General features: G+C 60.5%; 54 protein-coding genes (1 of these 54 cut by a window edge). 27 read left to right on the top strand and 27 right to left on the bottom strand.

Features of this window, described 5'->3' with window-relative positions:
- The 3 genes in view from greB to JFU48_RS16080 are tightly spaced (at most 34 nt apart) and all read right to left on the bottom strand, a layout consistent with a single transcriptional unit that may run on beyond the window.
- A protein-coding gene (gene greB, locus JFU48_RS16070) for a transcription elongation factor GreB (RefSeq protein ID WP_003226818.1) crosses the window boundary here: on the bottom strand, positions 1-210 show its start. Its footprint begins 288 nt before the window's first position; the window shows 210 of its 498 coding nt (coding positions 1-210); the start codon lies at positions 208-210; its stop codon lies off the left edge, out of view.
- 34 nt (positions 211-244) lie between these two features.
- The gene (locus tag JFU48_RS16075) at positions 245-2,749 is read right to left on the bottom strand and encodes an ABC transporter permease (protein ID WP_201136928.1); all 2,505 of its coding nucleotides are present in this window, start codon (positions 2,747-2,749) and stop codon (positions 245-247) included.
- The gene (locus JFU48_RS16080) at positions 2,749-3,432 is read right to left on the bottom strand and encodes an ABC transporter ATP-binding protein (RefSeq protein WP_103483839.1); all 684 of its coding nucleotides are present in this window, start codon (positions 3,430-3,432) and stop codon (positions 2,749-2,751) included. The genes JFU48_RS16075 and JFU48_RS16080 overlap by 1 nt, the downstream gene beginning before the upstream one ends.
- Before the next feature lie 10 nt (positions 3,433-3,442).
- On the opposite strand from JFU48_RS16080, the gene JFU48_RS16085 reads away from it, so the two are divergent.
- The 4 genes from JFU48_RS16085 (at position 3,443) to JFU48_RS16100 (ending at position 6,965) form a co-directional block, all read left to right on the top strand.
- A complete protein-coding gene (locus JFU48_RS16085) occupies positions 3,443-4,048 on the top strand; it encodes an arylesterase (protein ID WP_201136929.1) in 606 nt (201 codons plus the stop codon).
- 57 nt (positions 4,049-4,105) lie between these two features.
- Positions 4,106-4,399 carry a hypothetical protein gene (locus tag JFU48_RS16090; protein ID WP_003226812.1) on the top strand — a complete coding sequence of 98 codons (294 nt, stop codon included), beginning with the start codon at positions 4,106-4,108 and terminating at the stop codon, positions 4,397-4,399.
- 215 nt (positions 4,400-4,614) lie between these two features.
- Positions 4,615-5,586 carry a L,D-transpeptidase family protein gene (locus JFU48_RS16095; RefSeq protein ID WP_003226806.1) on the top strand — a complete coding sequence of 324 codons (972 nt, stop codon included), beginning with the start codon at positions 4,615-4,617 and terminating at the stop codon, positions 5,584-5,586.
- Between the two features lie 173 nt (positions 5,587-5,759).
- Positions 5,760-6,965, top strand: coding sequence for an ISL3 family transposase (locus tag JFU48_RS16100; protein ID WP_201135813.1), 1,206 nt, complete (start codon positions 5,760-5,762; stop codon positions 6,963-6,965).
- Positions 6,966-7,025: 60 nt separating this feature from the next.
- Here JFU48_RS16100 and oprI read toward each other — a convergent pair whose 3' ends face one another.
- Positions 7,026-7,277, bottom strand: coding sequence for an outer membrane lipoprotei OprI (oprI, locus tag JFU48_RS16105; RefSeq protein ID WP_003199355.1), 252 nt, complete (start codon positions 7,275-7,277; stop codon positions 7,026-7,028).
- A 635-nt stretch (positions 7,278-7,912) separates the two neighbouring features.
- Here oprI and JFU48_RS16110 point away from each other — a divergent pair.
- Complete coding sequence (locus JFU48_RS16110) at positions 7,913-8,194, top strand: GNAT family N-acetyltransferase (RefSeq protein ID WP_003226804.1); 282 nt, start codon at positions 7,913-7,915, stop codon at positions 8,192-8,194.
- Positions 8,195-8,254: 60 nt separating this feature from the next.
- On the opposite strand, the gene JFU48_RS16115 is transcribed toward JFU48_RS16110, so the two are convergent.
- Positions 8,255-9,331, bottom strand: a complete 1,077-nt coding sequence (locus JFU48_RS16115; RefSeq protein WP_003226802.1) for a 3-deoxy-7-phosphoheptulonate synthase — start codon at positions 9,329-9,331, stop codon at positions 8,255-8,257.
- Between the two features lie 129 nt (positions 9,332-9,460).
- Complete coding sequence (locus tag JFU48_RS16120; protein WP_003226800.1) at positions 9,461-9,904, bottom strand: PilZ domain-containing protein; 444 nt, start codon at positions 9,902-9,904, stop codon at positions 9,461-9,463.
- Here JFU48_RS16120 and JFU48_RS16125 point away from each other — a divergent pair.
- From JFU48_RS16125 to cysB, 5 genes are all read left to right on the top strand, one after another.
- The gene (locus JFU48_RS16125) at positions 9,903-10,289 is read left to right on the top strand and encodes a thioredoxin family protein (protein WP_051018104.1); all 387 of its coding nucleotides are present in this window, start codon (positions 9,903-9,905) and stop codon (positions 10,287-10,289) included. The two genes, JFU48_RS16120 and JFU48_RS16125, sit on opposite strands and share 2 nt — an antisense overlap.
- Positions 10,290-11,246: a putative 2-dehydropantoate 2-reductase gene (locus tag JFU48_RS16130; RefSeq protein WP_201136930.1), complete on the top strand. Its 957-nt coding sequence runs from the start codon at positions 10,290-10,292 to the stop codon at positions 11,244-11,246. It begins immediately after the preceding gene.
- Between the two features lie 29 nt (positions 11,247-11,275).
- On the top strand, positions 11,276-12,181 hold the full coding sequence (locus JFU48_RS16135) for a 5'-nucleotidase (protein ID WP_103483836.1): 906 nt from the start codon (positions 11,276-11,278) through the stop codon (positions 12,179-12,181).
- 97 nt (positions 12,182-12,278) lie between these two features.
- Complete coding sequence (locus tag JFU48_RS16140; protein ID WP_103483835.1) at positions 12,279-12,782, top strand: universal stress protein; 504 nt, start codon at positions 12,279-12,281, stop codon at positions 12,780-12,782.
- Between the two features lie 113 nt (positions 12,783-12,895).
- On the top strand, positions 12,896-13,870 hold the full coding sequence (gene cysB, locus JFU48_RS16145; RefSeq protein ID WP_007908591.1) for an HTH-type transcriptional regulator CysB: 975 nt from the start codon (positions 12,896-12,898) through the stop codon (positions 13,868-13,870).
- 9 nt (positions 13,871-13,879) lie between these two features.
- Here cysB and JFU48_RS16150 read toward each other — a convergent pair whose 3' ends face one another.
- Complete coding sequence (locus JFU48_RS16150; RefSeq protein WP_201136931.1) at positions 13,880-14,362, bottom strand: GreA/GreB family elongation factor; 483 nt, start codon at positions 14,360-14,362, stop codon at positions 13,880-13,882.
- A gap of 2 nt (positions 14,363-14,364) precedes the next feature.
- Positions 14,365-14,775 carry a hypothetical protein gene (locus JFU48_RS16155; protein WP_201136932.1) on the bottom strand — a complete coding sequence of 137 codons (411 nt, stop codon included), beginning with the start codon at positions 14,773-14,775 and terminating at the stop codon, positions 14,365-14,367.
- 124 nt (positions 14,776-14,899) lie between these two features.
- On the opposite strand from JFU48_RS16155, the gene earP reads away from it, so the two are divergent.
- From earP to JFU48_RS16170, 3 genes are all read left to right on the top strand, one after another.
- Positions 14,900-16,042 carry an elongation factor P maturation arginine rhamnosyltransferase EarP gene (gene earP / locus JFU48_RS16160; protein ID WP_201136933.1) on the top strand — a complete coding sequence of 381 codons (1,143 nt, stop codon included), beginning with the start codon at positions 14,900-14,902 and terminating at the stop codon, positions 16,040-16,042.
- Positions 16,043-16,090: 48 nt separating this feature from the next.
- Positions 16,091-16,660 (top strand): elongation factor P, encoded by a 570-nt coding sequence (locus JFU48_RS16165; RefSeq protein WP_003226785.1) that lies wholly within the window; start codon positions 16,091-16,093, stop codon positions 16,658-16,660.
- A 122-nt stretch (positions 16,661-16,782) separates the two neighbouring features.
- A complete protein-coding gene (locus JFU48_RS16170; RefSeq protein ID WP_201136773.1) occupies positions 16,783-18,114 on the top strand; it encodes an IS4 family transposase in 1,332 nt (443 codons plus the stop codon).
- A 171-nt stretch (positions 18,115-18,285) separates the two neighbouring features.
- Here JFU48_RS16170 and JFU48_RS16175 read toward each other — a convergent pair whose 3' ends face one another.
- From JFU48_RS16175 to JFU48_RS16185, 3 genes are all read right to left on the bottom strand, one after another.
- Positions 18,286-18,705 carry an organic hydroperoxide resistance protein gene (locus JFU48_RS16175; RefSeq protein ID WP_003226782.1) on the bottom strand — a complete coding sequence of 140 codons (420 nt, stop codon included), beginning with the start codon at positions 18,703-18,705 and terminating at the stop codon, positions 18,286-18,288.
- Between the two features lie 326 nt (positions 18,706-19,031).
- Positions 19,032-19,499, bottom strand: coding sequence for a MarR family winged helix-turn-helix transcriptional regulator (locus tag JFU48_RS16180; RefSeq protein ID WP_045122569.1), 468 nt, complete (start codon positions 19,497-19,499; stop codon positions 19,032-19,034).
- A 73-nt stretch (positions 19,500-19,572) separates the two neighbouring features.
- Positions 19,573-20,529: a LysR family transcriptional regulator gene (locus JFU48_RS16185; RefSeq protein WP_201136934.1), complete on the bottom strand. Its 957-nt coding sequence runs from the start codon at positions 20,527-20,529 to the stop codon at positions 19,573-19,575.
- Between the two features lie 109 nt (positions 20,530-20,638).
- On the opposite strand from JFU48_RS16185, the gene JFU48_RS16190 reads away from it, so the two are divergent.
- Complete coding sequence (locus tag JFU48_RS16190) at positions 20,639-21,388, top strand: TSUP family transporter (RefSeq protein WP_201136935.1); 750 nt, start codon at positions 20,639-20,641, stop codon at positions 21,386-21,388.
- On the opposite strand, the gene JFU48_RS16195 is transcribed toward JFU48_RS16190, so the two are convergent.
- Positions 21,378-22,232: a LysR substrate-binding domain-containing protein gene (locus tag JFU48_RS16195; protein ID WP_025113145.1), complete on the bottom strand. Its 855-nt coding sequence runs from the start codon at positions 22,230-22,232 to the stop codon at positions 21,378-21,380. The two genes, JFU48_RS16190 and JFU48_RS16195, sit on opposite strands and share 11 nt — an antisense overlap.
- 97 nt (positions 22,233-22,329) lie before the next feature.
- On the opposite strand from JFU48_RS16195, the gene JFU48_RS16200 reads away from it, so the two are divergent.
- Positions 22,330-22,545 (top strand): DUF1127 domain-containing protein, encoded by a 216-nt coding sequence (locus JFU48_RS16200; RefSeq protein WP_003226778.1) that lies wholly within the window; start codon positions 22,330-22,332, stop codon positions 22,543-22,545.
- Positions 22,546-22,609: 64 nt separating this feature from the next.
- Positions 22,610-23,836: a winged helix-turn-helix domain-containing protein gene (locus JFU48_RS16205; RefSeq protein ID WP_201136936.1), complete on the top strand. Its 1,227-nt coding sequence runs from the start codon at positions 22,610-22,612 to the stop codon at positions 23,834-23,836.
- A 117-nt stretch (positions 23,837-23,953) separates the two neighbouring features.
- Here JFU48_RS16205 and JFU48_RS16210 read toward each other — a convergent pair whose 3' ends face one another.
- Complete coding sequence (locus tag JFU48_RS16210) at positions 23,954-25,300, bottom strand: class II 3-deoxy-7-phosphoheptulonate synthase (RefSeq protein WP_003226774.1); 1,347 nt, start codon at positions 25,298-25,300, stop codon at positions 23,954-23,956.
- A gap of 153 nt (positions 25,301-25,453) precedes the next feature.
- Between JFU48_RS16210 and JFU48_RS16215 the strand changes: the two genes are divergently transcribed.
- A complete protein-coding gene (locus JFU48_RS16215) occupies positions 25,454-26,209 on the top strand; it encodes a spermidine synthase (protein WP_003226772.1) in 756 nt (251 codons plus the stop codon).
- 109 nt (positions 26,210-26,318) lie between these two features.
- On the opposite strand, the gene JFU48_RS16220 is transcribed toward JFU48_RS16215, so the two are convergent.
- Entirely contained in the window at positions 26,319-27,110 is a 792-nt protein-coding gene (locus tag JFU48_RS16220) for a crotonase/enoyl-CoA hydratase family protein (protein ID WP_201136937.1), read from the bottom strand.
- A 423-nt stretch (positions 27,111-27,533) separates the two neighbouring features.
- Here JFU48_RS16220 and JFU48_RS16225 point away from each other — a divergent pair, with 423 nt between their 5' ends.
- Positions 27,534-29,207 carry a DEAD/DEAH box helicase gene (locus JFU48_RS16225; protein WP_201136938.1) on the top strand — a complete coding sequence of 558 codons (1,674 nt, stop codon included), beginning with the start codon at positions 27,534-27,536 and terminating at the stop codon, positions 29,205-29,207.
- 182 nt (positions 29,208-29,389) lie between these two features.
- Here JFU48_RS16225 and JFU48_RS16230 read toward each other — a convergent pair whose 3' ends face one another.
- Positions 29,390-30,157: a DODA-type extradiol aromatic ring-opening family dioxygenase gene (locus JFU48_RS16230; RefSeq protein WP_201136939.1), complete on the bottom strand. Its 768-nt coding sequence runs from the start codon at positions 30,155-30,157 to the stop codon at positions 29,390-29,392.
- A 103-nt stretch (positions 30,158-30,260) separates the two neighbouring features.
- On the opposite strand from JFU48_RS16230, the gene JFU48_RS16235 reads away from it, so the two are divergent.
- Complete coding sequence (locus JFU48_RS16235; RefSeq protein ID WP_103483825.1) at positions 30,261-30,917, top strand: thiopurine S-methyltransferase; 657 nt, start codon at positions 30,261-30,263, stop codon at positions 30,915-30,917.
- A 199-nt stretch (positions 30,918-31,116) separates the two neighbouring features.
- On the opposite strand, the gene htpX is transcribed toward JFU48_RS16235, so the two are convergent.
- Together htpX and JFU48_RS16245 are read right to left on the bottom strand one after the other, a co-directional pair.
- On the bottom strand, positions 31,117-32,004 hold the full coding sequence (gene htpX / locus JFU48_RS16240) for a protease HtpX (RefSeq protein WP_045122567.1): 888 nt from the start codon (positions 32,002-32,004) through the stop codon (positions 31,117-31,119).
- Between the two features lie 304 nt (positions 32,005-32,308).
- Complete coding sequence (locus tag JFU48_RS16245) at positions 32,309-33,520, bottom strand: pyridoxal phosphate-dependent aminotransferase (RefSeq protein ID WP_201136940.1); 1,212 nt, start codon at positions 33,518-33,520, stop codon at positions 32,309-32,311.
- Between the two features lie 223 nt (positions 33,521-33,743).
- Here JFU48_RS16245 and msrB point away from each other — a divergent pair, with 223 nt between their 5' ends.
- The 3 genes from msrB to JFU48_RS16260 all read left to right on the top strand — a co-directional run bounded on the left by msrB (position 33,744) and on the right by JFU48_RS16260 (position 35,184).
- Positions 33,744-34,139, top strand: coding sequence for a peptide-methionine (R)-S-oxide reductase MsrB (gene msrB / locus JFU48_RS16250; RefSeq protein ID WP_003226759.1), 396 nt, complete (start codon positions 33,744-33,746; stop codon positions 34,137-34,139).
- Between the two features lie 101 nt (positions 34,140-34,240).
- On the top strand, positions 34,241-34,726 hold the full coding sequence (locus JFU48_RS16255; protein ID WP_201136941.1) for a glutathione peroxidase: 486 nt from the start codon (positions 34,241-34,243) through the stop codon (positions 34,724-34,726).
- Entirely contained in the window at positions 34,723-35,184 is a 462-nt protein-coding gene (locus tag JFU48_RS16260; RefSeq protein ID WP_201136942.1) for a MarR family winged helix-turn-helix transcriptional regulator, read from the top strand. The genes JFU48_RS16255 and JFU48_RS16260 overlap by 4 nt, the downstream gene beginning before the upstream one ends.
- Here JFU48_RS16260 and JFU48_RS16265 read toward each other — a convergent pair.
- Positions 35,168-37,489, bottom strand: a complete 2,322-nt coding sequence (locus tag JFU48_RS16265) for a hybrid sensor histidine kinase/response regulator (RefSeq protein WP_201136943.1) — start codon at positions 37,487-37,489, stop codon at positions 35,168-35,170. The two genes, JFU48_RS16260 and JFU48_RS16265, sit on opposite strands and share 17 nt — an antisense overlap.
- A 166-nt stretch (positions 37,490-37,655) precedes the next feature.
- On the opposite strand from JFU48_RS16265, the gene JFU48_RS16270 reads away from it, so the two are divergent.
- Positions 37,656-38,546: a DUF815 domain-containing protein gene (locus JFU48_RS16270; protein WP_201136944.1), complete on the top strand. Its 891-nt coding sequence runs from the start codon at positions 37,656-37,658 to the stop codon at positions 38,544-38,546.
- Positions 38,543-39,025: a GAF domain-containing protein gene (locus JFU48_RS16275; protein WP_201136945.1), complete on the top strand. Its 483-nt coding sequence runs from the start codon at positions 38,543-38,545 to the stop codon at positions 39,023-39,025. Before JFU48_RS16270 ends, JFU48_RS16275 begins: the two co-directional genes overlap by 4 nt.
- Here JFU48_RS16275 and JFU48_RS16280 read toward each other — a convergent pair whose 3' ends face one another.
- The 8 genes from JFU48_RS16280 to JFU48_RS16315 form a co-directional block, all read right to left on the bottom strand.
- Positions 39,026-41,971: an HD domain-containing phosphohydrolase gene (locus JFU48_RS16280; protein WP_201136946.1), complete on the bottom strand. Its 2,946-nt coding sequence runs from the start codon at positions 41,969-41,971 to the stop codon at positions 39,026-39,028. It abuts the gene before it with no gap.
- Positions 41,972-42,019: 48 nt separating this feature from the next.
- The gene (locus JFU48_RS16285; protein ID WP_201136947.1) at positions 42,020-45,664 is read right to left on the bottom strand and encodes a transporter substrate-binding domain-containing protein; all 3,645 of its coding nucleotides are present in this window, start codon (positions 45,662-45,664) and stop codon (positions 42,020-42,022) included.
- A gap of 8 nt (positions 45,665-45,672) precedes the next feature.
- A complete protein-coding gene (locus JFU48_RS16290) occupies positions 45,673-46,299 on the bottom strand; it encodes a response regulator transcription factor (protein WP_003226744.1) in 627 nt (208 codons plus the stop codon).
- Between the two features lie 346 nt (positions 46,300-46,645).
- Positions 46,646-47,974, bottom strand: coding sequence for a deoxyguanosinetriphosphate triphosphohydrolase (locus JFU48_RS16295; RefSeq protein ID WP_003226741.1), 1,329 nt, complete (start codon positions 47,972-47,974; stop codon positions 46,646-46,648).
- A 76-nt stretch (positions 47,975-48,050) separates the two neighbouring features.
- On the bottom strand, positions 48,051-49,214 hold the full coding sequence (locus tag JFU48_RS16300) for an EAL domain-containing protein (RefSeq protein WP_003226739.1): 1,164 nt from the start codon (positions 49,212-49,214) through the stop codon (positions 48,051-48,053).
- Positions 49,215-49,337: 123 nt separating this feature from the next.
- Positions 49,338-49,676 carry a hypothetical protein gene (locus JFU48_RS16305; protein WP_003226737.1) on the bottom strand — a complete coding sequence of 113 codons (339 nt, stop codon included), beginning with the start codon at positions 49,674-49,676 and terminating at the stop codon, positions 49,338-49,340.
- Complete coding sequence (locus JFU48_RS16310; protein ID WP_003226735.1) at positions 49,673-50,059, bottom strand: phage holin family protein; 387 nt, start codon at positions 50,057-50,059, stop codon at positions 49,673-49,675. Before JFU48_RS16310 ends, JFU48_RS16305 begins: the two co-directional genes overlap by 4 nt.
- A gap of 2 nt (positions 50,060-50,061) precedes the next feature.
- Positions 50,062-50,376 carry a DUF883 family protein gene (locus JFU48_RS16315; RefSeq protein ID WP_003226733.1) on the bottom strand — a complete coding sequence of 105 codons (315 nt, stop codon included), beginning with the start codon at positions 50,374-50,376 and terminating at the stop codon, positions 50,062-50,064.
- Positions 50,377-50,681: 305 nt separating this feature from the next.
- Between JFU48_RS16315 and JFU48_RS16320 the strand changes: the two genes are divergently transcribed.
- Positions 50,682-51,890: an ammonium transporter gene (locus tag JFU48_RS16320; RefSeq protein ID WP_103483818.1), complete on the top strand. Its 1,209-nt coding sequence runs from the start codon at positions 50,682-50,684 to the stop codon at positions 51,888-51,890.
- On the opposite strand, the gene JFU48_RS16325 is transcribed toward JFU48_RS16320, so the two are convergent.
- Positions 51,887-53,599 carry a monovalent cation:proton antiporter-2 (CPA2) family protein gene (locus JFU48_RS16325; RefSeq protein WP_201136948.1) on the bottom strand — a complete coding sequence of 571 codons (1,713 nt, stop codon included), beginning with the start codon at positions 53,597-53,599 and terminating at the stop codon, positions 51,887-51,889. The two genes, JFU48_RS16320 and JFU48_RS16325, sit on opposite strands and share 4 nt — an antisense overlap.
- 201 nt (positions 53,600-53,800) lie before the next feature.
- Here JFU48_RS16325 and JFU48_RS16330 point away from each other — a divergent pair, with 201 nt between their 5' ends.
- Together JFU48_RS16330 and JFU48_RS16335 are read left to right on the top strand one after the other, a co-directional pair.
- Positions 53,801-54,037, top strand: coding sequence for a glutaredoxin family protein (locus tag JFU48_RS16330; RefSeq protein WP_003226728.1), 237 nt, complete (start codon positions 53,801-53,803; stop codon positions 54,035-54,037).
- A gap of 144 nt (positions 54,038-54,181) precedes the next feature.
- Complete coding sequence (locus tag JFU48_RS16335; RefSeq protein WP_201136949.1) at positions 54,182-54,499, top strand: transcriptional regulator; 318 nt, start codon at positions 54,182-54,184, stop codon at positions 54,497-54,499.
- Positions 54,500-54,564: the final 65 nt, after the last annotated feature.

Here is a 54,564-nt window from a genome sequence, read left to right on the forward strand (position 1 = left end):
GCGGCTGTCGATCTCGCGCAGCATTTTCTTGCCATAGGTGTACTCGGCGTTTTCCGAGCGATCACCCTGGGCCGCTGCCTCGCTGACTGACTGCGTCACCTGCGGGCGGCGCACATGCCACAGCTCATGGAATTCGGCGCGCATCCGCGCTTCACCTTCTGGGGTGATCAGCGCGGTGCCGGCGGTGCGGGGAGGGCGATAACGGCTCATGGCGGCTTCTTGTGGTGACGAAGACAGGAGTCTATCAACCCTCGCGCAGGACTGTCAGCGGACTCGCATTCAACGCCCGGCGTGTGCCGAATACACCCGCACCACCAATCAGTACGGCGCCGATCAATGGCAGCACCAGCAACCATGGATGTGGATGCCACGGCAGATCGAACGCATAGCGATACAGCACCAGGCTCACCACCTCCGAACCAATGGCTGCCAGCAAACCGCTGACCGCCCCGAGCAAGCCGAACTCGATGCGCCGGGCCTTGACCAGCAACTGCCGTTGCGCCCCCAGCGCACGTAACAGCGCGCCTTGGCGAATGCGTTCATCCAGGGTTGCCTGCAAGCCGGAGAACAGCACGGCCATCCCCGCCGCCAACACAAACAACAACACGTATTCCACCGCCAGGGTGACCTGGGCGAGGATGCTGCGCAGTTGTTCCAGCAAGGCTTCGACCTGAAGGATGGTCACCGCTGGGAATGCCCGCGACAACTCGACGATCTGCTGATCGTGACCGGGTGCCAGATAGAAACTGGTCAGGTAGGTTGCCGGCAGATCCTTCAGGGTGCCGGGCTGGAAGATCATGAAGAAGTTCGGCTGGAAGTTGTCCCAGTTGATCTCGCGCAGGCTGGTGACTTTCGCTTCACGATTGACCCCGCCCACGCTGAACACCATGTGATCGCCGAGTTTGAGCTTGAGGCTTTCGGCGACTTTGCCTTCAACTGAAACGCCAGGCACGTCATCCGAGGGTTGCTCGGTCCACCAGGTACCGGCGGTGAGCTTGTTGCCGGCCGGAAGGTCAGCCGCCCAGGTCAGGCTCAAGTCACGCTGCACCGCGCGGTCGCCGGCCGAATCCTTGCTGACGATCTGCTGCACCGGTTCGCCATTGATGCTGATCAGCCGTCCCGGCACCACTGGATATAGCGGCGCCGCTTGTGCGGACACCTTGATCAAATGATCGGTGAAGGCTTGTTTGTCCGCCGGCAGGATGTTCAGGGCGAAGTAGTTGGGGGCGTTTTTCGGCAACTGGTTTTGCCAGGTGTCGAGCAGCTCACCGCGCAGCAGAGCGATCAGCGCCATCGACAGCAGGATCAACCCGAATGCCAGCGCTTGCCCGGCCGCCGCCAGCGGATGACGTAGCAACTGACCCAGACCTAGGCGCCACGGCAGAGGCGCACGGGCGAGCATCCGCCGCAGGCTGTTGAGCAACAACAGCAGCAAGCCTCCCAATAGCAGCGCAGCGACCACACCACCGCCCAGCAGGGCGAAAGTCAGCAACAGATCCAGACTCAGGCGCCACATGATCAGGCCCAGCGCACCCAGCGCTGCGCCATAAACCATCCAGGTGCTCGACGGAATCGGCAGCATGTCGCGACGCAATACGCGCAGCGGTGGTACCCGGCCCAGCGCGGCGAGCGGCGGCAGGGCGAAACCGGCCAGTGCCACCAGCCCGGTGCCGATCCCGGCGAGCGCCGGAAACAGGCCGCCCGGTGGCACATCGGCGGGTAGCAGATCATGCAACAGAGCGAACAGTCCCAGTTGCGCCAGCCAGCCGAGCACGGCACCACTGAGGGCGGCGAACAGGCCCAGCACGGTCAGCTGAATACTGAACAGCAGCATGGTTTCCCGACGCGACAGGCCAAGGCAGCGCAACAGCGCACTGGCATCGAAGCGGCGGCTGGCGAAGCGGTTGGCCGATAACGCTACGGCCACGCCGGCCAGCAACACCGCGACCAGACTGGCCATGTTCAGATAACGCTCGGCCTTGCCCAGTGCACCGCCAATCTGCCGATTGCCGTCGCGCGCATCTTCGATTCGCTGGTTGGCCGCCAACCCCGGTTTGATCAGTTGCCGGTAGGTCTCCAGCGCCTGCGGTTGACCGCGCCACAGTTCGCGGTAGCTCACACGGCTACCGGGCTGCACCACGCCGGTGGCTGCGAGGTCGTCGAGGTTGATCATCACCCGAGGCGTGAGGCTGTAGAAGTTGCCGGCGCGATCCGGTTCGTAGGTCAGCACGCGGGTCAGCTTCAGGGTTTTCATGCCGACGTCGATGCTGTCGCCGATCTTCAGATCCAGGGCGGTCAGCAGACGTGCTTCGACCCAGGCTTCACCGGGTTGCGGTTCGCCGCCGGCTGTTTCAACGGCAAACGGGGCCGGGGCGCTTTTCAGTTCGCCGCGCAGTGGGTAGGCGCGGTCGACGGCTTTGATGCTCGATAACTGAATACCGTTGTCAGTGGCGATTACGCTGGAAAATTCCACCACCTGCGCATGATTCAGGCGCAGCTCGGTGCCGCTGCGGATCTGTTCGTCGCGGGCCGGCGAGCTGCCCTCAAGCACCAGGTCGGCGCCAAGGAACTCGGTGGCGCGCAGCATCATTGCGCCGTTGAGGCGGGCGCCGAAGTAGCCGATGGCGGTACTCGCCGCGACCGCCACCACCAGCGCGAAAAACAACACTCGCAATTCCCCGGCGCGGGCATCGCGCATGAGTTGACGTAGCGCGAGACTGAACAGACGCAACAGCGGCAGACGTGCCATCAAGGCTCCAGAGGGGCGACCAGCAGCCCGGCTTCAAGTCGGATCAGACGCCGGCAGCGATGGGCCAGGCGTTCGTCGTGGGTCACCAGCACCAGGGTGGTGCCGCGCTCCTTGTTCAATTCAAAGAGCAAATCGCTGATGCGCTCGCCGGTGTGGCTGTCGAGGTTGCCGGTGGGTTCGTCGGCGAACAGCACGTCCGGCTCGGCAGCGAAGGCCCGGGCAATCGCCACGCGCTGTTGTTCGCCACCGGAGAGCTGGCGCGGCGAGTGCGTCAGGCGCTGGCCGAGGCCGACCCGTTGCAGCAGTTCAGTAGCGCGCTCACGGGCGTCTTTGCGGCCATCGAGTTCCAGCGGCAGCATGACGTTTTCCAGCGCGTTGAGACTGTCGAGCAACTGGAATGACTGAAAGACGAACCCCACGTGTTCGGCACGGATGCGCGCGCGCTGGTCTTCGTCGAGGTTGCCCAGGGATTGCCCGGCGAGGATGACTTCGCCGCTGCTTGGCAGGTCGAGGCCGGCGAGCAGGCCGAGCAAGGTGGATTTGCCGGAACCGGACGCGCCGACGATGGCCAGGCTGTCGCCCTTGTTCAGTTCCAGGCTGAGTTCGTGCAGGATAGTCAGTTCACCTTCCGCGCTGGGAACCACTTTGCTGAGGTTCTTCGCGGTGAGAATGCTTGCGCCCATGGAGAATCCGATGCGTGTTTGGTTTTTGAGTGCTGGCCTGGCCTTGATGTGCATGGTCCAGAACGCAGCGGCGGGTACTGTCCTGATCGTTGGCGATAGTATCAGCGCCGGTTTCGGACTGGATACCCGCCTGGGGTGGGTATCGCTGCTCGAGCAACGGCTCAAGCAGGAGGGTTTTGACGACAAAGTGGTCAATGCCTCCATCAGTGGCGACACCAGTGCCGGAGGCCAGGCACGCCTGCCGGCGCTGCTTGCAGAGCACAAGCCGGAACTGGTGATCCTCGAGCTCGGGGGCAATGATGGCCTGCGCGGAATGCCGCCAACGCAATTGCAACAAAACCTTGCGGCGATGATCGACAGCTCGCGTCAGAGCGGCGCCAAGGTGCTGCTGCTGGGCATGCAATTACCGCCCAACTACGGCAAGCGTTACATCGATGCCTTCGCCGAGGTCTATGGCAACGTTGCGGACGAGAAAAAGATCCCGCTGGTGCCGTTTTTCCTCGACGGCGTGGGCGGGCATCCCGATCTGATGCAAGCCGATGGTCTGCACCCGGCAGCCGGGGCTCAGGGCAAGTTGCTGGAAAATGTCTGGCCGACGCTAAAACCGCTGTTATGAGGCTTTTCTAGCGGCAGGCTTTCGGCTAATGTGGCGCCCCCTTATTTGGAGCCCCCGATGCCGCGTCCTGCCTGGTCCCTGTTTGCCTACCAACTGATCGAGCCTGACGAACAGCTGGATCTGTTCGCCTGCCAGGAAGTGCGGGTGCATCTGGTGACCCGTCAACTGGAACTCGGTGGCTCGGCAGACCGCACGTTGTGTGGCAGTCTGCTGCCGGCACAACCGCGCTGGTCGAGTGTGGATCGCCGAGTGTTCCAGGATCAGCGCCTGTGTTCGTTGTGCCGGGCGATTCTTGAGTCGCAGAAACGCGGCACCTCGCCGATCTGGCCAGAGTTGCGTTTCGAGCTCTGATCTGCCCGGTCAGAAATCCCTTGTGGGAGCGGGCTTGCTCGCGAATGCGGTGTCTCATTCAACGAATGCCTTGCCTGACACGCCGCATTCGCGAGCAAGCCCGCTCTCACCCAAAGCACCTTGTCGCCTGCAGCAGGGTGGTCTCCCCGAATGCCTTGGGCGCGGTGTACAATCGCGCTCTTATACCCTTGTTGATCATGCGAAGGATTTTCCGGATGTTGCCGCGCTTTCCTGCCGTCACCCGCTGCCTGTCACTTGCCGCCCTGTGTGTGGCCGGTCCCGTTGCTGCATTGGAGTTTCCCCTGCCACCACCCGGTGAGGACATCATCGGCCAGGTGCAGGTGATCAAGGCCAAGTACGAAGATACCTTCGCTGACCTGGGCACCACCTACGATCTGGGTTATTCGGAAATGGTCGCGGCCAACCCGGGCGTTGACGCCTGGCTGCCGGGCGCCGGTACCGAAATCGTCCTGCCGACCCGCTTCATTCTGCCGCCGGGTCCGCGCGAAGGCATCGTGATCAACCTCGCCGAGTACCGCCTCTACTACTACCCGAAAGGCCGGAACGTGGTGTACACCTTCCCGCTGGGGATCGGGCGTGAAGGTTGGGGGTCGCCGATCGCGCATACCACCATCACCGCGAAGACACCGAACCCGACCTGGACGCCTCCGGCGTCGATCAAGGCCGAGCACGCTGCTGATGGTGATCCGCTGCCGAACGTAGTGCCGGCCGGTCCTGACAACCCGCTGGGCCCGTTCAAGTTCAGTCTCGGCACGCCGGGTTACCTGATCCACGGTTCGAACAAGAAGTTCGGCATCGGCATGCGTACCAGCCATGGTTGCTTCCGCATGTTCAACAACAACGTGCTGGAAATGGCTGCAATGGTGCCGGTCGGCACCTCGGTGCGCATTCTCAACGACGCGTACAAGTTCGGTCGCAGTGGCGGCAAGGTGTATCTGGAAGCGCACACGCCGATCGATGACAAGGGCAACCCGTCGGTGGTCGACAAGCACACGGCGGTCATCAATGCGATGCTCAAGCGTGAGGATATTGCCAATAACGTGCGGGTGAATTGGGATGTGGTGCGCGATGTAGTCGCGGCTGAAGACGGCTTGCCTACCGAAATCGGTACGCCGGGTGCGGCAGCGCCGATGGTTTCGAGCACACCGATCGACCTGCAGCAGTAAGTTCGATCCAGACCCGCCGATGCGTGAAGCGTCGGCGGGTTTTTTATTGCCCGGACAAAAGTACCGGCCATAAAAAAGGTTCTTCACGGAATCCCGGGAAACACAGAAACAAGAACGCCGATTTGATTGATGATGTTCGTGCGAGCAAACACATCTAACAAACCGGCGTTCTTATGCGCGATATTAATACTTTCCTTCCTTTTTGGGAGGGCTTTTCTGTTGTCACGATCAAGCCTGATGGCGACGCGCTTCAGATCGACCTGATTCCCCACGCCACCCGATTCCCTTCCTGTAGCGGCTGCCAAAAAACCTGTTCAACCACGCATGAGTATTGCGAGCGAACCGTCCGCGATTTACCGATTCTCGGCCGTGCGGTGCGCCTCAGCGTGTTGCTCAGGCGTGTTGTCTGTCGTGACTGTGGTAAACGTATGGAGGCCGTCAGTTGGCTGGACCGCTATGCCCGCATGACGCGGCGTTTGGCCGAGGCGGTCATTCAGGCCTGCGAACGCCTCCCCACACTGCATGTGGCTCAACTGTTCGGGTTGCATTGGGACACCGTTCGGTTGCTGGAGCGTCGAGCCTTGCAAGCGGCGTTGAGCGTTTTGCCAAAGGCGCAACCGCGACGTCTGGTGATGGACGAATTCGCCCTGTTCAAAGGTCATCGTTACGCCAGCGTGGTGCTGGATGCGGATACACGCCGCGTGCTGTGGATCGGTGAAGGCCGCAGCCGAGCAGCGGTCAGGCCTTTCTTCGAAGAATTGGGGCCAGAGGGTTGCGCTCGCATCGAAGCGGTGGCGATGGACATGAACACCGCTTTTGACCTGGAGGTTCGTCAGCACTGTCCCAACGCGCGAGTGGTCTACGACCTCTTCCATGTGGTGGCCAAATATGGCCGAGAGGTGATTGATCGGGTTCGCGTCGACGAGGCTAACCGGTTGCGTCACGACAAGCCGGCCCGCAAGGTTATCAAGCAGGCGCGATGGCTGTTGCTGCGCAATCCGCAGAACTTGAAAACGCCGGAACAACAGGTCCGCCTGGAGGATCTGCTGGCGGCCAACCAAGCGTTGATGACGGTCTATTTGATGAAGGCTGAACTCAAAACACTCTGGACTCCGAGTACTGCCTGGGGTTGGCGAGCGGCCTGGAAGCAATGGCTGCGCCATGCGCATGAAAGCGAAATTCCAGCTCTGATCCAGTTCGCCACACGGCTAAAGGGTTACTGGCGGGGCATCGTGAGCCGGGTTCGCTGGCCGATGCACACCGGTCAGTTGGAAGGAATAAACAATCGAATAAAGGTCATCAAGCGGATGGCGTACGGTTACCGGGATAGCGAATTCTTTTTCATGAAGATCAAGAGCGTCTTTCCCGGTAATCCGTGAAGAACCATAAAAAAGCCGACCCAAAAAATGGGTCGGCTTGATAACAATCCCGAGGGATTATTACTTGCGGCTAGCTTTGTCCAGCATGCGCAGAGCACGCTCGTTAGCTTCGTCAGCAGTCTGTTGTGCTTTTTGAGCAGCAGCCAGAGCTTCATCAGCTTTACGGTAAGCTTCGTCTGCACGAGCCTGGGAGCGAGCAGCTGCGTCTTCAGTAGCGGTCAGACGTGCTTCGGTTTCTTTCGATGCGCTGCTGCAACCGGTAGCCAGAACTGCGGCCAGAGCCAGAGCAGAGAATTTCAGAACGTTGTTCATCGTGTTCCCCTTCAAGGACTTTCAATTAAGTGGCTTTCTCCTCCGATTGAGGAAATAGCCGGCGTACATACTACCCATTACTTGTAGTAAGTAAACTGACCTAACGCAAGAAGCAAAAAAAATTGTAGGCGCTGATTCTTTTTCGAGCAACTTTTAACTGGGGTGTATAAAAAATATCCAGCTGCAAGCCCCGGCTTGAGCGTGTTAATGAGAAAAAGTTCCCTTGGTCCGATGCTGTTTCTGCGTCTTGCACCAAGTCTGCCTAGATGAATTCGTCTACACTTTTGTTCCGATTTTGCATGACGCCTCACATATCTTTGTCGCTCTTGAGGTGACTTTAAAGAAGCGCCCGCGTCTTAAGTCTCGACATTCGGCAATGTTCCGGTGAGCGCTTCGGGAAGATCTTCCCCGCGCCCGCCGCTGCGTCCATCGAAGTCACCCGGTCAACGAGCACGATGACGAGCGCACCTTGAGCATTTTCGCCAATGGTGCCTACTATTTATCACGTGCTCGGTTGCGCGAGATCGGTGTGGTTTTTCTCGGTGTCCATCAGGCACGGGGTGGCGTAGATGTTCCTTCGCCGGAAAAACATCGGTAAGGTAGGGGTCAGAATTCAAGACCCGCGAGGAGTAGTGATGAGCGAGGCGTTGTCCATCCACCATGACCAGGCTGGTCATCAGTTCGAGACCAATGTGGACGGTCATCGTGCCTACCTGACCTATATGGATCTGGGGAAACAGACCCTGGATATCTATCGCACCTTCGTGCCCAACGCCCTGCGCGGTCGAGGCATTGCAGCTGCGCTGACCGAAAGTGCGCTGCAGTACGCCGAAGAAATGGGCTACACGGTGATCCCGTCGTGCTCCTACGTCGAGCGCTACATGGAACGTCATCAGCGTCGCGCCGCCAAGATCTGAATCGCACACACAAAAACGCCGGGCAATGCCCGGCGTTTTTTTATGCCTGTGAAACGCTGATCAGCTGCGCTGACGCTTCGGCAGAACATCCTTGAGCTTGGCGTGCATGCTGCGCAGGGTGTTCTCGGTGGCGGACCAGTCGATGCAGGCATCGGTGATCGACACGCCGTATTGCAGGTCGGCGAGGTCTTTCGGGATCGCCTGGCAGCCCCAGTTCAGGTGACTCTCGACCATCAGGCCGATGATCGACTGGTTGCCTTCGAGGATCTGGTTGGCGACGTTCTCCATCACCAGCGGTTGCAGGGCCGGGTCCTTGTTGGAGTTGGCGTGGCTGCAATCGACCATGATGTTCGGCTTGATCTTCGCCTTGTTCAGCGCCTGCTCGCACAGGGCGACGCTGACCGAGTCGTAGTTCGGCTTGCCGTTGCCGCCACGCAGCACCACGTGACCGTAGGCGTTGCCCTTGGTGGTGACGATCGACACGCCACCTTCCTGGTTGATCCCCAAGAAGCGGTGCGGGCTGGAAACCGACTGCAGGGCATTGATCGCCACGGTCAGGCCGCCATCAGTGCCGTTCTTGAAGCCGACAGCCGAGGACAGACCGGAAGCCATTTCACGGTGGGTCTGCGATTCGGTGGTACGCGCGCCGATGGCCGACCAACTGATCAGATCCTGCAGGTACTGCGGGGAGATCGGGTCGAGGGCTTCGGTGGCGGTCGGCAGGCCTTTCTCGGCCAGGTCCAGCAGCAACTGGCGACCGATGTGCAGGCCGTCCTGAATCTTGAACGAGTCATCCAGGTACGGATCGTTGATCAGGCCTTTCCAGCCGACGGTGGTCCGTGGCTTCTCGAAATACACGCGCATGACCAGATACAGGGTGTCGGAGACTTCCTCCGCCAGCACCTTGAGGCGATCGGCGTATTCGTGGGCAGCCTTGATATCGTGGATCGAGCACGGGCCGATCACTACGAACAGACGGTGGTCGGTGCCATCAAGAATGTTGCGAATGACTTCGCGGCCCTTGGTGACGGTGCGCAGCGCAGCATCGCTCAGAGGGATATCACGCTTGAGCTGATCGGGAGTGATCAGGGTCTCGTTAGAGGCGACGTTTAGGTCGTTGATCGGTAAATCAGCCATCGTTTACTCGTCAGGTCACGGGTGCCGGCCGCCAGCGATCCCCGCGCGGCGGAGCACAGCAGATTTAAGCGCGTCGGGGAGCCGAACCTTAGCGCGTCAGACGCGGCTCGACAATGGGCAAGCGCCGCTTTAATCCAGCACTGGCTGGGCAAAAGCCTTGCGCACGCTATCGTGGGAGAACTCGTCGGCGTGTTGTTCGACCCATTGCAGGGCCAGCGCCTGGATATCCTGCAGATCGTCGTGGGCCTCGTTCATGCGGCAATAACGCTCGATCTGGCACACCTGTTCGCCCATTCGGGCGCTGAACAGCGTCTGCTCATCGGTGAATGCGATCCCCACCAGATAGCCCTTCTTGCGCCGCAGGCACCACGCGACATAGCCCGGATAACAGATCTCGGCATTGAGTGTCGGCATGCGCACTTGCAGCGCCGTGCCGTGGCGCCACGCGCGGTGATAATTGCAAGCGATCCCGCCGAGGCTGATAGTGTGCAGCTGTTGCCTGGAAATACACTCGGGCTTGAGCAAGGTTAATTCAACCGGCACTTCGTCCGGATGAGGAATGAAACGTCCCATGAGCACAGACTCCCTGTGTCGGCCATTTGACATTGTTTCCCCCAGTATAGTGGTCGAATCCGAGCTGACCGATTTCGACGCCGACCAGCGGTTGCTGGCGATGAGCGGCGTTTCGCTGGTGATTTTCACCAGTGTCGGGTGTTCCAGCTGCCGCTATGCCAGAGAGGTTTTGCCGGGGTTCGAGCTGGCGGTTGATCGCCTGTGCTGGATCGATGCCGGCAACAACGGCGGGTTGGTGGAGCGTTATCAGGTCTTTCATTTGCCAGCGCTGTTTGTAGTGCGCGACGGCGAGTTCTTTGGGGCATTGCACACGCGCCTGACCGCCGATGCGCTGAACGCAGCAGTGGCGCAGGCGCTGGGTCGAATTGCAGAGGAGTTGCCATAGATGGTGGGAGCAGACAACAGACCGGTGATCGGGATTATCGGCACCGGTGCAATTGGCGGGTTCTACGGTTTGATGCTGGCGCGGGCCGGTTTCGATGTGCACTTTTTACTGCGCAGTGAATTCGCCGCAGTGGCCGAACGTGGTTTGCAGGTGGACAGTGCCGTGCATGGCACGCTGACGTTGAACCCGGTGCAAGCCTATGCCAATGCCGAGGACATGCCTGCCTGCGACTGGTTGCTGGTCGGCGCCAAGACCACCAGCAGCACCGGCCTGGCCCCGGCGATCATTGCCGCGGCCAGGCCCGGCGCGAAAGTGCTGGTGCTGCAAAACGGTCTGGACGTCGAAGACAGCCTGCGCGAGTTGTTGCCCGACTCCCTGCATCTGCTCGGTGGCCTGTGTCTGATCTGCGTGCATCGCGAAGGTCCCGGGCACATCACCCATCAGGCGCTGGGGGCGGTGAACATCGGCTATCACAGTGGCCCGGCGGCAGGCGACGCGGCGCGCCTGGCGCTGGTCGAGGAGGGCGCCAGTCTGTTCCGCGCGGCCGGTATCGATTCGCAGGCGATGCCCAATCTGCAACAGGCACGCTGGCAGAAACTGGTCTGGAATATTCCCTATAACGGTCTCTCGGTGCTGCTCGGTGCCGGCACCACGCCGCTGATGGCCGACGCGGACAGTCGCGCGCTGATTCAGGCGTTGATGGCCGAAGTGGTGCAGGGCGCCAAGGCTTGTGGTCACGACATGCCGCCCGGTTACGCCGAGTACCTGTTCATGATGACCGAAAAAATGCCCGACTACTGGCCGAGCATGTACCACGATTTCCTGCACAAGCGGCCGCTGGAACTGGAGGCGATTTATGCCCGGCCACTGGCTGCGGCCAAAGCCGTGGGGTTCGAATTGCCGCGGATCGAGGCGCTGTATCGCACGTTGAGTTTCATCGACCGACGCAACACCTGAGTCGGTTTTCTGGGGGAGTGGGGGAAGGCATGGCCAAGAACATCGATGACAAACTGGTGCTGGCGATTTCGTCTCGTGCCCTGTTCGACCTGAGCGAGAGTCACAAGGTCTACTTGGCGAGCGGTGTCGAAGCCTATCGGCAATATCAGATCGAACACGAAGACGAGATCCTCGCGCCCGGTGATGCCTTTCCTCTGGTGGAAAAACTCCTCAGCCTCAACAGTCGCCTCGACCGCGCCCGGGTCGAGGTGATTCTGGTTTCGCGCAACAGCGCCGACACCGGCCTGCGCGCCTTCAATTCGATTCACCACTATGGACTGGATATCTCGCGGGCGGCATTCGTCGGCGGGCGCAGTCCGTATCCCTACCTCAAGGCTTTTGGCTGTGACTTGTTCCTGTCGACGCACGCAGAAGACGTGCGCGCCGCGCTGGACGCCGGTTTTGCCGCCGCGACGATTCTCTCCGGTGGCGCCAGTCGTGCCGCCAGTGACGAACTGCGCATCGCCTTCGACGGCGACGCGGTGCTGTTTTCCGATGAGTCCGAACGCGTATATCAGTCCGGCGGGCTGCTGGCGTTTCAGGCCAAGGAACGTGAATCGGCGCGCGAGCCGTTGCGCGGTGGGCCGTTCAAAGGTTTTCTGGCGGCGCTCAATGCGCTGCAACGCGAGTTCCCCGAGGACGACTGCCCGATCCGCACGGCGCTGGTCACCGCGCGTTCGGCACCGGCACATGAGCGGGTGATTCGTACATTGCGCGAGTGGGACATCCGCCTCGACGAGTCACTGTTCCTTGGCGGGCTGACCAAATCGGCGTTTCTCGAAGCCTTCGCTGCCGATGTGTTTTTCGACGATCAGGCCGGCCACTGCGAGGCCGCCCGCGAAGTGGTCGCCACCGGTCACGTACCGCACGGCATCAGCAACGAACCATCGATCTAAAGCCCCTGTGCTTCAAGACGTTGCGTCGCACGTCGTACTCGCCAAGGCACTGCTAAGCTGAATCAATCTCCGCCATGTTGGCACGCGAGGAGGTCATATGATTCGTTCGATGCTGTATGCCACTGACCTCGGTCTGTACGCACCTTTAGTGATGCAGCATGCCCTGGCACTGGCGCGGACATTCAATGCCGACTTGTATGTGGTGCATGCAGTGGAACCCATGGGACTGTTCGCCGAATCGGTGTTGCAGAGCTATCTCGACGAACAGGCATTGAACGAATTTCACAGTCAGGGTCTGAAAACAGTCATCGCCAGTATCGAGCAACGGGTGCTGGACAGTTTTCGCGAAGAATTGGGGGAGGACGGCGAACAGGATCTGCAGCGGATTCGTGCGGTACGGGTACTGCAGGGCGATCCGTCGCAGGTGATTCTTGACCAGGTGGAGAAACTCTCTGTGGATTTGCTGATCGTAGGCACTCACAGCCACGGTGTCGGGGCTGAAACGCCTTTGGGGCGTACGGCGACCCGGGTCCTGCAATTGGCCAAGGTGCCGGTTTATCTGGTGCCGTTGGTGGAGCGCCGGCGTCGGGAGGATCGCTGAAGCGGGAATAATGGCGTTTTGATAAAAAAGTTCTAGATTTATTCATCAAACCATTAATATAGTTATATACCGTCGCTGATGCCCGTGGCGTCTACCTGCTTTGAGGGATACATATGAAGCTTCAACAATTGCGCTACATCTGGGAAGTGGCGCACCACGACCTCAACGTTTCCGCTACAGCCCAAAGCCTTTACACCTCGCAACCGGGTATCAGTAAACAAATCCGCCTGCTGGAAGACGAACTCGGCGTTGAAGTGTTTGCCCGCAGCGGCAAGCACTTGACCCGCGTCACCCCGGCCGGCGAGCGCATCATCACCACCGCAGGGGAAATCCTGCGCAAGGTCGAAAGCATCAAGCAGATTGCCCAGGAATTCTCCAACGAGAAGAAAGGCACCCTGTCGATCGCCACCACCCACACCCAGGCGCGTTATGCATTGCCGCCGGTGATCAGCAATTTCATCAAGCAATACCCGGACGTGGCGCTGCACATGCACCAGGGTTCACCGATGCAGATCGCCGAGATGGCCGCTGACGGCACCGTCGATTTCGCCATCGCCACCGAAGCGCTGGAACTGTTCGGCGATCTGGTGATGATGCCGTGCTATCGCTGGAACCGTTGCGTGGTCGTGCCGCAGGGGCACCCGCTGACCAAGCTGCCGAAGCTGACCCTTGAAGCGCTGGCCGAATACCCGATCGTGACGTACGTGTTCGGTTTCACTGGCCGTTCGAAACTCGACGAAGCCTTCAGCCATCGCGGCCTGACGCCGAAAGTGGTGTTCACCGCTGCCGATGCCGACGTGATCAAAACCTACGTGCGTCTGGGTCTGGGTGTGGGCATCGTCGCCAAGATGGCGGTCGACACCAAACTCGATAACGACCTGGTGGTGCTGGATGCCAGCGAACTGTTCGAGTCGAGCATTACCAAGATCGGTTTCCGTCGCGGTACTTTCCTGCGTGGTTTCATGTGCGACTTCATCGAGAAGTTTGCCCCGCACCTGACCCGCGAAGTCATGGCCAAAGCCATCCAGTGCCACAACAAGCAGGAACTGGAAGAGCTGTTCGACGGCGTCGAACTGCCGGTCCACTAAGACCCTGCCTCAAAGCACCTCGGTGACAGCGAACTGTTGCCGGGTGCCCGCCACCAGAATCTCCACCTCATCGCCCTCGAACTTGCCCAGCAGGCTTTTGCCCAGCGGCGAGCGCGGGGTGATGACGGTAATCGGCTGACCCACCACATCGACTTTCAGGCCCGCCGCATCCGGCGCCAGAAACAGCCATTGCTCGCGACCCTTTTCGTCTTCCAGGCCGAGCAGGGCGCCGATCTCGATGCCGCGATTTTCGTCATAGGCGCGCAGTGTCAGGTTCTGGCACAGCGTCAGTGACTGGCGGATTTCCTCGACCCGTTTCGCCTGACCTGCTGCCAGATAGGAAGCCTCAAGTCCGAGGGTGTCGTACTTGTTCTCGGCGATGTTCTCTTCGTGAGTCGCGGTTTCGTAAGCGGTCTGCGCGGCGCGCTCGGCGATGTCGAGGTCGACGCGCAGTTTGTCGAGGATCAGTTGGTGGACGGTGTGTTTGTTCATGATCAATCGCAGAATTGCAAAACGTTGGCGCGGCTCTTCTCGCTCGGCGCGGTCTGGTCCTGTTGCAGCCAGAACTGGCACTTGGGATTCGACTGGTTGCGACTGCTGTTGCGTGCCTGATCCAGGCGATTCTGCTGTTCGTTCTTGCGCAGGTTCTCTTCGTACTGCTCGAACAGCGGACTCTGTGGCGGAATGTCCGGTTGTACCTGGACGGCCGCCGGGGGCTTGGCCAGTTGCTGCACGGCCTGAGCGACAGGCGCCAGTTGCTCGGTAAATACAAAGCGTGAAAGCAACCAGCAGGTCAAGGCAATGGCCAGAAAGCCCAGCCACATGCCCAGGGCAATGCTGCCGGTCAGTCGCAGCGCGCTAAGCTGAACAGGCAAGGGACGACGCGGGGTGGGGCGATAGGGCATGGCTGCCTCCTGGCGGATGATTACGGGCAAGTCGCGATTGTCGCACGAAGATTAATCGCCGTCGGCTCTTCTGCGCGAGGTCATTTATGCGGACAATCAGCCCTTTTGCCAACGGGAGTCTTGCATGTCGGTACCGAAAACCCGCTGGGATATTTTTTGCACCGTGGTCGACAACTATGGCGACATCGGTGTGACCTGGCGTCTTGCCCGCCAACTGGTGGCCGAGCATGCGCTGGCGGTGCGTCTGTGGGTCGATGACCTGCGCGCCTTCGAACGTATCTGCCCCGAGATCGACATCAACCTTGCCCAGCAATCGCAGCAGGGCGTCGAGGTGCGGCACTGGCCGAGCGACTGGCCGCAAACGGAAGCCGCCGATGTGGTGATCGCCGCATTTGCCTGTCAGTTGCCACCGGCGTACATGGACGCCATGGCCGAGCGGCAACGGCCGCCACTGTGGATGAACCTCGATTACCTCAGCGCCGAAGACTGGGTAACCGGTTGTCATGGCTTGCAGTCGGTGAAGTACAAGTCGGTACAGAAATTCTTTTTCTTTCCCGGATTTCAGCCGGGGACCGGCGGCCTGCTGCGTGAACGCGGTCTGCTCGAGCGTCGTCGGCATTTTCAGCAGGATGCCGCTGCACAGCGACAATTCCTGCAAGGCCTGGGTGTCGATCGCGCAGCGGATTCGCAGCTGATCTCCTTGTTTGCCTACGAAAATGCCGGGCTGGCCAGTTGGCTGGATGTGCTGGCGGCCGATAGCACACCGACCCATTTGCTGGTGCCGGAGGGGCGGATTCTCGGTGATGTCGCGCGCTGGCTCGGAGTCGATTCGCTGGCCGTCGGCGATTTGAACGTGCGTCAGGCGCTGACGGTGCAGGTGCTGCCGTTCGTCCGTCAGGATCAATACGATCAGTTGCTGTGGTGCTGCGATTTCAACGCGGTGCGCGGGGAAGACTCGTTCGTCCGCGCACAGTGGGCCGGGCGACCGATGCTCTGGCACATCTATCAGCAGGACGAAGACATCCATCTCGACAAGCTCGACGCCTTTCTCGCGCTCTACACCAAAGGGCTTTCACCGGCCGCTGCCGAGGCGATCAACGGTCTGTGGCGGGCCTGGAGCGCCGGACAACCGATTGGCGAGCACTGGCTGGAGGCCCGTAAACACTGGTCGCAATTGCAGGACAACGCCGAAGCATGGTGTCTGGAACAAGGCTTGCAGGCGGATCTTGCCACGGCGCTGGTAAGGTTTTACCTAAATTGGATATGATACGCGGCCTAGATTTTTGTAAATCCCATCCAAATTCGGATATTCGCAATGAAAACTGGTAAAGAACTCAAACCCGGTACCGTGATCCGTATCGACAACGATCCTTGGCTGGTTCAGAAAGCTGAATTCACCAAATCGGGCCGTAACAGCGCGATCATGAAGACCAAGCTGAAGAACCTGCTGACCGGTTACAAGACCGAAACCGTTTACGGTGCGGACGACAAGCTGGACGACGTGATCCTCGACCGCAAAGAAGCGACCCTGTCCTTCATCAGCGGCGACACCTACACGTTCATGGACACCACTGACTACACCATGTACGAACTGAACGCCGAAGACATCGAAAGCGTTCTGCCTTTCGTTGAAGAAGGCATGACCGACGTTTGCGAAGCCGTGTTCTTCGAAGAGCGTCTGGTTTCCGTAGAACTGCCGACCACCATCGTGCGTCAGGTTGACTACACCGAAGGTTCCGCTCGCGGTGACACTTCCGGCAAGGTGATGAAGCCTGCCAAACTGAAGAACGGTACCGAGCTGTCGGTTGCTGACTTCATCGAAATCGGCGACATGATCGAGATCGATACCCGCGAAGGCGGTTCCTACAAAGGCCGTGCCAAATAAGCACTGCTTTTCGCGGAAAGAAAAAGCCCGACCATTGAGTCTAATGCTGTTCACTTAAGCATTTGAGTCTCAGCAGGGCTTACTTGAAAATCCGATGCCAGACCTCTGGCATCGGATTTTTTATGTCTGTTCAGCAAGACCTGCTCGACCTTGGCGATCTTTTTAACTTCTGCGATCTGAGTACCTTTACCCAACATATTCCGGTTGAGTGGGTAGCGTCTGCACTGGATCTCTCCAGTCAGGCGACCATTCGCCGACGTCGCTTGCCCGCCGATCAAGTGCTTTGGCTGGTACTCGGCATGGCGCTGTTTCGTGACGAGCCGGTCCACGAAGTGGCCAGGCGTTTGAACATTTGTGCCCAAGGGCTGGCCTCTGACCAGCTATTAGCACGAAGCGGTGTAACCGAAGCGCGTAAGCGGCTCGGTGCCGATCCTGTTGAATGGTTATTTCGCAAGACAGGTCATCAATGGGGCGCGGAGCGTTATACCGATGATGCTTGGCAGGGCCTGCAAGTGTTTGCAGTGGACGGTGCGCTTTTGCGTACTCCGGATACGCCCGAACTTCGAGATCATTTCGGGTCGGGAAACACCCGGACCGAGCGCCAGACTCCGTTCCCCATGCTGCGCTTGGTGGCGTTGATGAATGTGCGTTCGCACGTAATCCTGGATGCCCAATTGAGCCCTTACCGACGCAGTGAAATGCGCTTGGCCGACGAGTTTTTGCAGCAGGTTCCCGATCACTCGGTGACGTTATTCGATAAAGGGTTCTGGGGTGCCGAACTACTGTCGAATCTGAATAAAGCCGGTACACATCGGCACTGGTTGATTCCAGCCAAAAAAGGCACGGTTTGTGAGGAAGTGGCTCGTTACAACCCGCATGATCGCCTGGTGCGCATGAAGGTCTCACCGCAAGCCAGAGCCCGAAATCCGGCCCTCTCAACACATTGGGAGGCCCGCGAAGTCAGCTATGAAATTCAAGGCAAACTCAAGACAGTCATGACGTCACTGCCGGCGAGCACCTACAGCACCGAAGCCGTTGCCCGGCTTTATCAGGAACGCTGGGAAATCGAGTTAGGCTTCAGAGACATCAAAAGCTCAATGCAGCAGAACGCAGTGACCTTGCGTAGCAAAAAAGTCGACTTGATCTATCAGGAAGTCTGGGGACTGTTGCTGGCTTACAACGTGGTTCGTCGGGAAGCCAGTCAAGCGGCAGTTGCATTGGGTCGCCTCCCTTCGGACATCCGCTTCAAACCAGCCTGTCAGTACATCGCGGTCCAACTGATCGTAATGGCAGCAGCCAATCCGATTTCAGCGACAGGGAGGCGGCTATCAGAGTTGAGGGCAGGTATTGGAGGATTGTTTCTGGATCACCGCCCAAGGCCTTCAAGACCTAGGACGGTGAAAATTTCAAAGACCCGGTTTCCTGTGGATCGTAAGGCTGCTCCACTTAAGTGAACAGCATTACGACCATTGAGTCGGGCTTTTTTGTGCCTGCGATTTCACGTTTACCGCTGAACCCTGTGGGAGCGGGCTTGCTCGCGAATTCGGTGTGTCATTCAACGAACAGGTTGTCTGATCGGGCCTGTTCGCGAGCAAGCCCGCTCCCACAGTGGTTTGGTGTTGTTCTCAAACGGTGGTGTGCAGACGCACTTCAACATTGCCGCGAGTGGCGTTGGAGTACGGGCAGACCTGGTGCGCCGCTTCGACCAGGCTCTGTGCATCCGCTTGCTCCAGGCCTGGCAGGCTGATGTGCAGATCGATATCGAGACCGAAACCGCCAGGGATCTGGCCGATACCGACGTGGGCGGTGATCGAGGCGTCGTCGGGGATTTTGCGTTTGGTCTGGCTGGCAACGAATTTCAGTGCGCCGATGAAGCAGGCCGAATAGCCGGCAGCGAACAGTTGCTCAGGGTTGGTCGCTGCACCACCAGCACCGCCGAGTTCTTTCGGGGTAGCGAGTTTGACGTCGAGGATGTTGTCGCTGGAGATCGCACGACCATCACGGCCGCCGGTGGAGGTTGCGATTGCGGTGTAGAGAGTTTGCATGGTGTGAGCCTCGTCGAGTTTTTTTATTTGCGCTAATTGTTTGCGCGCTAAGTAAGTGCGAGGTGAATGTAGCTCGCTAATGTTTAGCGCGCAAGATAATTTTTGAGAAAGCTGAATCTCGGTCCTTTAAAGGCACTGTCGATCAGCTTGAAAGTGAAGATTTAGAGCGGATGTGGGGGGCGGCGGGGGCTGAAGAATATTTTCCTGGTGAACCGATCCTTTGTAGGAGTGAGCCTGCTCGCGATAGCGGTGGGACAGGCAATACGCAAGCTGACTGAACCACCGCTATCGCGAGCAGGCTCACTCCTACAAGGGGGGCAGCGCTGTTATCCGGTCAGGCTGTCTTGCAGATGACTGCGCAGCACTTGCAGTTCCGCTTGCAAATTTTGCAGGCGCTCGACGGTAAAACCACTGGCGCCGAGGATGCACTGCGGAACACTTTTGGCTTGCTCACGAAGAGCGCGGCCCTGCGCGGTCAGTTCGACGATCACCACCCGTTCGTCTTCACGGCTGCGGGTTCGACTGAGCAGACCTTCGCCTTCCAGACGCTTGAGCAACGGCGTCAGCGAGCCTGGATCGGTCAGCAACCGTGTGCTGATTTCGCCCACGGTCAAACCGTCCTTTTCCCACAGCACCATCATCGCCAGATACTGCGGGTAGGTCAGGCCCAGCGCTTGCAGCAGGGGCTTGTAGACCTTGGTCATCATCAGCGAAGTGGAGTGCAGGGCGAAGCAGGCCTGGTTATCCAGCAGCAGGTGATCGCAGTTGTCGGGGGTGTCGCGTTCGGTGGTCATGGCAACGCCTTGTTCGATGATGGGCTTGAATCTAGCGCCCGAATGTTTAATGCGCCAGATAATTATCCAGAATCTAGTGCCGGCCCAGCTCTCGCTGTAGCGCCAGATCCCACGGCGGCACCGGGCTGAAACGGGTCTTGAGATATTCCAGAAGCAAACGGCTGCGCGAGTTGGTTTGCTGTTCCATGCGCAGCGCATAGATACCGGTGGTTTCCGGTTGTGGCAGGCCGGTCTCGCAGAACAGCGGCAGCAACTCTCCGCGCAGCAGGTACTCACTGGCCAGCCAGGTCGGCAAATGCGCGATGCCCAGCCCGGCCAGTGCGCCGCACACCAGGGCTTCGGCATTGTTGGCGCTCATGCGGATTCGTGAGGGGCGATGCAGTTGCATTTGCCCGTCCAGCTCGAAGCGCCAGGCGAAGGGCGGGGCGAGGCCTTCCCAATCCAGTCCGTCGTGTTCGCTCAACTGCGCAGGATGGCTCGGCGCGCCACGGCGTTTGAGGTAGTCGGGGCTGGCGCAGGCGATGCGCACCATGCTCGCCAGCGGGGTGGCGACCAGCCGCGTATCGGCCATTTGCCCGGCGCGCAGCACCAGATCAACTTTTCCCAGATTCGAGCCGTGCATGTCGATGAAGCTGTCGATCAGGTGCAACTGCACATCCAGCCCCGGGTACAGCACCAGAAAGTCGGCGATGACCGGCGCGAGATGGCGGCGACCGAACGCAGCGGGGGCATCGATGCGGATCAAGCCTTCCGGCGCACTGCTCAACGACACCGCTTCGGCACGGGCCAGTTGCAGTTCGCTGACGATACGTCGCGCCCGCTCGGCAAACGCCAACCCGGCCGGGGTTGCCCGTACAGCGTGGGTGCTGCGGATGAACAACTGGCTACCGACGGCGCTTTCCAGGCTATCAATGCGCCGCGCAATGGCGGAAGGCGTCAGCGGATGACGACGGGAAACCGCGGAAAAACTGCCGCTTTCCAGAACATCGAGAAATAAGCCGAGCTGATCGGTCAACTGATTGGGATTCATGAGAATTCAATGCTTGTGCGAATTTGGCATAGCCATTGTGCGTTGCTGTGCGTTTCCCCGCCAGCCTGTACTGCGTAGGATGAATCGCCTGACGGATGAGGAAATCGCTGTGATCGAGTTTTTGTTGTACCTGCTGTTTGGCGCGGCCCTGGGCACACTGGGCGGGATATTTGGCATCGGCGGTGGTTTGATCGCCATTCCGCTGCTGGGTGTGTGGTTCGGCCTGGATCAACAGATCGCCCAAGGCACGGCGCTGGTGATGGTGGTGCCGAACGTGATGCTGGCGCTGTGGCGTTATCACCAGCGCAATCGCATCGAACTGCGCCATGCGCTGCCGCTGGCGGTCATGGGCTTCTGCTTTGCGTGGATCGGCTCGATCTGGGCGGTGGGCATCGATGCGCAAACCATGCGCATCGGCTTTGTCGCGTTCCTTGTGTTGCTCTCGGCGTACAACCTGCTGAAGATGTTCGGTAAAAAAACCGCGGTGACCTCCGAGATGCGTTACTCATGGCCATGGCTGGGTGTGCTCGGCGCAGCGTCGGGGACCATGGGAGGCTTGTTCGGCGTTGGCGGGGCCGTGGTGGCGACGCCCGTGCTGACCAGTCTGTTCGGCACCACGCAAGTGGTTGCCCAAGGCCTGTCGCTGGCGCTTGCATTGCCGAGCACCGGCGTGACGCTGGTGACCTACGCGGTGCATCACGAAGTGGACTGGATGATCGGTCTGCCGCTGGCCATCGGCGGTCTGGCCAGCATCAGTTGGGGCGTGAAAATCGCCCACGCGATGCCGGAAAGGCTCTTGCGCGGGCTGTTCTGCGGTTTTCTGGTGCTGTGTGCGGTGATGCTCGCCTTTAAAGTTTGAAGCCTTCGACGATGTGCTCGGCGAGGCATTCGGTGATCGGCGACGGATTGTTCAGGTTGCGGATCAGCATGATGCTGGCCTCGGGCAGCAATGGCAGGTCCTCGGCGGCGCCGAGAATGCGCATGTCCGGGGTGATCAGGCTCTCCAGTTGCGCGGTGATCGCCAGACCCGCGCTCACCACCGCCATCAGCGCCGACAGGCTGGTGCTGTTGTAGGCGATGCGGTAGTCGCGGCCCATCGCGTCCAGCGCATTGCACGCCCACAAGCGGCAGAAACAATCACTGTTGAACATCGCCAGTGGCAGCGGCGTCTGCTCGTGGGCGCTGAAGTTTTGCGCTTCGGCCCAGACGAATCGCTCCTTGCGCAGCAACTGGCCGATCTCGTTGCCCGGCTCGCGGGTGACGATCGACAAATCCAGATCGGTGCGTTGCAACAGCTGTTTGCTGGACTCGCAATGCACTTCGATCTGAATCAGCGGATAGAACTGGGCGAATCGCGACAGGATTCCCGGCAGAAACCGCATCACGTAGTCGTCCGGCGTACCGATGCGCACGGTGCCGACCATGTGTGGCTCGCGCAAAGTGTTGAACACTTCGCTGTGCAATTTCAGGATGCGCCGCGCATAGCCGAGCAGCACCTGGCCTTCGGCGGTCAGGCGTACCTGGCGGCCATCGCGCTCGAACAGCTGGCGTTGCAGAACGTCTTCTTCCAGACGCTTCATCTGCATGCTCACGGCCGATTGCGTGCGGTTGACCATCTCGCCAGCGCGGGTGAACCCGCCTTGGTCGGCGATTGCGACGAAGGTGCGCAGGACATCGGTATCGATACTGGGATAGGCCGACAATTCATCAATCTCCGAGATGCATGGCATCAGAAACATTCGTTGGATTGATCTTAGCTCCGGGGCGAGACTTTAGTCATCCCACATGGAGGGCAACACGATGAAAGGTCAAAAAGTCTATGTCAGTGATGAAAGAGTGCCGGTGCACCTGATCTCGGATCTGCTGCACAAGTTTAGCCGCTGGTACGAATTGCACCGTGAACGTGAGCTGCTTGCCAGTCTGAGTGACGAAGCGTTGAAGGACATCGGGGTCAGCCGCGCTGACGTTGAACACGAGGCCATCCGGCCGTTCTGGGACGATCCGATGCATAAATGATGAGGGTATCGCTACACAAACCCCTTTTGACTGAGGTAGGTTGCGAGCAGACAAGGAGATGTTCATGCCCGCGACTCTGGCCTTTTCCCTCAAACAGGCGCGACGTCTGGCGCTGGCTGCCCAAGGGTTCAACGGGCGCCAGCCGCTGACCGTCAAGGCGCCGCACGTCAACCGGCTGATTGAACGGCTGGGGCTATTGCAGATCGACTCCGTCAACGCGGTGGTGCGCTCGCACTACTTGCCGCTTTTTTCTCGTTTGGGTTCATATCCATCCACTCTGCTCGACCAGGCCGCCTGGAGCTCGGGGCGCCGTCGCACGCTGTTCGAATACTGGGGCCACGAAGCATCGTTGCTGCCGCTGGCGATGTATCCGTTGCTGGGTTGGCGGATGCAGCGCGCGAAACGTGGCGAGGACATCTATCAACAATTGGCGAAGTTCGGACGCGAGCAGCAAGACACGATTCGTCGGGTTATCGCAGCGGTCGAAGCGCAGGGCGCGTTGGGCGCGGGCAGCCTGTCGACCCGCGAGGACAAGGCCGGTCAGTGGTGGGACTGGAGCGCGGAAAAGCATGCGCTGGAATGGTTGTTCGCCGCCGGTGAAGTGACCGTGGCCGGGCGCCGCGGTTTTGAGCGTTTGTATGATTTGCCGGAGCGGGTCATCCCTGCGCCGATTCTGCAGCAGCCGTTGCCGGATGAAGCCGAGGGCCAGCGTGGTCTCCTGCTGCACGCGGCCCAGGCACTCGGCGTCGGCACGGAAAAGGATCTGCGCGATTACTTCCGTTTGAACCCGGCCGATGCGCGACCGCGTCTGGCGGAGCTGGTCGAGGACGGGCAGTTGCAGACCTGCGAAGTCGCCGGCTGGCGACAGATCGCCTACTGTCTGCCGCAGCCGAAAGTCCCGCGTAAAGTCATCGCCAGTGCGCTGTTGTCGCCGTTCGATTCGCTGATCTGGGAGCGCAGTCGTACCGAGCGACTGTTTGATTTCCGCTATCGGCTGGAAATTTATACGCCGCAGGACAAACGGGTCTACGGTTATTACGTGCTGCCGTTCCTGCACAACGAGCGGATTGCTGCGCGGGTCGATCTGCGCGCCGAGCGGGCGTCGGGGCGGTTGGCGGTGCATGCGGTGCACGAGGAAGAGCCGGGGCTGGATGATCAGGGGATGTTGGCGCTGGCGCTGAATTTGCGGCAGATGGCCGATTGGCTGGGGCTTGCGCGGGTGCAGCTTAATTGTCAGCGCGAGAGTGCAGGGCGATTGCGGGTGGCATTGATTGAAATCTGTAGTGACTGAGCTGGCCCCTTCGCGAGCAAGCCCGCTCCCACATTGGTTCTGCGTCGTTCACAAATCCAGTGTGGGAGCGGGCTTGCTCGCGAAGACGGCCTGCCAGACGCTAGAAACCTGACTGATTCAACGCCGAACCTGCTTCAGGGTTTCCGCAATCAAAAACGCCAGTTCCAGCGACTGATCGGCGTTCATCCGCGGGTCGCAATGGGTGTGATAACGATCCGACAGCCCGTCTTCAGTGATCGGCCGCGCACCACCGATGCACTCGGTGACATTCTGCCCGGTCATCTCGATGTGAATCCCGCCCGCGTAGCTGCCTTCGGCTTCGTGCACCTGGAAGAACTGCTTCACCTCGCCAAGTATCTGTGCGAAGTCGCGGGTCTTGTAGCCGCTGCTGGCCTTGATGGTGTTGCCGTGCATCGGGTCGGAACTCCACAGCACCTGCTTGCCCTCACGCTGCACCGCGCGAATCAGCGCCGGGAGATGATCGCCGACCTTGTTCGCGCCCATCCGCGCGATCAGGTTCAGGCGGCCCGGATCGTTGTCCGGATTGAGCACGTCGATCAGGCGGATCAGGTCGTCCGGGTTCATGCTCGGGCCGACTTTGACGCCGATCGGGTTGTTCACCCCGCGCAGGAATTCGACGTGGGCGCCGTCAAGCTGACGGGTGCGGTCGCCGATCCACAGCATGTGCGCCGAGCAATCGTAGTAATCGTTGGTCAGGCTGTCGCGACGTACGAAGGCTTCTTCGTAATTCAGCAGCAGCGCTTCGTGGGCGGTGAAGAAACTGGTTTCGCGCAGTTGCGGCGAGCTGTCCATGCCGCAGGCGCGCATGAACGCCAGGGTTTCATCGATGCGGTCGGCGAGGTGGCTGTATTTTTCGGCCAGCGCCGAGTTGGCGATGAAATCCAGGTTCCACTTGTGCACCTGATGCAGGTCGGCAAAGCCGCCTTGGGCGAAAGCGCGCAGCAGGTTCAGGGTGGCGGTGGACTGGTGATAGGACTGCAGCAGGCGCTCCGGATCCGGCACCCGGCTCTTCTCGTCGAAACCGATGCCGTTGACGATGTCGCCACGGTAGGCGGGCAGGGTCACGCCGTCGATGGTTTCGTCGTTGGCCGAGCGCGGCTTGGCGAATTGACCGGCCATGCGCCCGACCTTGACCACCGGGCAACCGGCGGCGAAGGTCATGACGATCGCCATCTGCAGCAATACTTTGAACGTGTCGCGAATCTTCGCCGCCGAGAACTCGGCAAAGCTTTCCGCGCAATCGCCGCCCTGCAACAGGAACGCCCGGCCCTGAGTCACCTCGGCAAACTGTCGGCGCAGCTCGCGTGCTTCACCGGCAAACACCAGCGGCGGATAGCTGGCCAGGGTCTGCTCGACCTGGCGCAGGTGCGCGGCGTCGGGGTATTGGGGTTGTTGCTGGATCGGCAGGGCGCGCCAGCTGTCAGGGCTCCAGGGTTGGCTCATCACAGTCTCTAATTCGGTTCTACGCTCGGGATGCCCATGGTAGCAGCAATTAGTGCGTGACCTGCTCCCGCGCCTCGTCGACAATCGCCGCTTTGCCACGGCGCCTGAGCGGCGTCATCGCGTCACCGCGCCCGGTGACCATCAGGAGACGAAATGACTGAGGAGCGCGTCGAGCTGTTGCTCGCCGAGGTACAGGATGAGTTCGGCGTGATTCGCGTGCTGGAAGTGGCCGATTACCGCTTTCTGGAATTCGGCGATGCCATCGAACAGAGCTGCGTGTTCACCGCCGATCCGAGCTGGCTCGAATACGACTACACCCGGGCGATGCTGATTGGCGCGCTGTGTCATGAGCAACCGGAGAGCGCACTGTTTCTCGGCCTCGGTGCCGGCACGCTGACCCAGGCCTGCCTCAAGTTCCTGCCGCTGGAAGACGTCGAAGCCATCGAACTGCGGCCGGACGTGCCGCGCCTGGCCATCGAGTATCTGGGGCTGGATGACGATCCGCGCTTGTACATCCGGGTCGGCGATGCGCTGGAATTGCTGCCGACGGCCGAGCCTGCGGATCTGATCTTTGTCGACCTCTACACCGACGTGGGGCCGGGTGTCGGGCATCTGGCCTGGAGTTTCCTCGGCGACTGTCAGAAGCGTCTGAATCCGGGCGGCTGGCTGGTGATCAACCAATGGGCCACCGATGATGGCAAACCGTTGGGCGCCGCATTGCTGCGCGGGCTCTATCACCGGCATTACTGGGAATTGCCGGTGAAGGAGGGCAACGTAATTCTGATTGTGCCGGCGGATCTCGATCAGGAGCTGGACCTGCAGGCGCTGACCGCCCGGGCCGAAGCGCTGGCGCCGCGGTTGGGGTATTCGTTGCAATCGTTGATCAAGGCGATTCGCCCGGCGACTTGAGTTGTCATTGATGGCCCCTTCGCGAGCAAGCCCGCTCCCACACTTGAAATGCATTCCAAATGTGGGAGCGGGCTTGCTCGCGAAGAGGGCCTGAAGAGCACCAGATTTCTCAGACCCCTTTGAAGATGCCCGGCCGCCGCTCCACCAGCGACCTGATCCCCTCCTTGGCATCCTCACTCCCCAGCAACTTCTTCACCAGCGCCGGCAACCCCTGCGCCGCCGCTGTCTCACCTTCATACCGCGCCTGGCGCGCCGACATCAGTGTCGCCTGCACCCCCAACGGTGCCTGGCGAGCAATCCGTTCGGCCAGTTCGATCGCCCGTGGCAGCAAATCCTCGCTGGCCATCACTTCCTGCACCAAGCCCAAACGCAACGCATCATGCGCATCGAACTCATCACCGGTCAGCAACCAACGCATCGCGTTGCCCCAGCCCGCCACCTGATGAAAACGTAACGTCGCGCCACCAAAGGGAAAAATCCCACGCTGCACTTCCATTTGCGCAAAGCGCGTATTGCTCGCACACAGGTTGATATCGGCAGCCAGCATCAACTCGATGCCGATGGTCAGGCAGTAACCCTGCGCGGCAACAATCACCGGTTTGCTCACTCGCGGTCCGACGAAAACACCCCAGGGGTCGCAACCGCCGGTCGGAACTTGCCAGCCTTCGGCGAGGGCGGCGCTGGCGTTGAGCAGGTCCAGGCCGGCGGTAAAGTGCTCGCCGTGCCCGAACACCACGGCCACCCGCGCCTCGCTGTCTGCCTCGAACTCACCGTAGGCCAGGCTCAGGGCATTGAGCAGATCGAGGTCGAACGCGTTGCGCTTGGCGGCTCGGTCGAGGCCGATCAAGTGGACATGACCACGACGTTCACGGCTGACGCGGCCGGGGCAGGGCTGGTTCATGGGGAGATCCTCGGGCGGGAAGGGCGGGTGCAGCGACGGTATGCCGCACATCGGTGAATCGTTTAAGCGTCATCGCCCGCAGGGCCGGGCCTTTGAAAAATAGACCTTCGCACGATTATCCGCAAAACCCCGTTACACAGCGGTGACACACCGATTCAGACGATAAAAAAAGCTCCCTTTTCGGGCAAAATCCGGTATAGTGCGCGCCGGCCTTTAACCGGGCCGCGTTTAGGTAGCGCAATTTCCCGAAGTCAGCTTCGGCTGCACGTCCGCATTGCGGGCTCTTCCCGGACGATTCTTTTTTTCATTCATTCGTTTTCGCAAATCCCCGCCGACAAAGCTGCCAGGGCGACTCTTGAGTCTCAACACGGCATGCGCAGCTTTGGAGCATGGGTCTTTGCGGATGCACTTAGAGGCAGACCCATGACCCAGGAAACCGGCGGATTCGCCGCTTTTAATCTTAACCCGAATATTCTTGCAGCCGTCGCAGCGACCGGCTACGAAGAGCCTTCGGCGATTCAGCAGCAATCGATCCCGATCATCATGGCCGGCCAGGACATGATTGGCCAGGCGCAAACCGGTACCGGTAAAACCGCCGCGTTCGCACTGCCTATTCTGCACCGCATCGATCCTGCCAAGCGCGAACCGCAAGCCCTGATCCTGGCGCCAACCCGAGAGTTGGCGCTGCAAGTAGCAACCGCTTTTGAAACCTACGCCAAGCAAATGCCTGGCGTCACCGTTGTCGCCGTTTACGGCGGCGCACCGATGGGCCCGCAACTCAAGGCTATCCGTAATGGCGCACAGATTGTTGTCGCTACTCCGGGTCGTCTGTGTGACCACTTGCGTCGCGACGAGAAAGTCCTGTCGACCGTGAACCACCTGGTTCTCGACGAAGCTGACGAAATGTTGAAACTGGGCTTCATGGATGACCTGGAAGTCATCTTCAAGGCGCTGCCATCGACCCGTCAGACCGTTTTGTTCTCGGCTACCCTGCCGCAGTCGATCCGCGCCATTGCCGAACGCCATCTGCGCGATCCGCAACACGTCAAGATCCAGACCAAGACCCAAACCGTTACCGCGATCGAACAGGCTCACCTGTTGGTTCACGCTGACCAGAAGACCTCTGCCGTTCTCAGCTTGCTGGAAGTGGAAGACTTCGACGCGTTGATCATGTTCGTGCGCACCAAGCAAGCGACCCTGGATCTGGCCAGTGCCCTCGACGCCAAAGGCTACAAAGCCGCTGCGCTGAACGGTGACATCGCCCAGAACCAGCGTGAGCGCGTCATCGACTCGCTGAAAGATGGCCGTCTGGACATCGTTGTCGCGACCGACGTAGCTGCCCGTGGTCTGGACGTTCCGCGCATCACCCACGTATTCAACGTGGACATGCCGTACGATCCGGAATCCTACGTGCACCGTATCGGCCGTACCGGCCGTGCTGGTCGCGAAGGTCGTGCGCTGCTGCTGGTGACTCCACGTGAGCGCCGCATGCTGCAAGTGATCGAGCGTGTAACCGGTCAGAAGGTTGCCGAAGTGCGTCTGCCGGACGCTCAGGCTGTTCTCGATGCACGCATCAAGAAACTGACCAACAGCCTGTCGCCGCTGGTCGCTGATGCCGAATCGACTCACGGTGATCTGCTGGATCGCCTGACCGCTGACATCGGTTGCACCCCGCGTGCCCTGGCTGCAGCCCTGCTGCGCAAGGCTACCAACGGTCAAGCGCTGAACCTGGCCGCGATCGAGAAGGAACGTCCACTGGTGCCGAACAACGCACCGCGTGGCGACCGTCCTGAGCGTTCCGGTGATCGTCCTGATCGTGGTGACCGCGAGCGTCGTGCGCCAATGCCTTTGGGCGAAGGTCGTGCCCGTTGCCGTACCGCGCTGGGTGCGCGTGACGGTATCGCCGCCAAGAACCTGCTGGGCGCCATCCTCAATGAAGGTGGTCTGGCCCGCGAAGCGATCGGTCGCATCCAGGTGCGTGACAGCTTCAGCCTCGTCGAGCTGCCGGAAGATGGTCTGGACAAACTCCTGACCAAACTGAAGGACACTCGCGTCGCTGGCAAGCAGCTGAAACTGCGTCGCTACCGCGAAGATTGATCCGCCCTCGGGCTGATTGATCGAACATAAAAAATCCCCGACTGGTTCGGGGATTTTTTTTGCCTGTCTGAAAGAGCAAAGATCGAAGATCAAAAGATCGCAGCCTGCGACAGCTCCTACACAGGGTGTACTCATTCCCCACTGTAGGAGCTGCCGAAGGCTGCGATCTTTTGATTCTGCGTTTATCCGAAGCGATAGATATCCATGCCTAACGCACCCATCGTGAATCCCCTGTGCGCCACGCTGAACTCGTCCCCCGCACCGCGTGCGAAATACAACGGCAGCAAATGCTCATCGCTCGGATGGCTGCGTACGGCGTTCGGTGCCTGCTGACGGTAATCGTGCAGCGCCGCCTCATCGTTCGCCGCCAGCTTGTCGATCATCCAGTCACGGAAGTCCCGTGCCCATGGGTCGACGCTTTCCGGTCCGGCATGCCAGTCCAGTTCGCGCAGGTTGTGGGTGATGCTGCCGGAGCCGATCAGCAAAATGCCCTGATCGCGCAGGCTTGCCAACGCGCGTCCGACACGGGTTTGCAGCGCCGGGCCGCTGCGGCTCGGCAGCGACACCTGTACCACCGGGATATCCGCCTGCGGGTACATCAGCGACAGCGGCACCCACACGCCATGATCGAACGGTCGTTGCGGATCAAGGCGTGCCGGCAGATGGGCAGCGTTCAGCAATTGGGCAACTTCGGCCGCCAGTTGCGGATCCCCCGGTGCCGGATATTGCACTTCAAACAGGGCACGGGGAAAGCCGCCGAAGTCGTGCCAGGTCTCTGGTTGCGGATTACTGCTGACCAGCAGTTCCTGACTTTCCCAGTGCGCAGAAACGATGACGATGGCTTTGGGGCGGGGCAGTTCGGCCGCCAGACGCGCCAGAGCCGGGCCACTGGCACCGGGTTCCAGGGCCAGCATGGGCGAGCCGTGGGAGATAAACAGGCTGGGAAACATGGAGAGGTTCCTGAGCGGTAAGATGGCCCATCTTCAGTCAGTTCATTGATCTAAATCTAATATAAGTTTTAACGCCTTTTGATCGATTTTTTTGGGGTGATGCATGCAGCCTGAGTTTTGGCACAAGAAGTGGGAATCCAATCAGATCGGCTTTCATCTGCCTGAGGTGAACCCGTATCTGCAGCGTCACTGGCCGCCGCTGGCTATCCCGGCCCGCGCGCGGGTGCTGGTGCCGTTGTGCGGCAAAAGCCTGGATCTGCTGTGGCTGGCAGGGCGCGGCCATCAGGTGCTCGGGGTCGAGTTGTCGCAGAAGGCCATCGAGGACTTTTTCAGCGAGCATCAGGTAACGCCGCAGGTCAGCGACAAAGGGCCGTTCAAGGTCTATCGCGCGGACTCCATCGAGCTGTGGTGCGGTGATTTCTTTGCGCTGACGGCAGACGATGTAGCGGACTGTGCTGCGTTGTACGACCGGGCAGCGCTGATCGCCTTGCCGCCCCCCATGCGTGAGCGCTATGCAGCGCACCTGCAGCAGATCCTGCCGCCGGGCGTGCAAGGGTTATTGATCACACTGGATTACGATCAGGCGCAAATGTCCGGGCCACCGTTTGCAGTAGCCGATGATGAGGTGCAGCGCTTGCTGGGTGGTGACTGGCAGGTGCGGATGCTGGAAGAGCAGGATGTGCTGGGGGAGAGCTGGAAGTTTCTGCAGGCGGGAGTGACGCGGTTGGAGGAGCGGGTGTATCGGGTTTCTGGCCGATAGGTTTTTATTGGCCGGGCTGGCCTCATCGCTGGCAAGCCAGCTCCCACAGGGATCGTCAGTGTTCTAACAATCTCGAATACACCAAAAACCACTGTGGGAGGGGGCTTGCTCCCGAAGAGGCCAGAACAGGCAATCCATAATCCCGAGTACAAAAAAGGCCCGCATCACTGCGGGCCTTTTCGTTACTGCGTCAAACCGATCAACCGCGACGACGCAACGCGTCGATACGTTCTTCCAGCGGCGGGTGGCTCATGAACATGCGGGCAAAGCCCTGTTTGATGCCACCGTTGATGCCAAAGGCATTCAGGGTGTCCGGCATGTGCACCGGCAGGCCCTGCTCGGCACGCAGACGTTGCAGTGCGCCGATCATTGCGTTGGTGCCCGCCAGACGTGCGCCGGCTTCGTCGGCACGGAATTCGCGCTTGCGCGAGAACCACATGACGATGGCGCTGGCGAGGATGCCCAGAACCAGTTCGGCGAAGATCGTTGCCACGTAGTAGGCAATGCCCTGGCCTTCTTCGTTCTTGAAGATCACCTTGTCGACGAAATTGCCGATGATCCGGGCGAAGAACATCACGAAGGTGTTCACCACGCCCTGGATCAGCGCCAGGGTGACCATGTCACCGTTGGCCACGTGACCGATTTCGTGGGCCAGCACGGCTTTCACTTCATCCGGCGAAAAGCGCTCGAGCAGGCCTTGGCTGACCGCGACCAGCGCGTCGTTCTTGTTCCAGCCGGTGGCGAACGCGTTGGCCTCGTAGGCCGGGAAAATACCGACTTCGGGCATCTTGATCCCGGCTTCGCGGGACAGTTGCTCGACGGTTTGCAGCAGCCATTGCTCATGCCGGGTGCGTGGCTGGGTGATGATCTGGGTGCTGGTACTCATCTTCGCCATCCACTTGGAGATGAACAGCGAGAACAGCGAACCGGCGAAACCAAAGACCGCACAGAAAACCAGCAGCTGACTGAGGTTGAGATCAACCCCGTTGGCCGCCATGAACCCGTTGAAGCCGAACAGGCTCAGGGTGATGCTGGCTATCAGCACGACCGCCAGGTTAGTGGCCAAAAACAGCAGGATGCGCATCATGGTTGTAGAAATCTCCTCAAGCTAAAGATGTAGCGTACTGCGGGGTATATAAGGTGCGGCACCGGGTGATTCAACCGAGTGACTATTTCAAACTGTGTCCTACAGCGGATTCCTGGGTCTGCAGGTCGTTGCCCACGACCGAAACCGAAAGGGCTGACAGGCGGCCGCCACCCGCCGCCATTACGTCAGGCGCGTGTAAGCCATATCAATCGCAAGTGTAGAAGGCGCAGTGAGGCGGGGAGGGCAGAAGTGTTGCTGAATCAGACAGCGCGCAACGCAGGACACGTTGCGCACTGTCGACCGGTTACTGGCGGTAGGACTTGAGGAAGTTGCCGATGCGGCCGATGGCCATTTCCAGATCATCGACACGGGGCAGGGTCACCACGCGGAAGTGATCCGGCCACGGCCAGTTGAAGGCCGTGCCTTGCACCACCAGCAGCTTCTCGGAGAGCAGCAGGTCGAGGACGAATTTCTCGTCGTTGTGGATCGGGCAGACTTTCGGGTCGATCCGCGGGAACGCATACAGCGCGCCCATCGGTTTGACGCAGCTGACGCCCGGAATGTCGTTGAGCAACTCCCAGGTGCGGTTGCGCTGCTCCAGCAGGCGACCTTGCGGCAGCACCAGATCGTTGATGCTCTGATAGCCGCCCAGGGCGGTCTGGATTGCATGCTGGCTCGGTACGTTGGCACACAGGCGCATGTTGGCCAGCATGTCGATGCCTTCAATGTAGCTCTGGGCATTGTGTTTCGGCCCGGAGATGGCGATCCAGCCGGAGCGGAAACCCGCCACGCGGTAGGATTTCGACAGACCGTTGAAGGTCAGGCACAGCAGGTCCGGCGCCAGCGAAGCGGCGCAGATGTGCACGGCATCGTCATACAGGATCTTGTCGTAGATCTCGTCGGAGAACACCACCAGGTTGTGCGCGCGGGCGATTTCCAGCATGCCCAGCAGCACTTCCTTCGAATACACCGCGCCGGTCGGGTTGTTTGGGTTGATGATCACCATCGCTTTGGTGTTCGGGGTGATCTTGGCCTTGATGTCGGCCAGATCAGGGAACCAGTCGGCCCCCTCGTCGCACAGGTAGTGCACGGCATTACCGCCGGCCAGGCTCACGGCGGCGGTCCACAGCGGGTAGTCCGGGGCCGGCACCAGCACTTCGTCGCCGTTGTTGAGCAGTGCCTGCAGCGACATCACGATCAGCTCGGACACGCCGTTGCCCAGGTAGATGTCTTCGATGCCGACACCTTCGACATTTTTTTGCTGGTAGTACTGCATCACCGCTTTACGTGCGCTGAACAGGCCTTTGGAGTCACTGTAGCCCTGGGCCGTCGGCAGGTTGCGGATCACATCCTGGAGAATTTCGTCCGGCGCCTCGAAACCAAACGGTGCCGGGTTGCCGATGTTCAGCTTGAGGATGCGCTGGCCTTCCTCTTCCAGACGTTTGGCGTGCTTGAGCACCGGGCCGCGAATGTCGTAGCAGACGTTGGCGAGCTTGTTCGATTTGCTGAACTGCATGGCGATGTGATCCCGAAAATGAACGATCCAGACGGCGAATGGCCAACCGTACTGGGATTCCTGCGTCTTCGCACAGGCGGAGTCTTGCGCCGTGGCGCCGAGAATCCGTTTGAATGCGCCCGGTCTGGCTGCCAGACTGGCGTGTGACGAGGCGCAATCATACGTGCCACCCGATCCGTGGAAAAGGTACAGATCGGGCTTTTTCAGCCGCTGAGGTGTGATGATGGAAAAGTTGGAAAAAACCCTGGAAGAATGGCGTGCGATGCTCGACCCCGAGCAGTACAACGTGTGCCGGCTCAGTGCGACCGAACGGCCGTTCTCCGGCAAATACAACGCCACCAAGACTGACGGCGTCTATCACTGCGTCTGCTGCAACGAGCCGCTGTTCGACTCCACGACCAAATTCGATTCCGGCTGCGGCTGGCCGAGCTTCTACGCGCCGATCGGCGAAAGCGCCATGACCGAAATCCGCGATACCAGCCACGGCATGATCCGCACCGAGGTCAAATGCGCCCGCTGCGATGCGCATCTGGGCCACGTGTTCCCCGATGGTCCGCCACCGACCGGCCTGCGTTATTGCATCAACTCGGTGTGCCTGAATCTCGAGCCGCGCGAGTAATCGAACGGGCGACCTGCGGGTCGCCTTTCGGATAATTAAATTGCACACAATTTAATTGCTCGCTATGTTTGGCCTTTGCCGATAACCCGTGGAGCCGTCTCATGAGCGACAACCTGCTGAATATCCCTGTCACCACCATCAAGGGTGAGCAAAAGACCCTGTCCGATTTCGCCGGCAAGGCCGTTCTGGTGGTCAATACCGCCAGCAAATGCGGCTTCACCCCGCAATACAAAGGCCTGGAAGAGCTGTGGCAGACCTACAAGGATCAGGGCCTGGTGGTGCTGGGGTTTCCGTGCAATCAGTTCGGCAAGCAGGAGCCGGGCAACGAGGGCGCGATCAGCGAGTTCTGTGAGCTGAACTACGGCGTGAGTTTCCCGCTGTTCAAGAAGATCGACGTCAACGGTTCTGATGCGCATCCACTGTTCGTACAGTTGAAAAAGCGCGCTCCGGGTCTGCTCGGCTCCGAGGGCATCAAGTGGAACTTCACCAAGTTCCTGATCGGCAAGGATGGGCAACTGGTCAAGCGTTTCGCCCCGACCACCAAGCCGCAGGACATGAGCGGCGAGATCGAAGCCCTGCTCAAATGAACAGCCTGCCCGACGATTCGCTGAAGCTCGACAGTCAGTTGTGCTTCAAGTTGTATGCCGCGTCCCGGGCGGTGATTCGCGCTTACAAGCCGATGCTCGATCAGCTTGGCCTGACGTACCCGCAGTACCTGGCGATGCTGGTGCTGTGGGAGTGGCAGGACAAAGCGCCGGAGCAACCGACGGTCAAGGCCTTGGGCGAGCGGCTGGCGCTGGACTCCGGCACCCTGACGCCGTTGCTCAAGCGTCTTGAGCAATTGCAGTGGGTGCAGCGCCAGCGTTCGGCGCGCGACGAGCGTGAAGTGCATCTGAGCCTGACCACCCAAGGTCAGTCGCTGCGCGAGCAGGTCGGGCCACTCAAGGCCCGGTTGTTGTGCGACAGCGGGGTGGATCTCGATCGACTCAACGATTTGCGCAACGGCCTCGATCACCTGTTGGGGCAGATCAAAGCACTGACGTAGTCGGAATCCACTGGTCGAGCACCGCCGCCAGCTCTTCGCGGCGGAACGGCTTGGCCAGGTAATCGCTCATGCCGGCCGCACGGCAGCGTTCGCGTTCTTCGGACATGGCGTTGGCGGTCAGTGCGACGATCGGCAGGTGTGGCCAGCGCCCGCTCTGGCGGATCTGCCGGCTCGCTTCGTAGCCGTCCATCACCGGCATGTTGCAGTCCATCAGCACCAGATCGAATTCATCGTGCTCCAGTTGATCGAGCGCCTCGGCGCCGTGAGCGGCGACCACCACATCGCAACCGAGCTTGCCGAGCATGCCCTTGGCCACCAACTGGTTGACCGGATTGTCCTCCACCAGCAGTACCCGTCCGCGCCGTTGTACGGGCACGCTCTCGAGGCGCGCATCGTTGATCGTGGTGATGTCGGCCAGCAGAATGCGCCGCAGGATCTGATACAGCGCGTTGCGCGCCAGCGGTCGGGCCTGTTGCTGCAATGGCGCCAGCGCTGCGGCTTCTTCGCTGGGCATGAAGCTGCCATAAGCGGTCACCACCAGGATCGGCGTGCTGAGCGTCGGGCGCAGGCTGAACAGGCATTCCGGGCAGTCGGTGATCACCAGGTCGGGAGACAGGCCCAGCAGCGGATCGTCCATGGTGCGCTGTTCATAGGTCACGCCCCACACTGGCAACAGCGTCTTGAGCAGTTCCGCCAGGCCGCTGCTGGCAGCGGTGATCGCCAGAACCTTGCCCTGCAACGGCGGCGGCATCACCGCCCGGGTGTGGCACGGCAACGGCAGGTCGGCACAGAACTGACTGCCGAAACCGGCCTCGGAACTGATGGTCAATCGGCCTTGCATGGCTTCACACAGATTGTAGGTCAGCGCCAGGCCGAGGCCGGTGCCGCCGTACTGGCGGGTGATGCCGGCACCGGCCTGGGTGAACGGCTGGAAGATCTTCACCTGGGCTTCCTGGGCGATGCCGATGCCGGTGTCGCAGACCTCGATGCGCACCCCGTCGTTATGCGCTGACAGACGCACATCGACCCGGCCGAACCGGGTGAACTTCAGGGCATTGGACAGCAGGTTGCTGACAATCTGCCGTACCCGGGTTGGATCCCCCAGCACCAGCGCGGGGAAGTGCGGGTCGATCAGGCACGTCAGTTCGACGCTGGGTGCCGCGTTCTGCGACAGCAGGTTGGCGGTGTCCTCGATCAGCGAGCCGAGGTCGAACGGGATGTGTTCCAGCTCCAGTTGCCCCGCATCGAACTTGGACAGGTCGAGAATATCGTTGAGCAGTTCCACCAGCACCTTGCCCGAGTCGTGGGCAATCGACAGCTGTTGCTGCTGCTCGGCATTCAGTGGCCCGTCGAGGGACAGGGCGATCATCCCCAGCAGGCCGTTGAGCGGGGTGCGGATCTCGTGGCTCATGTTGGCAAGGAATGCCGAGCGCGCTTCGGCCATGTCCAGTGCGGTGCTGCGGGCCACCTCCAGTTCCTCGTTGGACTGGCTGAGCCGGGTGTTGATGGCCTTGAGCTCGGCGGTACGGGCCGAGACGATGTGTTCCAGTTGTCCGAGGTAATCGGTCAGGCGGTTTTCGGCGTTGCGGCGTTGCTGGATTTCCGTGGCGATGTTGTCGAACTGCTGGTTGGCGACTTTGACCAGCACGCCGATCTCGTCGTTGGCGTGGCCGGCCGGGCATTCCAGAGTCGTCGGTTCTGCGCTGCGTGCGTCGCGCGCGCTGAGCTCACGGATCAGACGCACCAGTGGCTTGGTCAGCATCACATAGAACAGCGCCAGCAGGATGCCGGTGAGGATCAGGCTGCGCGCAAAACCGTTGAGCAGGGTGACTTCGGCGCGGCGCAGGAACCGGCTGCCGAACGCGTAGGTGTCGACTTCCAGACTCAGCGTGCCCAGCGATTCGTTGGGCAGGTGGTCGAGGTACAGGCGGTCTTCGAACTGGCGTTTGGCGCCGAACAGGAAATCGCTGATCACCCGATAACCGCTTTGCAGTTCCGGGCGTTTGACGTTGGCCAGGACGTTACCGTTGTTGTCGGTCATTTGCGCCGAGATGATCGCCGGCGAACGCAACAGGCCCAGGGTCAGTTCCTGCGCCAGTTCCGCGTCGATGTTGTAGGCGATGCGCGATGCCGGATTGTGGCTGATTTCCAGCAAAGACAGGATTTCACGGTTGATGGAGGCGTCTTCACTGGCATAATCGATGCCGATTTGCAGCAGGCTGAGCAGCGTGCCCAGAATGAACCCGACCAGCACAGTGAATCTGGCTTGCTTGTAAGACAGCCGGTGGGTGAATTTGATATCCATAGGGTGTTGAACCACTTCCGTTTCCCTTCGCTGCTCAAGCATAGTCGATCATGTATGGATACCGAGGTTCCCGAATCGCCTTGTAACAAGGCCTGAGCGGGGGTTGTTGATCTGATTGTCGTCGCTGAAGCACCATCATTGCTTTGAACGTGCCCGAGGAGAAGACGTGGATTCCCGATTAAATGCTTTTCTTGAGCGCGCCGAGTCGGTTCTGGCGCGGATCGAACCCTTGTTGCCGGCGCCGCGCCCGGTGATCGACTGGGAAACATGCCTCGCGGCGCGCTGGCAGCGTGACGGGCGCAGCGGGTATTTGCTGCCGCTGGAAGTCAGCCTCGACATGCGCCTGTCCGACCTGATCGGCGTTGATCGTCAGTTGGAGCAACTGGGGCGCAACACGCAACAGTTTCTCGACGGCATGCCGGCCAACCACGCGCTGCTCTGGGGCTCGCGCGGCACCGGTAAATCGTCGCTGGTGCGTGCGCTGCTGGCCGAACACGCCAGTGCCGGTCTGCGTTTGATCGAGATCGAGCGTGACCATCTGGCCGACCTGCCGCGCGTGGTCGAGCAGATCGCCAAACTGCCGCAGCGCTTCGTGCTGTTTTGCGATGATCTGTCATTCGAATCCGGTGAAGGCGACTACCGCGTGCTGAAAAGCGTGCTCGACGGCTCGCTCGAGCAGGCACCGGACAACGTCTTGCTGTACGCCACTTCCAACCGCCGCCATCTGGTGCCGGAAAAGGAAAGTGACAACGAAAACTGGAAACGCGTCGACGGCGAACTGCATCCGAGTGAGGCGGTGGAAGACAAGATCGCGCTCTCAGACCGTTTCGGTCTGTGGCTGTCGTTTTATCCGTTTACCCAGGAACACTTCCTCAACGTCGTCGAACACTGGATCGGCCAGTTGGCCGCCAAGGCTGGCTTGAACTGGCAGCGCGATGAAGAGCTGGACATCCTCGCCGTGCGCTGGGCAACCGGGCGCGGCAATCGCAACGGACGTTGCGCGTACCAATTCGCCCGTTACTGGGTGGGACTGAAATTGCTGGAGCACAAGGCATGATTGATTTGCAACAAAGCGGCCAGGGGCTCGAAGGCTATGGCCTGTTGGCCGCACAACTGGAATCGCTGCTGGCGGATGAGCGCGATTTCATCGCCAACGCCGCGCAGTTTTCGGCGTTTCTGTTCAACCAGCTCGATGATTTGAACTGGGCCGGTTTCTACCTCAATCGCAACGAAGAACTGGTGCTGGGTCCGTTCCAGGGCCAGATCGCCTGCGTGCGCATTCCGTTCGGGCGCGGTGTGTGTGGTGCGGCAGCGGCCAGTCGGCAAACCCAGCGCGTTGAAGACGTGCATGCGTTCCCCGGTCATATCGCTTGCGACAGCGCCTCCAACAGCGAACTGGTGGTGCCGCTGGTCAAGGACGGTCGGTTGATTGGCGTACTCGATCTCGACAGCCCGAAACTCGCGCGTTTCGGCGCGGACGATCAGGCCGGTATCGAGCAACTGGCGTCGATCTTCCTGCGTCTGACCGACTGCTGATCAGGCGCTCAGGCCAGCCTTGCGCAGCAGGCTGGCCGAGTCCACCGCATCGATCTGTCGCGGATCGAGAAACCGCGCGGCGTACTGCATGTACACCCCGTCGTTGATGAACAACGCAAACAGCTCGGGGTCGATGTGCGCCTCGCGGGACATGGTGGCCATGATCCCCAAGGCTTCACTCAAGGATTTGGCTTTCTTGTACGGCCGATCCGCCGCTGTCAGCGCCTCGAAAATATCGGCAATCGCCATCATCCTCGCCGGCAGGCTCATGTCGTCGCGCTTCAGGCGTTTGGGGTAGCCGCTGCCGTCCATTTTTTCGTGATGACCACCGGCAATTTCCGCAACGCTGCCCAGATGTCCGGGGAAAGGCAGGTGGCTGAGCATCAGGATCGTCTGCACCATGTGGTGATTGATGATGTAGCGCTCCTCACGGGTCAGCGTGCCCCGGGCAATGCTCAGGTTGTAGAGTTCGCCGCGATTGTATTTGTAGCGCGGCACATCCAGTTTGAACCCCCACGGGTTGTCTTCCGGAATCAGTTCGCTGTCGGCGCGCTTGATCAGGTGTTCGGGTTTGTCCGCCAGCAGTGCCTCGCTGACCGGCAGATTCGCAACCGGCGTTTGCGCCTGACGGCGGTTTTCCTCCCATGACACCCCCAGTCGATCATCGAGGGTGCGCGTCCAGCGTCGCTCGGCAATGCGCTCAAGACGCTGCAGATCGGCTGGCGCCATGGCCTCGCCGCCCAGATTGCAACGGGCAACAAAGGCAAAGTCGTCGTCCAGTTCAGCCAACGTGGCGTCACGCAGGGCGCTCAGTTGCGCCTCGTTGCCGCTCAGCGACAGTGCCTGCCAGTAACTGATCCAGGCATCGCGCTTGAGCACCTCGAAACGCGTGCGGATTTCGTGGATGCGATCGTTGAGGGTTTCCAGTTTGGTGGCCTTGTCGACGACATATTCCGGCGTCGTGACCTTGCCGCAATCGTGCAGCCAGGCCGCGATGTGCAGGGCTTCCCATTCGTCTTCGGTGGGCTGATAGCTCTGGAACGCCGGCGCCTGACTGGCGGCCGCGGCCTGCGCGAGCATCAGGGTCAGTTCCGGCACGCGCTGACAGTGGCCACCGGTGTACGGGCTCTTGGCGTCGATGGCGCCGGCCAGCAACTGGATGAACGCATCGAGCAACTGCTTCTGCTTCGCTTGCAGGCGCTGGCTTTCGATACTCACCGCCGCCGCGCCGGAGACTGCTTGCAGGAAGGCGATGCGGTCCGGGCGCAGTTTTTCCAGGTCCTGAGCGCTGCCGCTGTCGTTGATCAGCAGAAGCAGCAGGCCGATGGTTTCGTTGTGGCGGTTGCGCAGGCGGATACCGATCAGGTGGATGCGCGGCGACTGCATGGCCAACAAGACTTTCTGCAAGTCCCCGGCCTGTTCAAAGCCAAGGCTGCTGACCACGTTGTCAGCGGTGATCAGTTGCTGGAACCACGCCGGCCCTTGATCGGCCAGAAGATCCCGGCCCAGCACAGCGAACTCGCCGGGTTCCTGCGAGACGCCATCAATTACCAGTCCGTAAGGCTCCATTCGGTTGCCATCGTTTTCGCGCAGATAGATCAACCCCGCTTGCGCCTGGGCGATCTGCACCGTTTCGAACAGCACCCGTTGCAGCAACGGGGCAAAGCGGGTTTCGGCGCACAGGCTGTCGGTGATGCGGAAGAAACTGGCGAGTGTTTCCTTCATGCGGGCCATCGACAGGCTCAACTGATCAACCTCCAGAACCGGCGAGCGACGGGTAACCGGAAAGTTGAAATCGAAGCTGCGAATCGCATCGGCTTCCTTGACCAGCGCATGCAACGGCTTGACCAGAATCCGCGAGGTCAGCCAACCCAGCGGCAGACACAGCAGCAAGGTCGCGAGGGTGATCAGTGCACCTTGCCAGCGCATGCGGTAGGCGTCGGCCAGCAACTCGTCCTCCGGCACCAGCAGGGCCATCTGCAGTCCTCTCGGACCGCCCTCTTGCAGATTGCTGCGGGCGAAGATCCAGTGGCGTCCATCGACGTCGAGCCGTTTGCCCTGATGCGTGGTGGACAGCAACGCGTGCAGGTTCGGGCTCAGGTCGGCAGCCTTGGCCAGGTGCGCGCTGCTGTCGTCAACAATCAGCCGGCGGCTGTCCGGATAGGCCACCGCATTGCCATCGGCATCGAACAACACGATTTCGGTAGACGGGGTGACCACGTGTTTGAGCAAGGTGGCCGAGAGTGCTTCCAGCGTCAGGTCGGCACCGATCACACTGGTTGCGCTGCTGCGTCGGGCCAGGGTGGTGCCCACGTTGTGCGTGGAGAAAAACACATAGGGTTCGGTGGTGATCTGATCGCCCTGCTGCAGGGCGTTGATGTACCAGTTGCGGGTGCGCGGATCGTAGCGGTCGTCGGGATTGTCCTGGCGCCCGACAGGCATCAGCGCCTGGTCGAAGAACAGTGACTGCGACGACGCGATGCCGCTGGCGTCGTGCTCGATGCTCCAGACCTGATAGGCCGCGTCCGGCGGCGCCTTGAGCAGGGTTTTCAGGGCGCTGGTACGCAACGGCCGGACCATGAAGAAGTCGCCGTTGCCGTAGCCCAGATACAGCGAAGCGAGATCGGTATTGTCCTTGAGTGATTGACTGAACGGCTTGAGCAGCGCCAGACGCTGTTGCAGGTTCGAGGCCCCGGCTGCCTGGTTGTCGGCCAGCAGGCTCAGCAGATGACGGATCGGTTCATACGTTGAATGCAGGTCGAGGCGCACGTCCTGTTCGATGCGATTGAACAGGTTCTCGCTGCTCGACAGGATGATTCGGGTGGTCTGGCGATAATTGAACAGTCCCAGTACCACGCCGGTCAGCAACAGCAGAAACGTGAACATGACGCTGATGTGCACGTGCAACGGGAACCGGCGTTGATCCGGGCGCAGTGGGCTGGGCATTGCTGACTCTCCATTGAAGTAAACACACTGCTCAGCGCCCAAGCATAGTTAAGGCTCGGTCATTGTGCTTTCTGCGAACGGTTCCAATTGTTGCTGCAGCGCCTGCTCCAGTTCGACCATCGCCGCGTCGGTGGCCTCGATGCAGCGCACGATGGCCGCCACAGACGTGGTCTGCAGGCAGGCCTGTTCCAGGGCATCGCAGCGCACGATCAGACGCGAAGCCTGGGCGATTCGGGCGGCGCCCTTGATCTTGTGCGCCACCGCCGCCAATGCCTCGCGATCATTGTGCGGCGCCAGGGCCAGCAGCTCCTCGCGATCGAGGCGGCTGCTCTTGAGCAATTGCGTGAGCAGGCGTTGGGCCTGAAGCGGGTTGCCGCCCGTCAATTGATTCAAACCCTCGAGATTGAACGCAGGTTCAGGCGTTGCCGGTTGCAGGCCGTTGACCCACTGGCTCAGCGCACTGAGGCTCAGGGGTTTGAACAGGCAGTCATTCATGCCGGCCTGTTTGCAGCGCTGCACTTCCTCGGGTTGCGCATTGGCTGTGAAGCCCAGCACGGTACAAGGAGCACGCCCGGTACTTTGTTCGTGCTGGCGGATGGCCTCGGTCAGTTCGTAGCCGTTCATCACTGGCATATTGCAGTCGGCGATGACCAGATCGAATGCGCCGCGCTGCCACTTCTCGAATCCGCTTCGCCCCTCTTCGGCAAGGCTGAAGCGGTGCCCGAGGAACTCCAGTTGCTGGCACATCAGCAGACGATTGGCGGGATGGTCGTCGACCACGAGGATGTTCAGCGGCGTACCCGCGGCGTGGATCGGTGGCGCGGTTTTCGTCGCGGCGACCTTGCACGGCAGCGTTTGCAGCGGCAGCGACAGGCAGACCTGAGTGCCGATCCCGGGCTGACTGCTCAATTGCAGCTGACCGCCCATCATTTCACAGAGGTTGCGACTGATCACCAACCCCAGACCCGCGCCGCTGCGCGCGGGCTGTCGGCCACTGTCAGCCTGGGCGAACGGTTTGAACAGGCGCTGTTGATCTTCGATGCTGATGCCGACCCCGGTGTCCTGGATCGTCAATTGAATCAGCGAACACTGGCCCGCGCCATCGGGCACCACGTCCAGATTGACCCGGACCTGCCCGGACTCGGTGAATTTGATGGCGTTGCTGATCAGGTTCGACAGGATCTGCTTGAAGCGCAACGGATCGAGCTGCACGTCGACATTGAGGCCCGGGGGAGTGAGGGTCAGGGGCAGGGCGAGGTTTTTCTGCCGGGCCAGACCGTCGAAGATCCTCACCACCGAAGAAACGGTTTCCACCAGATTGACCCGCTCGGGACTCAGGCTCAGGTGCCCGGACTCGATCCGTGCGATATCAAGGATGTCGCCGATCAGGCCCAACAGGTCCTTGGCCGAGCAATAGGCGGTTTCGATGGACGAGCGATCCGGAGCCTGATCGGTCATGCGTTCGAGCGTCAATTCGAGCATGCCGATGATGGCATTCATCGGCGTACGGATTTCGTGGCTCATGGTGGCCAGAAAGGTACTTTTCGCACGGTTGGCGTTGTCCGCCTGTTCCTTGGCCGTACGCAGTTCATCGAACAATTGCCGGCGCTCACTGATGTCGATCCAGCCACCGATGATCCCTTGTACATCGCCGCTGGAATCGCGGTACGGCAGGATCCAGTGGTAGATCGTCAGACGCCGGCCACCGATGTGCAGCGGTCGGTCGAGTACCATCGGTGTCCCTTCGGCCACAACCCGCTGGTAATCCGCCTCGAAGGCCTGGGCTTCGAAGGCATTGCTCAGGGTGCCTTGCATGACGCTTTTGCCGATCACGTCTTCGCGTTTGGCGTTGAAGGCTTCGAGGTAACTGTCGTTGCAGCTTTGCAGCAGCCCCCGGCGGTCGCGCACATAGATCGGGTGAGGCGTGCCGTTGACCAGTGAACGCATGAATTCGAACTGATCGTTGAGTGCCCGCTCGGCGGCCTGGCGTTGCTTGATCTGGCGCCGCATGTAGGCATTCCACAGCAGTGACAGCAACAGCAGCAGGCAGGCTGCGCCGATCAGTTGGTAAAACAGGCGCTGGTAGTGATGCCAGTTGCTTTGCGCCGCATTGGAAAAACCGCGCCAGCGGCTATTGATCACCCCCAGTTCTTCGGGGCTGATGCTCAGCAGCGCCTTGTCGAGGATCGACCCCAGCTCGCTGTTGTCGCGGGCCGTGGCCAGCGAAAAGGCGGCCTGACGGGTGCCGAGGGTGGTGGTGATCTGCAACTGATGCTCGAAGATCCGCGACGAAATCAGATAGTTGGCGATCACCAGCGAAGCGACGGCGCCATCGGCCTTGCCTTCGGCGAGCAAGGTCGCGGCGCCAAAGGTGTCGGAGGTTTCGGTCAGGTGGATATTGGGGAACTCGCGGCGCAGGTAATCGGCCATGGGACTGCCCTGGGCAATCGCCAGGTATTTGTCCTTGAGCTGCGTCGGATGCGTCGGGCTGTCGGTGGATTTGCGGGTCAGCAGGACGAATGAGTTTTCCAGGTAGGGACGGCTGAATTGCAGGGTCTTTTCCCGTTGCGGGCTGGGTAGCAACGCCGCGATCAGATCAGCCCGGTGCTGATTGATCTGCTCGACCATGTCGCCGTCGCTGCGGCTGCGCACCAGTTCGAAGCGCATGCCGGTGCGCAGGCGCAGCAGTTCGAGCAGGTCAGCGGTGATGCCACGCAGATTGCCGTCGCTGTCGAAGAACGTCAGCGGCGCGAAAGCCTCGTTGACGACGACGCGCAGCACCGGATGCTGTTTGAGCCACTGCTCTTCATGGTGGGTCAATTGCAGCTTCTGGTCGGTCAGCAGGATGTCGCTGCCAGCGCTCCAGCGCTTGGCGATGCGGTCGCGTTCACTGGCCGGTATGGCCTGGAGCGCGGTGTTGATGATCGCGAGCAGTTGCGGATTGTCGGTGTGCACGGCGAAGCTGAAACCGTGGGCTTCCTGTTTGCCGAAATTGGCCATGCGAATGTTGTTCAGATAGCCCTTGTTGATCATGTAGTGGGTGGAGATGGTATCGCCCAGAAACACGTCGGCCTGATCGAAAGCCACCGCATTGATTGCGTTTTGATAGGAAGGGTAGGACGTCAGGATGGCCTTGGGGTACAGCGCCTTGACTTCCTCCTGCGGCAGATAGTGATAGACCATGCTCAGGCGCAGACCGGCCAGGCCCTCGGTGAGCGTACGGGTCTCGTCTTCACGGGTGACCAGTACCGGCTGATCGATGGCATAGGGGGTTGATAGCAGGATGTCCGGATTACTCGCCTCGAAACCGTTGGCCGTACCGAGCATATCGACCTGTCCGGCTATCAGTGCGCGCAAGGCGGCTTCCCGTGAGGCAAAGCGCTTGACCCGGATTGGTAAACCGACAGCCTGTGCGAGGAGGCCGGCGTAGTCGGCGGTAAAACCTTCGTAATCGCGGCCGCTGGCGGTCATGTCGAACGGCGGATAATCCGGTGCGGAGGTGCCCAGTCTCAGTTCGCTGCGAGTCTGTAACCATTGCCGTTGCGCGGGCTGCAGAGAAATGGACAGCGCTTCGTGGCTCGAACGGCTGCGCAGCACATAATCTTGCGCTGTGACGAGGTCGGCATAGGCCTGAGAAGTCAGGCACAGGCTCGCACACAATATGACGAGATAGATCTTCAAACGACTGGGCATTCAGGCTCTCACACTAGCGCGTTGCGTTTGGCCATCTCGATAAGTTCCACCAGGGATCTGGCTTTCAGTTTCTGCATCAAGCGTTTTTTGTAAGTGCTGACGGTTTTGTTACTGAGAAACATGCCTTTGGCAATTTCCTTGTTGGTCCGCCCCTGTGCAAATAACTGCAGGACCATGAGTTCGCGGTCATTCACGGCTTTGAATAATTCCAGTTCGGCGTAACGTACATCGTCACTGCGTACCGGATTCAATGCCTGACTTGGGAAATAGTTGTAACCGGAAAGTACCGCTTTTATGGCGCTGACCAGTTCACTCAAGTCTTCTTCCTTGCACACATAACCGGACGCGCCGGATTGCATGCAGCGAATACCGAACAGTGTCGGGCATTGCGCCGTCAGTACCAGGGTCTTGAGCGGAGTGCCCATGGCGTTGAAACGGGCGAGGACTTCCAGACCGTCGAGCTTGGGGATGCTGATATCGAGGATGATCAGGTCGGGCATGCATTCGCGAACCATCTGCATGGCATCGACCCCATTATCGGTTTCGCCGACGACCCTATAACCTTCATGCTCGAGCAGCATTCGAACGGCAAGTCGGATGACGGGGTGATCATCGACAATAAAAACGGAGTTCATAATCAAATCCCATACGTGCGCGAATAAAGCGCGCACCTTAGCTCAGATAAATGAGCGGCCGCATGAACTCACATGGCTCTAGCAGCAATATAGGATAAGTCCTACACACTAAAGGGAAATTGACTACGACCAAACTCAATGTCGCGTAAGGAGGTGTTTAGAGTATTTGTTTATCTGAATGTTTTAAGTTGCTTGTAGAGTATTGAAGAAACAGCGTTTGTCTCTGTTGTTTTGAAGTTAACGGATTACGTTTGGTCTGCGCGGTCATTGAATACCGCAGAGCCGCTTTATTGGATCAGGCACTCAACCGGGCAGTCGCGCTGACCCGGTTGAGGAAGATGCTCCGTCAGTGGCTGGAGCGCCCGGTCATTTCCAGCGCCATGTCGCTGGCGTAGCTGTCGGTCATCCCGGCGATAAAGTCGATCATGCGCAGGAACGAGGTGTGCAGCGGCCCGTGGGGGTCGGGTGCATTGTTGCCCAGCAGATCGAGAATGCGTCGGCTCTTGAACGACGGCGTGCGTCCACCGTGTTGTTCGAGTGCCGCACCGCAGAACGCGTTGAGGAGGATTTCCAGCGTGGTGTAGGCGCCGATTTCATGCAGCGTCTTGCGCTTGTCCTGGAAGATTTTCTTGCGGGCGATGTCCTTGGCGTTGAGCACGCAGCGTTTGGCCGGGCCGTGCATGTGTTCCACCAGGTCGCCGTGCAGCGTGCCGGCCAGCAGCGCGTCCTGTTGCTCGACGAATGCCCGGGCGGCAGCATTGGTCAGGTGCTCGATGGCCTTGCCGCGCAGGATCGCCAGTTTGCGTCGGCGCGAATCCTGCGGGCCGAGCTGGCGATAGGTTTCCGGCAGGTCGTCACCCACAAGGCCGAGCAGCAGCGATTCGACTTCCGCGTATTCCAGCAGCTCCATTTCCAGGCCGTCTTCGAGGTCGATCAACGCATAGCAGATGTCGTCAGCCGCCTCCATCAGGTACACCAACGGGTGCCGCGCCCAGCGCTGGTCTTCCAGTTGTGGCAGGCCGAGTTTGTGGGCGATCTGCTCCAGCAGCGGCAATTCACTCTGGTAGCAGCCGAACTTGTGTTTCTTGTAGCCCAGCGAGTCGGCGTGACGGGCCGTCCACGGATACTTCAGATAGGTGCCGAGGGTGGCGTAGGTGAGTCGGGTGCCACCGTCGAACTGGTGATACTCAAGTTGAGTCAGCACGCGAAAGCCTTGCGCGTTGCCTTCGAAATTGAGGAAGTCACCGCGCTCGGCTTCGCTCATGCCGTCGAGCCAGCCGCGCCCGGCCGCCTGCTGGAACCAGTGGCGAATCGCGTCTTCCCCGGAATGACCGAACGGTGGATTGCCGATGTCATGGGCCAGGCAGGCCGATTGCACGACCATGCCCAGGTCGCTCGGGTCGCACCAGTCGGGCAGGGCGCTGCGCAAGGTTTCACCGACGCGCATGCCCAGCGAGCGTCCGACGCAGCTGACTTCCAGCGAGTGGGTCAGACGGGTGTGGATGTGGTCGTTACTCGATACCGGGTGCACCTGGGTCTTGCGTCCCAGGCGGCGGAAAGCGCCGGAGAAAATGATGCGGTCGTGGTCTTTGTGGAACGGGCTGCGGCCCAGCTCTTGCGGGCTGTGCAGCGGTTTTCCAAGGCGTTCGCGGTTAAGCAGGGTCTGCCAATCCAAGGCTGGTTCTCTCCGTCGGTGACTGGAATGATCAATGCCCTAGCTTCCCGGTTCGGCCACGCCCCTGCAAGCGGAACTACAAGCCGGCTGCATCAATGTCGATCAGCAGCAGGCGTTCGCCGTTGTCGAAGAACTGGCCGGCGGTCAGGCAATACTGGTTGCTGGTGGCATCGCGGTAGGTGCTGGACAGGGTCAGGCGCCGTTCTTCCCAGCCTTCGGCGAGCAAATGATAAAAGTACGGACGCCATGACCAGTTGTGCCCCAGGTAGCGGTTGTCGGCGACCCAACGGTTATGCCGCCATTCAAGGTTGGGCGTGAGTTGGGTGCCATGCCGGTCGCATTGGTAGAACCGCAGCAACCACGGGAAGGCTTCGAGTTGCGGCAGCGCACTCAGCGGCGCGTGGGCCTGAGCCCAGCTCTGGAGGATCGCCATCAGTTCGCCGAGCTGCTGGCGCATCTGCATCAAGCGCCCGCGTTCGGCCAGCTTCTGCCGCACGTACCGCTGACGCAGTTCGGCGAAGCGCTGCACGAAGGCATCGGTCGGATAGAAGGCTTCCTGCGCCCGGGCGAACAGGAAACCCTGAACGTAACGTGATCCGCATTCCAGGGCGAAATTCAGCTGCGCTTCGGTCTCCACGCCTTCGGCAATGATCCAGCAGCCGGTTTTCTCAGCCATTTGCGCCAGGGCCTTGACCACCTCGCTGCTCGGCCCGCCCAGCGCCGCCGCCTGAAACAGGCGCATGTCGAGTTTGAGAATGTCCGGCTGCAACGCCAGCACCCGATCGAGCTGCGAGTAACCGGCACCGAAATCATCAATGGCAATCCGCGCGCCGGCCTCACGATAACGGCCGACCACGTCGGTCAGACGCTGACTGTTGCCGCCCAGTTCAGTGATCTCGAACACGATGCGTTGCGGATCGACGCCGTGTCGCAGCATTTGCTTGAGACTGGGCAGGGGCTGATCCGCGCGCAGGCGACTGATCCAGCGCGGCGACATGTTCAGGCTCAGAAACCATTCGGCAGGGGCCTCATGCAGTCGGCTCAGGGCGTGGTCACGGATCTGGCGGTCGAGGCGGCGCAGGGCGATGGCAGGTGTGCGCGGGTCGGCGAACAAGGGCCCGACCGAGGCCAATTGGCCGTCAGGCTGGCGCAGTCGACCGAGGGCTTCGACGCCTGCAATTCGTCCGGTGGCGGTATCGATGAAAGGTTGAAAGCAGGCGAGCGGTTGCCCGTCGATCACGGGGCCTCCTTAGTCGTTCTTGTTCGAGGTAAACCCTGCCGGCCGGATAGGCGTGCGGGATTGAACCTCGGGGTGAGGAGGTTCAATCCCGGATATTGCAAGAATGCAGCCAGATACGTCGGTTCAGCGTTTGCCCGAACTCTGCATCACCAGTCTGATCAGCGGCCCGAGGCTGGTGCCCAGACGGATCAGCCGGGTCAACCCGCCGACGCCGCCGCTTTTTGCGCCTTTGCCGGTGATGAAACCCAGCAGGGTGACGGCGGCCACGCCCCATAGCGGCGCATGCTTGATGCCGAAGCCGTCTTGCAGGTTTTGCTTCATCCCCCGCATGCGCTGCAAGGGTTGCAGCACTTGCCCGGCTTCGTGGCGGATTTCCTGACGATGCATTTCCATGCGCAGGCGGATCAGCGCCTTGCGCATTTCCCGGCGCGAGCTGTTGTGTGGCAGTTCAGGCAGGCTCATGGCAGCAGGCGCTCCCGATCGTTGGCCAATTCTTCCAGGGTGCCGTGGAAGGGCGAGGATTCATCGAAGACCGCGGCCTTCAGACGCAATCCACAGAACCCCGCCGCCAGGACGTAGAACACGCACAGGCCGATGATCCCGGCCAGGCGATAAGTGTCCCAGAGCAGGATCAACACCAAGGCAGACAGGCCGATCAGCAACAGCAGCGCAAACACCAGCGCCAGCCCTGCGAACAGCAACAGGCTGACGGTGCGTGCTTTCTGTTCCTGCAGCTCGATGCCGAACAGTTCGACATGGCTGTGCAGCAGGCCGAGAACGGCGGCGCCCAGGCGCCGCGTAGAGGAGGTGGTGCCCGACCCCAGGCCGGATTCGCCGATCGACATGATCAGCGCCGAGTGGCCAGCAGGCCAATCAGGAAGCCCACCCCGGCGGCGATGCCCACCGACTGCCAAGGATTGGCGGACACGTAGTCTTCGGTGGCGGTGACCGCCGCCTGACCGCGATCGCGCAGAGTGTCTTCGGTCAGCTTCAGGGTTTCCCGGGCGCGCAACAGGCTGTCGTGGATCTGATCACGCAGCTCATCGGCCTGATCGCCCGCGAGGGACGCGGTGTGTTCGAGCAACCGTTCGGTATCGGCCACCAGAGTCTGGAAGTCGTTCATCAGGATTTCTTGAGCAGTCTTTGCCTTGATGCTGGCCATGGGTGGATCTCCGTAAGTGACGTCTGAAGCGTTCGAGTATGAGCCTTGCGCGAAGGTTCAGTACAAATGACTGGTACAGCTTTTGCTATGTCGTGGTGCGTCCTGCCGCCGTCGTGCGCTGTTGGCGGGCGTACATGCAGCAAAACCTTAACTCAAATAATCCTGGTTCGTGTCAGGACATCGACCTTGTGCGCCAAAGCGGTTCATCGCAGCGTCGCTGCGCAGACCGACCGGTCGCAACTTGGTGCATGAATTGTCCGCGCGAACCGCTTTGGTGCCTTTTTAGCCTTCAGGTCTGCCTCTTTATGGAAAATCTGCAAAGCGCTGTGGACACACTGGTTCACAGTTCCAACACGTTGTTCATTCTGATCGGTGCGGTGATGGTGCTGGCGATGCATGCCGGTTTCGCCTTTCTTGAAGTAGGAACGGTTCGCCAGAAAAACCAGGTCAACGCGCTGTCGAAAATTCTCAGTGACTTTGCGGTCTCGACCCTGGCCTATTTCTTTATAGGCTATTGGATCTCCTACGGGGTGACGTTCATGCAACCGGCGGCGGTGCTGAGTGCCGATCACGGTTACGGTCTGGTGAAGTTTTTCTTCCTGCTGACCTTCGCCGCGGCGATCCCGGCGATCATCTCCGGCGGGATTGCCGAGCGCGCGCGATTCGTTCCGCAACTGTGTGCAACGGCGCTGATCGTGGCGTTCATCTACCCGTTTTTCGAGGGCATGATCTGGAACGGCAACTTCGGTCTGCAGGCCTGGCTGACCGCGCGCTTTGGCGCGGCGTTCCATGATTTCGCCGGATCGGTAGTGGTGCATGCGATGGGCGGCTGGCTGGCGCTGGCGGCGGTGTTGCTGCTCGGCCCGCGCAACGGGCGTTATCGCGACGGGCGTCTGGTGGCGTTCGCGCCGTCGAGCATTCCGTTTCTGGCGCTGGGTTCGTGGATTCTGATTGTCGGCTGGTTCGGCTTCAACGTGATGAGCGCACAGACGTTGCAAGGCGTCAGCGGTCTGGTTGCAGTCAACTCGTTGATGGCCATGGTCGGCGGCACGGTGGCGGCGTTGATTGTCGGGCGCAATGACCCGGGCTTTCTGCACAACGGTCCGTTGGCCGGACTGGTAGCGATCTGCGCCGGTTCCGACCTGATGCATCCGGTGGGTGCCTTGGTCACCGGCGCGATTGCCGGTGCGCTGTTTGTCTGGTGCTTTACCGCCGCACAAGTCAAATGGCGCATCGACGATGTGCTCGGTGTCTGGCCGTTGCACGGTTTGTGCGGGGTGTGGGGCGGGATCGCCTGCGGCATCTTCGGCCAGACTGCGCTGGGTGGTCTCGGCGGTGTCAGCCTGATCAGTCAGGTGATCGGCACCGCGCTGGGTGTGTTGGTGGCGTTGCTCGGCGGCTTCGTCGTATACGGTGTGATCAAGGCCTTGCACGGCCTGCGCCTGAGTCAGGAACAAGAGTATTACGGCGCTGACCTGTCGCTGCACAAGATCGGCGCGGTGAGTCAGGACTAGGCTTCCTTGTCTTCGGCGCCGGGATAGAACCCGTGCAGCAGGCGATAGCGGTCGATGCGCACTTGATCGATCTTCTCCTGCACCTGATGCGCCGGCAGGCCGAGCATGATCAAGGCGTGGGAGGCGAGCATCAGGCTCGATTCCAACAGCTCCGGCACCACTTCGGTGGCGCCGGCCGCTTTGAGTTCAGCCCATTGGCTGTCGTCGCGGGTGCGCACCAGAATCGGGATCTGTGCATTGAGCCGGCGCGCTTCCTTGAGAATGCGCAGGCTGACTTCGCTCTGATCCACGGCGATCACCAGCAGCCGGGCGCGCAACAGTCCGACGGCGGTCAGCAGGTCGCCGCGTGACGAGTCGCCGTAATGCACCTCGCTTTCGCCGGACGCGGCTTCCTGCACGCGCACCGGATCGTTGTCCAACGCGATATAAGGCTGATTGGCATTGCGCATGAAGCGGCCGATGGACTGGCCGACTCGGCCGTAGCCACAGATCACCACGTGTTGATCCAGATCGGCGTTGAGGGCGCTGATTTCCTCGATTTGTGCCTCCTGGTTCGGCTTGCGGTGCAGGCGCGCGGCGATTTTCGGCGCGGCGCGCAACAGCAACGGTGTCAGCAGCATCGAGCAGAAGGTGGCCGCGAGCAGCAGGGCGCCCAACTCGGCAGGGAGCAATTGGTTCTGTTGCATCTGCGCCATCAAGGCGAAGCAGAATTCCCCGCCCTGCGCCAGGGCCAGGCCGCTGCGCCAGGCGGTTTCATGATCGCTGCCGCGCCACTTGATCAGGAGTGCGACGACCGTGCCCTTGATCAGCATCAGGCCGAGGGTCAGGCCGAGAATCAGCACGCTGTGACTGATGAACAGTTGCAGGTCGATCAGCATGCCGATGCTGACGAAAAACACCCCGAGCAGGATGTCGCGAAACGGCCGGATGTCGGCCTCGATCTGATGGCGATAGTGGCTCTCGCCGAGCAGCATCCCGGCCAGAAATGCGCCAAGGGCAGGGGACAGGCCCAGCAGGTGCGTCAGCCATGCGGTCAGCAGCACAATCACCAGCGCCAGCAGCACGAACAATTCCGCCGAGCGCGACGCGGCCACTTCATGGAACAGGCGTGGCAGCAGCCAGCGGCTGGCCAGCAACAGACCGAAAAACAGCACCACGGTCTTCACCAGCGTCAGCGGCAAGGCCCAATACCAGGCTTGCGCGCTGCTCCCGGCGAACACTGGCACCAGGGTCAGCAACAACACCGCGACCACGTCCTGAAACAGCAAGACCCCGACCGCGTTCTGCCCGTGGCTGCTGAACACTTCGCCCAGGCTGCTCAACTCCTTGGTGACAATCGCCGTCGACGACAACGACAGCCCGGCGCCGAGCAACATTGCCGGGGCCAGCGGCATGCCAAGCAGGATCAGCACCAGCCCGAGCACCCCGGTGCTGAGCAATACCTGCTGACTGCCCAGGCGAAACACTACCTGGCGCAGCGCGATCATTTTCGACAGGGAAAACTCCAGACCCAGTGAGAACAGCAGGAACACCACGCCCAACTCGGCCACGTCCGGCAGGTGTTCGCTCTCGTTGACCCAGTTGAACGCGGTCGGTCCCACCATCAGGCCCACGCAGAGATAGCCCAGCACCGGCGGCAAACGCAGGCGGCGGAACAGGGCAATCATCACCAGGGATGAGGCGAGGATGATCAACAGGTTGGCAAACACAAGACACTCCGATGTCAGGCTCAGGCTTCTCAAGCGTAGAGGCAAAAAGCCCGGGAGCATCGCCTGATTGGCTTTTCCGTGGACTGATTTGCGTCAGGGTTTTGCGTGTTTCCCGCCGTGTTCGGGTCTTCGGGCAGCAGTCGCTCGACGGGTTTTCGAGGCAGGCCTAGAATGAACGCTCACTTTTCCGGTTGAGCGATCATGCCTCCTGAATGTCAGTTGTTCGGCACCTTGGGATGCCATTTGTGTGAGTTGGCAGAAGACGAACTGATGCCGCTTGTCGAGCACGGTCTGCTGGTCGAACTGGTGGACATCGCTGAAAGTGAGCCGTTGGTTGAGGCTTATGGGCTAAGAATTCCGGTACTGCGCCGAATTGATACCGGGGCCGAGTTGGACTGGCCTTTCGACGCCGATCAAGTGGTTGCTTTCCTGCGTTGATCCTCGTTCCGCTGGTCACTCCTGCACAGGCAGTCCTTGGCACTCTAGGGTTTATTCGGTTACTGTATGTTCATACAGTAATTGGAAAGACCTGCTGCTTTTGATGACTTGAGCAGGTGAATCCGGCAGTCAGAGGGACGAACCGTGGTCAATGTCGAACAGTTGAAGAACAGCGTGAACCGGATGTCGGTTGACGTGGTGCGCGAGGCGGTCCTCGAGTTGCGCCTGGACGGGCTGGTCACGGAGGGCAAGACGCCTTTCAACAAACTGCATTTCAACACCTGTTTTGCCGAGATCGAGGCGCTGTTCCAGCGTGCCGGTTATCACAAGCAGCTGGATGTGGTCGGTTATCAGGGCTTGCTGTACGCCTTGTATGACCCGGGGCGCTGGGAGGCGGTCGATGTGCTGCGCTGGCTCAAGGAGTTCACCGAAGCCGCGGCGTTCAAGTCGATTCCGGCCTGAGCGGGCCGCAGATTCTGCGCTAGGTTCGTTGCGCTCAGTGTTGGATAATGCCGGCCTGCATTGAG

The organism is Pseudomonas sp. TH49 (assembly GCF_016650625.1).
Taxonomy (GTDB): Bacteria; Pseudomonadota; Gammaproteobacteria; order Pseudomonadales; family Pseudomonadaceae; genus Aquipseudomonas; species Aquipseudomonas fluorescens_H.

What these genes read in the sequence shown, in the direction of transcription:
- JFU48_RS16075 (WP_201136928.1), bottom strand. Translation starts at nt 2,749, where the DNA reads ATGGCACGTCTGCCGCTGTTGCGTCTGTTCAGTCTCGCGCTACGTCAA.
- JFU48_RS16080 (WP_103483839.1), bottom strand. Translation starts at nt 3,432, where the DNA reads ATGGGCGCAAGCATTCTCACCGCGAAGAACCTCAGCAAAGTGGTTCCC.
- JFU48_RS16085 (WP_201136929.1), top strand. Translation starts at nt 3,443, where the DNA reads ATGCGTGTTTGGTTTTTGAGTGCTGGCCTGGCCTTGATGTGCATGGTC.
- JFU48_RS16090 (WP_003226812.1), top strand. Translation starts at nt 4,106, where the DNA reads ATGCCGCGTCCTGCCTGGTCCCTGTTTGCCTACCAACTGATCGAGCCT.
- JFU48_RS16095 (WP_003226806.1), top strand. Translation starts at nt 4,615, where the DNA reads ATGTTGCCGCGCTTTCCTGCCGTCACCCGCTGCCTGTCACTTGCCGCC.
- JFU48_RS16100 (WP_201135813.1), top strand. Translation starts at nt 5,760, where the DNA reads ATGCGCGATATTAATACTTTCCTTCCTTTTTGGGAGGGCTTTTCTGTT.
- oprI (WP_003199355.1), bottom strand. Translation starts at nt 7,277, where the DNA reads ATGAACAACGTTCTGAAATTCTCTGCTCTGGCTCTGGCCGCAGTTCTG.
- JFU48_RS16110 (WP_003226804.1), top strand. Translation starts at nt 7,913, where the DNA reads ATGAGCGAGGCGTTGTCCATCCACCATGACCAGGCTGGTCATCAGTTC.
- JFU48_RS16115 (WP_003226802.1), bottom strand. Translation starts at nt 9,331, where the DNA reads ATGGCTGATTTACCGATCAACGACCTAAACGTCGCCTCTAACGAGACC.
- JFU48_RS16125 (WP_051018104.1), top strand. Translation starts at nt 9,903, where the DNA reads ATGAGCACAGACTCCCTGTGTCGGCCATTTGACATTGTTTCCCCCAGT.
- JFU48_RS16120 (WP_003226800.1), bottom strand. Translation starts at nt 9,904, where the DNA reads ATGGGACGTTTCATTCCTCATCCGGACGAAGTGCCGGTTGAATTAACC.
- JFU48_RS16130 (WP_201136930.1), top strand. Translation starts at nt 10,290, where the DNA reads ATGGTGGGAGCAGACAACAGACCGGTGATCGGGATTATCGGCACCGGT.
- JFU48_RS16135 (WP_103483836.1), top strand. Translation starts at nt 11,276, where the DNA reads ATGGCCAAGAACATCGATGACAAACTGGTGCTGGCGATTTCGTCTCGT.
- JFU48_RS16140 (WP_103483835.1), top strand. Translation starts at nt 12,279, where the DNA reads ATGATTCGTTCGATGCTGTATGCCACTGACCTCGGTCTGTACGCACCT.
- cysB (WP_007908591.1), top strand. Translation starts at nt 12,896, where the DNA reads ATGAAGCTTCAACAATTGCGCTACATCTGGGAAGTGGCGCACCACGAC.
- JFU48_RS16150 (WP_201136931.1), bottom strand. Translation starts at nt 14,362, where the DNA reads ATGAACAAACACACCGTCCACCAACTGATCCTCGACAAACTGCGCGTC.
- JFU48_RS16155 (WP_201136932.1), bottom strand. Translation starts at nt 14,775, where the DNA reads ATGCCCTATCGCCCCACCCCGCGTCGTCCCTTGCCTGTTCAGCTTAGC.
- earP (WP_201136933.1), top strand. Translation starts at nt 14,900, where the DNA reads ATGTCGGTACCGAAAACCCGCTGGGATATTTTTTGCACCGTGGTCGAC.
- JFU48_RS16165 (WP_003226785.1), top strand. Translation starts at nt 16,091, where the DNA reads ATGAAAACTGGTAAAGAACTCAAACCCGGTACCGTGATCCGTATCGAC.
- JFU48_RS16170 (WP_201136773.1), top strand. Translation starts at nt 16,783, where the DNA reads ATGTCTGTTCAGCAAGACCTGCTCGACCTTGGCGATCTTTTTAACTTC.
- JFU48_RS16175 (WP_003226782.1), bottom strand. Translation starts at nt 18,705, where the DNA reads ATGCAAACTCTCTACACCGCAATCGCAACCTCCACCGGCGGCCGTGAT.
- JFU48_RS16180 (WP_045122569.1), bottom strand. Translation starts at nt 19,499, where the DNA reads ATGACCACCGAACGCGACACCCCCGACAACTGCGATCACCTGCTGCTG.
- JFU48_RS16185 (WP_201136934.1), bottom strand. Translation starts at nt 20,529, where the DNA reads ATGAATCCCAATCAGTTGACCGATCAGCTCGGCTTATTTCTCGATGTT.
- JFU48_RS16200 (WP_003226778.1), top strand. Translation starts at nt 22,330, where the DNA reads ATGAAAGGTCAAAAAGTCTATGTCAGTGATGAAAGAGTGCCGGTGCAC.
- JFU48_RS16205 (WP_201136936.1), top strand. Translation starts at nt 22,610, where the DNA reads ATGCCCGCGACTCTGGCCTTTTCCCTCAAACAGGCGCGACGTCTGGCG.
- JFU48_RS16210 (WP_003226774.1), bottom strand. Translation starts at nt 25,300, where the DNA reads ATGAGCCAACCCTGGAGCCCTGACAGCTGGCGCGCCCTGCCGATCCAG.
- JFU48_RS16215 (WP_003226772.1), top strand. Translation starts at nt 25,454, where the DNA reads ATGACTGAGGAGCGCGTCGAGCTGTTGCTCGCCGAGGTACAGGATGAG.
- JFU48_RS16220 (WP_201136937.1), bottom strand. Translation starts at nt 27,110, where the DNA reads ATGAACCAGCCCTGCCCCGGCCGCGTCAGCCGTGAACGTCGTGGTCAT.
- JFU48_RS16225 (WP_201136938.1), top strand. Translation starts at nt 27,534, where the DNA reads ATGACCCAGGAAACCGGCGGATTCGCCGCTTTTAATCTTAACCCGAAT.
- JFU48_RS16230 (WP_201136939.1), bottom strand. Translation starts at nt 30,157, where the DNA reads ATGTTTCCCAGCCTGTTTATCTCCCACGGCTCGCCCATGCTGGCCCTG.
- JFU48_RS16235 (WP_103483825.1), top strand. Translation starts at nt 30,261, where the DNA reads ATGCAGCCTGAGTTTTGGCACAAGAAGTGGGAATCCAATCAGATCGGC.
- htpX (WP_045122567.1), bottom strand. Translation starts at nt 32,004, where the DNA reads ATGATGCGCATCCTGCTGTTTTTGGCCACTAACCTGGCGGTCGTGCTG.
- JFU48_RS16245 (WP_201136940.1), bottom strand. Translation starts at nt 33,520, where the DNA reads ATGCAGTTCAGCAAATCGAACAAGCTCGCCAACGTCTGCTACGACATT.
- msrB (WP_003226759.1), top strand. Translation starts at nt 33,744, where the DNA reads ATGGAAAAGTTGGAAAAAACCCTGGAAGAATGGCGTGCGATGCTCGAC.
- JFU48_RS16255 (WP_201136941.1), top strand. Translation starts at nt 34,241, where the DNA reads ATGAGCGACAACCTGCTGAATATCCCTGTCACCACCATCAAGGGTGAG.
- JFU48_RS16260 (WP_201136942.1), top strand. Translation starts at nt 34,723, where the DNA reads ATGAACAGCCTGCCCGACGATTCGCTGAAGCTCGACAGTCAGTTGTGC.
- JFU48_RS16265 (WP_201136943.1), bottom strand. Translation starts at nt 37,489, where the DNA reads ATGGATATCAAATTCACCCACCGGCTGTCTTACAAGCAAGCCAGATTC.
- JFU48_RS16275 (WP_201136945.1), top strand. Translation starts at nt 38,543, where the DNA reads ATGATTGATTTGCAACAAAGCGGCCAGGGGCTCGAAGGCTATGGCCTG.
- JFU48_RS16280 (WP_201136946.1), bottom strand. Translation starts at nt 41,971, where the DNA reads ATGCCCAGCCCACTGCGCCCGGATCAACGCCGGTTCCCGTTGCACGTG.
- JFU48_RS16285 (WP_201136947.1), bottom strand. Translation starts at nt 45,664, where the DNA reads ATGCCCAGTCGTTTGAAGATCTATCTCGTCATATTGTGTGCGAGCCTG.
- JFU48_RS16290 (WP_003226744.1), bottom strand. Translation starts at nt 46,299, where the DNA reads ATGAACTCCGTTTTTATTGTCGATGATCACCCCGTCATCCGACTTGCC.
- JFU48_RS16305 (WP_003226737.1), bottom strand. Translation starts at nt 49,676, where the DNA reads ATGAGCCTGCCTGAACTGCCACACAACAGCTCGCGCCGGGAAATGCGC.
- JFU48_RS16310 (WP_003226735.1), bottom strand. Translation starts at nt 50,059, where the DNA reads ATGTCGATCGGCGAATCCGGCCTGGGGTCGGGCACCACCTCCTCTACG.
- JFU48_RS16315 (WP_003226733.1), bottom strand. Translation starts at nt 50,376, where the DNA reads ATGGCCAGCATCAAGGCAAAGACTGCTCAAGAAATCCTGATGAACGAC.
- JFU48_RS16320 (WP_103483818.1), top strand. Translation starts at nt 50,682, where the DNA reads ATGGAAAATCTGCAAAGCGCTGTGGACACACTGGTTCACAGTTCCAAC.
- JFU48_RS16330 (WP_003226728.1), top strand. Translation starts at nt 53,801, where the DNA reads ATGCCTCCTGAATGTCAGTTGTTCGGCACCTTGGGATGCCATTTGTGT.